The organism is Streptomyces sp. NPDC087440 (assembly GCF_044744005.1).
Lineage (GTDB): Bacteria > Actinomycetota > Actinomycetes > Streptomycetales > Streptomycetaceae > Streptomyces.
In genome coordinates, this window is the sequence record NZ_JBIUXN010000020.1 from 56,251 (window position 1) to 111,495 (window position 55,245).

The window sequence follows — 55,245 nt, forward strand, 5'->3', positions numbered from 1 at the left end:
ACTGATGGACCTCACGTACACGGCACAGGAGGAGGAGTTCCGGGCGGAGTTGAGGGGGTGGCTGAAGCGTGTCCTCCCGGGGCTGCCGCAGCGGCCCGACCCCCTCGACTGGCCGGGCAGACGTGCGTACGACACCACCTGGCAGCGGATGCTGTACGACGCCGGGTACGCCGACCTCCAGCGCGAGGCCACCCCCACCCAGCACCTGATCTTCCTGGAGGAGACCGAGCGCGCCGGGGCCCCCTACGTCGGCGCGAACTTCGTCGGGCTGCTGCACGCGGGCCCGACCATCGCGGCCGAGGGCACGGCGGAGCAGCGCGAGCGGTGGCTGCCGCCGATCCTGCGCGGCGACGAGGTCTGGTGCCAGGGCTTCAGCGAGCCCGACGCGGGCTCCGACCTGGCCTCGCTCCGTACGAAGGCGGTCCGCGACGGTGACCATTACGTGGTCACCGGGTCCAAGATCTGGACCTCGCACGCCGAGGTCGCCGACTGGTGCGAACTGCTCGTGCGCACCACCCCCGTCACACCCGACACCCCCAAGCACAAGGGCATCACCTGGCTCGGGATGCCGATGGACGCTCCGGGCATCACGGTCCGCCCGCTGCGCACGCTCGCCGGGTCGACCGAGTTCGCCGAGATGTTCCTCGACGAGGTGCGGGTCCCGGTCGCCCACCGGGTCGGCGCGGAGAACGACGGCTGGCGCGTCACCATGGTCACCCTCTCCTTCGAGCGCGGCACCGCCTTCGTCGGCGAGGTCGTCGCCTGCCGCCGTACGCTGGCCGCCGTCGCCCGCGCGGCGCAGGCCAACGGGACCTGGGACGACCCTGCCGTACGACGTCAACTCGGCCGCCTGAACGCCGAGTTCATGACCCTGTGGCGGCTCACCCAGTGGAACGTCAGCGAGGCCCAGCGCACCGGCGGCGTCCCCGGCGTCGGCGGCTCGGTCTTCAAGCTCCGCTACTCGCACGCCCGTCAGGAGCTGTACGACACGGCCGCCGACGTCCTGGGCCCTGACGCGTACGACGTCGGCCACGACTGGACGCTCGACCGCCTGTCCTCCCTCTCGTACACGATCGCCGCCGGCACCTCCCAGATCCAGCAGAACATCGTCGCCGAGCGCATCCTCGGCCTCCCGAAGGGCCGGTGAGCGCACCCCCGTGGACTTCCAACCGACCGCCGATCAGCGGGCGTTGCAGCAAGGTGTACGGGATCTCCTCGCCCGGCGTTTCGACCGCGAGGCCCTGCGCGCCGCCGTCGACGCGGGCGGCACGCTCGACCGCGGGCTCTGGCGGGCGCTCGGCGACGCGGGCTTCTTCGCCCTGCGCCTGCCCGAGGCGGAGGGTGGCGTCGGGCTCGGGCTGCCGGAGGCGGTGCTGCTCTTCGAGGAGGCGGGCCGGGCCCTGCTGCCCGGTCCGCTGGTGGACACGCACCTCGCGGCGGGGGTGGTGAAGGGGGCCGCGGACGGCGAGGTGGTGGTCACGGCCCCGTACGGCAGCCTGGTCGCGCACCTTGCCGACGCCGACGTCGTCCGGCACCCGCACGAGGGGGCTACCCCGATCCGCTCCGTCGACCCCCTGACCCCGCTGCACCGACTGCCCGGGCCCACCCCGCACCCGTACCCCCGCGAAGGCGTCCTGCTCACCGCCGCCGAACAGGTCGGCACCGCCGCCCGCACACTCGCACTGGCCGTCCAACACGCGTGCGAGCGCGTCCAGTTCGGGCAGCCGGTCGGCGGCTTCCAGGCGGTCAAGCACCTCTGCGCGCAGATGTTCGTGCGGGTCGAGACCGCTCGTACCGCCGTGTACGCGGCCGCCGTCACCGGGACGTCCGTGGAGTGCGCCGCCGCGAAACTCCTGGCCGACGAGGCGGCCGTACGCAACGCGCGGGACTGTCTCCAGGTCTGCGGCGGCATGGGCTTCGCCTGGGAGGCCGATGTGCACCTGCATCTGAAGCGGGCCTGGGTGCGGGCCGGGCGCGGGCCTTCGAAGGCGGAGACGGAAGAGGAACTGGCGGCCGCACTTCTGGGCGGCACGGTGTGAACGGCCGCTGCCAGAAGAGGTCATGAACGGGTCACCCTGTGTCGATATCGGGTTGTGTCCTTTGCAGGAGTCGTCACGGGCCGGAGTCGGGTCGTCGCTCGGGTACGCTCCGTCAGATGCGAGTGGTGGTGGAGCGCCAGATTCCCGGTGCGGCCTGTACGGCGGCCCCGGACCGGGCGACGCGCTTCGACGTAACCGCTTCTCGCGTCGGACGGAGGCGCCACAAGTGCTCACGTTCGACTCTCCGCAGCGTGCGTCGCACAGTATGCAGGATGCGTACTCCTTCGCGCTGGAATATGCCTGAAGCGCTTGTTGCGGTGACTGTACGTCAACCATGCTGTCCCACAAGGGAATCACGTTCCGTGACCCTGTGGAGACGCGAGGCGTTGTGTCCGCCGGTTCGGATGGTGTGAGCGGTGCAGGTGCTTCAGGTGCAGTTGGAGGTCGGGGCCGACCCCGCGGAGGTGGGGCGAGCCCGTAGGTGGGCGCGGTCCAGGCTCGTCGGGTGCGGGATAGAGGCGGACGAGCCGGTCGCGGAGACGCTGGTCCTGCTCATTTCGGAGCTGGTGACCAACGCGGTCGTGCACACGGGCTGTCCGGCCGTGCTGCGGATGCTGCTGCCGGGGATTCCCGGCGATCCGGGTGCGGGGACGGGTGCGGGCGCTGGTGCCGGTACGAACGGGGCGGCGGATTCCGGTTCCGTTTCCGGTCTGCTGGCGTCGGGCGGCACGGTACGGGTGGAGGTCGCGGACGCCAGCGCCTGCCCGCCCAAGCCCCGGCACGCGGAGGGCGACGACACGAACGGACGCGGTCTGGAGCTCGTCGACGGCCTCGCCGACCGGTGGGGCTGGCAGACGGAGGGTGCGGGCAAGCGGATCTGGTGCGAGGTGGACCGGCAGGTGCGCGCTCCCCAGGCGGCCTGTACGGACCGGGCGGAAGCGGCCGGGTGCGAGGGCCTCGCGGAGGCGCCGCGGGAGAAGCCGCGCGACACCGCCCGGGGCAAGCGCCGGGAGCCGGGGGCCGAGTCGCCGTTCGCGACGCCGTACGAGCCCCCCTTCGAGCCCTCGTTCAAGCCGTCGTGCGCCGTCACAAACCGAACATAACGAGCATTTCGCCGAGGTGCTGTTGACGCCTCCCGATGCCCTGATCACGCTTGAACGAGCGATTCGTGAGCGAGGGGACGTCGAGGCGGAGCACCGGCCTCCTCGACGAGTGCGGGTCGGAACGTGGCGGCGGCCGCCCCTGGTGGACGGCCGCCCTCCATCGCGTCGTGCCGTACGGGCGTGCGACGCGCCCCGCGGGTCCTAGAGGATCGCGACCGGCGCGACCGGTGTGCCCGTGCCGCCGACGAACGGCTCCGGCATCGCGGACAGCAGGAACGCGTACCGCTCCTCTTGTGCACAGGCTGTGGACAACTCTTCGAGATTCCAGTTCTGCCCCTGGAGCATCCCCATCTCGACCAGGTCGAGCGCGTGCACCGGCAGCCAGAGGTTCTCGATCTCCGGCGGGAAGATCTCGAAGGTGAGGGTGTCGTTGGCGACGGCGGCGACGTCCCGGGCGTGGAACCACGCGGGCGTACGGATCGAAAGACCGGGCGACGGATACCCGTACCCGTGCTTGTCGCCGCCCAGGTACACCTGGATCTGCCCGGTCCGTACGAGCACGATGTCGCCCGCCTGAACCTTGGTGCGGGCCAACTCCTCGGCGGCCTCCAGGTCTTCGGGTGTCACCGCGTGGTCCCCGGCGAGCCGTTCGACGCCCCGGGCGCGGGCCACGTCCAGCAGGACGCCGCGCGAGACGACGTGCCGGGCCGTGGCGATGCCGCTGAAGGCGGAACGGGCGTGCGGGGTGATGGTGTCGGCGGGGCGGCCGTTGTAGATCTTCCCCGAGTGCGAGACATGGGTGAGGGCGTCCCAGTGGGTGCCCGCCTGGAGGCCCATGGTCACGGCGTCGTCGCTGGTGGCGACCGTGCCGGGGCCGAACAGCTCCTGGTTGATCTGCACCATCGAGTGCAGCGGGTTGACCCGGCCCGGGATGACGCCGGTCTGCACGCCGTCCTGCTGGAGGGGCAGCGCGAGCGGGACGCGGCGGCCGGTGCGCACGGTCCGCGCCGCTTCCCGCACCACCTCGTCGGTGATCAGGTTGAGCGTGCCGATCTCGTCGTCGGCTCCCCAACGCCCCCAGTTGTTGACGCGCTTGGCGATGTCGTGGAACTCCGCGGGCAGTGACATGTCCGGGCCTCCTGGGTCTTGTGCCGGGGCGTCGTACGGGTTCTAAAATCTAACGGTCCGTCAGAAACATTGGGAAGGCGTGGTGATGGGGAACTTCTTGACCGGCAAGGTCATAGCGGTGACCGGAGCGGGGCGCGGGATCGGACGGGCGGTGGCGCTGGCGTGCGCGGCGGAAGGCGCGCGGGTCGTCGTCAACGACTACGGCGTCTCCATGGAGGGCGCCGAGCCGACCAGCGAGGTCGCGGCGGCGGTGGTCAAGGAGATCGAGGCGGCGGGCGGCGAGGCGGTCGCCGTCGCGGACGACATCTCCACCATGGCGGGCGGGCAGCGGGTGGTGGACACCGCCCTCACCCAGTACGGACGGATCGACGGCGTCGTCTGCGTCGCCGGAATCCTGCGCGAGCGGATGCTCTTCAACATGTCCGAGCAGGAGTGGGACCCGGTCGTCGCCACCCACCTGAAGGGCACCTTCACCCTCTTCCGGGCCGCCTCCGCGGTCATGCGCAAGCAGGGCTCGGGCACGCTCATCGGCTTCACCAGCGGCAACCACCAGGGCAGCGTCGCCCAGGCCAACTACAGCGCGGCCAAGGGCGGCATCATCTCGCTCGTCCGCAGCGCGGCACTGGGCCTGCACAAGTACGGGGTGACGGCGAACGCGGTCGCGCCCGTGGCCCGTACCCGCATGTCCGCGAACGTACCCATGGAACTGAAGGAGATCGGCGAGCCCGAGGACGTGGCGGCGCTGGTCGTCTACCTCCTGTCCGAGCGGGCCCGCGAGGAGGGCATCACCGGGCAGGTCTACACGATCGCCGGGCCCAAGATCGCGGTGTGGGCGCAGCCGCGTGAACTGCGCGCCGGATACGCCGAGTCGGGCTCCTGGACGCCCGAGTCGATCGCGGACTTCCTGCCCGGGACGGTGGGCACGGACCCGATGCCGATGCTCGCGCAGCTGGAGGCCATGCGCGAGGCGGCGGCTAAGCAGGAACGACCCAATGCGGCGCAGCGTGGAGGGGGAGACCGATGAGGGCGGTTGTCTTCGACGGCAAGCAGGTCGAGGTGGTCGACGACCTGGAGATACGGGACCCGGGTCCCGGTGAGGTGCTGGTGGGCATCCGGGCGGCGGGCCTGTGCCACAGCGACATCTCGGTGACCGACGGGACCATCCCGTTCCCGGTGCCGGTGGTGCTGGGCCATGAGGGCGCGGGAGTGGTGGAGGCGGTCGGCGCGGGCGTCACGCACGTGGCCCCCGGCGACCACGTTGCGCTCTCCACGCTCGCGGGCTGCGGGGCGTGCGCGGAGTGCGACCGGGGGCGGCCGACGATGTGCCGCAAGGCGATCGGGATGCCGGGACAGCCGTTCTCGCGCGGCGGGAACCCGCTGTACCAGTTCGCCTCCAACTCCGCCTTCTCCGAACGGACGTTGGTCAAGGCCGTCCAGGCGATCAAGATCCCGTCCGAGATCCCCTTCCCGTCCGCCGCCCTGATGGGCTGCGGCGTGGTGACGGGCGTGGGCGCGGTCCTCAACCGGGCACGGGTGGCGCTCGGCGACACGGTCGTGGTCATCGGCACCGGCGGCATCGGCCTGAACGTCATCCAGGGCGCGCGCATCGCGGGCGCCTCGCGCATCGTGGCGGTCGACACCAACCCGGCGAAGGAGGACTCGGCCCGGCTCTTCGGCGCGACGGAGTTCCTCACGTCGACGGACGGGGTGCGGGACGTCCTGCCGACGGGGGCGGACCACGTCTTCGAGTGCGTGGGCCGAACATCCCTCATACGTACGGCAATTGATCTCCTCGACCGGCACGGCCAGGCGATCCTGCTCGGCATGACCGCGCCGACCGACGAGGCGACCTTCCTGCCCGCCGCGATGTTCCTGGACAAGTCCATCCTGGGCTGCCGGTACGGGTCCTCGCGGCCGCAGCGCGACATCCCGCTGTACGCGGAGCTGTACCGGCAAGGGCGGTTGCTGCTGGACGAGTTGGTGACGGAGACCTACCCGGTGGAGGACTTCGCGAAGGCGGCGGCGGACGCCGAGCAGGGGAGGGTGGCGCGGGGGGTGCTGACGTTCTGAGGGGGCGGGCGTCGTGAGGGCTCGGGCGTTGTGGGCGATCGGGACGTGGCAGCGAAGAACGGGCCTCGGGAAAAGGGGTTGAGCGAGGGCGAGGAGGCGTGGATACGGTCCGGGCATGAGCTATCGCGCCCTGGCCACCCGCCCCCTCCTCACCCTCGCCGGCGTCACCGTCGCGGCCCGGCTGCCGGTGGCGATGGCTCCGCTCGCGGTGGTCCTGCTGCTGCGGGAGCGGCCCGGCGGTTACAGCATCGGGGCGACACTCGCCGCCGTGTACGTGGTCGGGGAGGTCGTCGGCGCCTCCCTCCTCGGCCCCCGGCTGAAGGCCGCAAGGGCCCGCCCCGCGCTCGCCGCGGGCCTGGCCGTCGGGGCGCTGGCCTTCGCGGGGCTCGGCCTGTGCGCGGGGGCGCACCCGATCGTGCTGGGGATACTGGCCGCGCTGGCCGGTGGGGCGCCGGGGGCGGTGCCGGGCGGGACCAGGGCGCTGCTGACCTCGATGGTGGAGGAGTCGGCGGTGGCGAAGGCGTTCAGCGCGGACGCGATCCTGTCGTACGGAATCTGGGCGGCCTCCCCGGCGATCGCGACCGGCCTGGCGCTGGGCCTGGACCCCGTCGTGCCCATGTACCTGGCCGCCGGTCTGATGGCGGCGGCGGGGGCGGGCCTGTGGGCGCTGCCCGCCGGCTGGCCCGCGGACGAGGGCGACCGGGGCGGGGTGTCGATGGCCCGCACCCTCGCGGCCGCCTGGCCGCTGTACGTCACCGGGGCGGCGGGCCTGTCCCTGCTCGCCCTGGCGGAACTGGTCCTTCCGGCGCTGCTGGAGGAGCGGGGCGTGGCGGTGGGCTGGGCCGGACCTCTGCTGGCCGCCTACTCGGTGGCGGCGGCGGTGGGAGCGTACGTCTACGGCCTGCGCACCTGGCCGGGGAACCCGTCCCGGCAGTCGCTGGTGCTGCTGGTGGGGGTGGCGCTGGTGGTGGCGGCGATCGCGCTGGTGCCGCAGATGCTGTGGATCGGGGTGGGGCTGGTGGTGGCGGGGGTGTTCCAGTCGGCCGTCCAGATCGCCCGCAGCCTGTCGCTGAAGGAGGCACTGCCGCGGAGTGCTTTCGCTGCCGGGTACTCACTGATGTACGCGTCGGTGGGCGCGGGGTACGCGGCGAGCGCGGTGCTGGCGGGGGTGGTGCAGAGCGTGGCGGCCCCGTCGACGGCGATTCTGTGGGGGGCGGGGCTGTGCGTGGGGTTGGTGGGGGTGGCGGCGGTGGGGGAGTCGCGGGGGGTTTAGTCGGGGCTCGGTGGGGGTTGCTGTTCCTGCCGGGGGCTCGGCGCCCCTTCAGGGGCGCGGGGAACTGCGCAAAACGCCAGCCACGACTCACCCGCACGGAACCGTGCAACAGCCCCGCGGGTTTAGGTGAAGGGGCGGGGCTGGGGCGAGCGCCGCAGGCAAGGGGGTGCCGGGCGCGGCACAAGGAGGGCCAAGGCCCGCCCCGGCAGCCCGGCGGTCCTGGCAACCCCGGCGGCCCGAGGGGGGCCCGGGGCCCGGCGGCCCGGGGCACGGGGGCCAGCCCCCGGGAGGTCAACCCACCCGCCCCGTACGGAACGTACGTCGATACACCGTCGGCGACACCCCCAGCGCCCCCTGCACATGCCCCCGCATCGACTGCGCCGTCCCGAACCCCGCCTCCCTCGCCACCCCCTCCATCGACAGATCACTCGACTCCAATAGATGCCGCGCCCGCTCCACCCGCTGCTGCGCCAGCCACTGCCCCGGGCTCACCCCCACCTCCTCCCGGAACCTCCGGGTGAAGGTCCGCACCGACATGGACTCCTGCTCGGCCATGTCCCGCAGCTGGATCGGCTCGTGCAGATGCCCCAGCGCCCAGGCCCGGGCCGCCGTGGTCGTCGCCAACTGCGGTTCCGGCACGGGCCGTCGGATGTACTGCGACTGCCCGCCGTCCCGGTGCGGCGGCACCACACTGCGCCGCGCCACGTCGTTGGCGACGGCCGCCCCGAAGTCCCGCCGCACCATGTGCACGCACAGGTCGATGCCCGCAGCCACCCCGGCGGACGTCAGCACGTCGCCGTCGTCGACGTACAGGACCTCCGGGTCGACCCGTACCGCAGGGAACAGCCGCTGGAAGTGCTCCGCCCAGTGCCAGTGCGTGGTCGCGGGCCGACCGTCGAGGAGACCGGCGGCGGCCAGAACGTACCCCCCGGTGCAGATCGACGCGAGCCGCGTCCCGGGCCGTACCTGCCGGAAGACCTCGGCGACCTCCTCGGGCAGCAGCCCCTCGCTGTAGAGGCGCGGGGGCTCGTACGCGGCCGGGACCAGCACCGTGTCCGCCTCCGCCAGCACTTCCGGCCCGTGTTCGACGTACAGCTGGAAGTCGGCCTGGGTGCGCAGCAGTTGACCGGGCCGCGTCCCGAAGGTCACGACCTCGTACAGCGGCGAACCGTCCGCGTCGTTCGCCCGCCCGAAGATCCGGTGCGGGATGCCCAGCTCGAAGGGGATGACCTCAGGGAGGGCGAGGACGGCGACGCGGTGAAGCCTGCGGGGGCGGGCGGCGGCGGGGTTGGCATCAGCTTGGGCACCGACATGGGCATCGACATCGGCATCGTCATCGAAGGGCATGGCCCGATCGTAGCGAATGCTGTCCCTCGGGCCACTCGATCGCCGAGGCCGCCTCCCGGAAGCTGTTCCCGTGACCCAGACGACACCCCCGGTACGGCCGTCCGAGCCGCTCCCCACCGCGCCCCTCCCCTCCCTTCCTCCCCACAAGACCCGTCGCCCGCGCATCCACCGCGCCTGGTTCGTCGCCGTGGTCGCCTTCGTGACGATCATCGGCGCGGCCGGTTTCGCCTCGCTCCCCGGTCTGCTCATCGAGCCGTTGAACAGCGAATTCGGCTGGTCGCGCGGCACGATCGGCTTCGCGGTCTCGGTCAATCTCGCGCTGTACGGGCTCACCGCGCCGTTCGCGGCCGCGCTGATGGACCGGTTCGGCATCCGGCGGGTGGTGGCCTGCGCCCTCACCGTCATAGCCGTCGGCGCGGCGCTCACCGTCACCATGACGGCGGCCTGGCAACTGGTCCTCTACTGGGGCGTGTTGGTGGGCCTGGGCAGCGGCTCGATGGCGCTGGCCTTCGCGGCGACCGTCACCAACCGGTGGTTCGTGGCCCGGCGCGGACTGGTCACCGGCATTTTGACCGCCGCCGGGGCCTCCGGGCAGCTCGTCTTCCTGCCGCTGCTGGCCTGGATGGTGGACACCTACGACTGGAAGCCCGCCTCGATCACCGTCGCGCTGGCGGCGCTGGTCGTGGTCCCGTTCGTCTGGCTGCTGCTGCGCGACCACCCGGCGGACGTGGGGCTCGCCCCGTACGGTGCGACGGAGTTCGTGCCGAAGCCCGCGCCGCAGCTCGGGGCCGCGCGCCGGGCGGTGAAGGTGCTGTTCTCGGCGGCCCGCACCGGCCCCTTCTGGCTGCTCGCCGGAACCTTCGCGATCTGCGGGGCGTCCACGAACGGCCTGGTCAAGACCCACTTCGTACCGGCGGCGCACGATCACCACATGCCGATTCCGATGGCTGCCGGGCTGCTCGCGGTGATCGGTGTCTTCGACGTGATCGGAACCATCGCCTCCGGCTGGTTCACCGACCGCTTCGAGGCCCGCCGCCTGCTCGCGATCTACTACGCGCTGCGGGGCGTCTCCCTCCTCTTCCTGCCCGTCCTCCTCGCCCCGTCCGTCCACCCGCCGATGGTGCTGTTCATCGTCTTCTACGGCCTGGACTGGGTGGCGACCGTGCCGCCGACGATCGCGCTGTGCCGCGAGTACTTCGGTGACGACAGCGCGATCGTCTTCGGCTGGGTGCTGGCATCGCACCAGGTGGGGGCGGCGCTGGTGGCGTTCCTCGGTGGGGTCGCGCGGGACGTGTTCGGGTCGTACGACGTGGTCTGGTACGCGTCGGGGGCGCTCTGCGCGATGGCCGCGCTGATGGCCCTCATCATCCGAAAGCGGCCGTCGGCGAAGCCCCAACTGGCAGGATAGACACCCTGACCAGGCCCCTGACCAGGGGAAAGTGGGGGGATGCATGACCGGGAACGGAAACGGAATACGTACGGCTCGACGCGTGGTGCTTGCGGCGGCGACCGCCGCGCTGTGCGCCACGGCGCTGACGTCCTGCGGTACGGAACGGGCCGGGGGTGTCGCGTCGGGGGAGGGCATCGTCTGCCCGGACGGCAGCACGCCGAACACGGCGACGACGGGGGGAGGCGGGGGCTCGGGCTCCGGCTCCGGCTCCGGCGAGGATCTGACGTCGGAGGACGTGGGCGGTACGGGGGAGGACCTGACGTCGGAGGATGTCGGCGGCACCGGGGAGGACCTCACTTCCGAGGACGTCGGCGGCGCGGGCGAGGATCTGACCTCCGAGGACGTCGGCGGTGCGGGTGAGGACCTGACGTCGGAGGACGTGGGTGGTGCCGGGGAGGACCTCACCTCCGAGGACATCGGGGGCGCGGGCGAGGATCTGACCTCCGAGGACGTCGGCGGTACGGGGGAAGACCTGACCTCCGACCCGGGCACGGGGGACGACGGCCTCCCGGAGGGCCCGAGCGAGTGCTGGGGCCCCGATGACGGGAAGGGCGACCCGTCGCAGGAGCCGAAGCGGGTCAACGGCGTCCCCACCGTCGGATCGCACCGCTGGTACGGCATGAAGACCGCGTTCACCGCGTACGTGAAGTCCACGCCGTCGAAGACGGACGACGCACTCGCCGAGCGGATGCGCATGGTCAAGATCCGCAAGCCGGAGCACAGCGACATCATGGAGGCCCGCATCGCCTCCCACTGCGGCCACCCGGAGGAGAACATCTGCGAGGCCCAGGCCAAGGCGTTCGGGGAGTGGCGTCGTCAGAAGTACGGAGACAAGGGCCACGTGGTCGTCTTCGGCGGAGCCAAGACGACGGTCGAGGCCACCTGGGGCCTCTAGCCGGACCCCGCCCACAGCTAGCCCCGGCCGGGGCCGGCCCAGGCCGCAGTCGGGCCCCCGGGCAGCTAGCCCCGCCCGCCGAACCCGCCGAACGCCCCCCGGTGGAAGAGCAGGGGCGCGCTCTCCGGGGCGTCCGGTGCGGCCGCGTCCAGGGCCTCGACGCGGCCGACCACGATCAGGTGGTCGCCCCCGGTGTGCACAGTCTGGATCGTGCAGTCGATCCAGGCCGGAACACCGGCCAGACGGGGCGAGCCGGTCACCGGCGCGGCGTCGTACGCCACGCCCGCGAACTTGTCCGTGCCGCTGCGGGCGAAGGCCATGCACAGCTCGCCCTGGTGCGCGCCCAGGACGTTGACGCAGAAGACCCCGGCGCGGGCGATGCGCGGCCAGGTCGTCGACGTACGGGCCACCATGAAGACGACCAGCGGCGGGTCGAGCGACAGCGACGCGAAGGACTGACAGGCGAACCCGGCGGGTGATCCGTCCTCGTCCGGTCCTACGGCGCCCACCGCTCCCGGTGCGGTGCTGCCCGGCGACACGCTGCCCGGTGAAGCGCTGCCCGGCGACACGCTGCCCGGTGACGTGACAACGGTGACGCCGCTCGCGAAGTTCCCCAGCACGCGCCGGAATTCGACCGGATCAAGCGGAAGCCTCTCGTCCGGGCGAACGGCCCGCAGGTCGGGGCGGGGCAGTGCCGGAACCGGCTGCGGCTCGGCGACCGTGGAGGCGCCGACGGACCTGAGGTATCGGACGGCGGTGGCCGCCATCCCTGCGTGTCCCATCACCCTCCCATTGAAGCTGACGGGTCGTCAGATAGGAAGACGTGCGGGCCCTCGGTACGGGCGCCGATGGCGCCCCGGTCACAGGCCCCGGTAGCGCGGGGTGCGGCGCTCGACGAAGCTGGCCACGCCCTCGTTGGCGTCGGCGGTGGTCATGTTGATCTCCTGGGCGGCGGCCTCGGCGGCGAGGGCGGTGGTGCGGTCGGAGTCGAGGGACGCGTTGACGAGCTGCTTGGTGAGCGCGAGGGCCCGGGTCGGACCTGCGGCCAGACGTTCGGCCCAGGTGCGGGCGGTCTTCTTCAGCTCGTCGGCCGGGACGACCCGGTTGACCAGGCCCAGGTGCTCGGCCTCCGCCGCCGGGAGCGCGTCGCCGAAGAACATCAGCTCCTTGGCGCGCTGGGGGCCGATCAGGCGGGGCAGCAGGTAGGCGCCGCCGCCGTCCGGGACGAGCCCGCGCCGTACGAACACCTCGATGAACTTGGCCCCTTCGGCCGCCACGACCAGGTCGCAGGCGAGCGCCAGGTGGGCCCCGATGCCGGCTGCGGTGCCGTTGACGGCGGCGATCACGGGTTTCTCGCAGTCGAGCACGGCTGTGATCAGTCGCTGCGCGCCGAGCCGGATCGTACGGGCGACGTCGCCCGGGACGCGGTCGTGCGCCGGGGCGGCCGGACCGCCGCTGCGCAGGTCCGCGCCCGCGCAGAAGCCCTTGCCGGTGGCCGTGATCACGACGGCGCGGACCTCGGGGTCGGCGGAGGCCTCGGCGAGCAGCGTGATGATGCGTTCCCGCTGGTCCCAGGTGACGGCGTTCATGGCGTCGGGGCGGTTGAGGGTGATCCAGGAGACCCCGTTGTCAGTGGCGTGGAGTATCAATGAATGCACGGACAGTGACGAGCTGTCCGGCGAGTCCGAGGAGGGGGAAGTCATGGGGGTACGGCTCCAGTTCGGGAGGCGGGGAGAGGGGTGGCGCGTGCGGCGGTGGGGAGAAGGGCGGCGGGTGCGGCGGGGAGCGCGGAGTCGGGTGAGGACCGTGATCCCCGAAGCATCAACGGCAGACGGCCAGCGCGTCCAGAGCCACGGCGCCCTGTCCGCGCGGCAGGACCATCAGCGGGTTGATGTCCAACTCGCTGAGTTCGTCGCCGAGTTCGAGGGCCATCCGCTGCACCCGCAGGATCACCTCGACGAGCGCGTCCACGTCTGCCGGGGGCGCCCCCCGGACCCCCTCCAGCAGGGCGTGCCCCCGGAGTTCGCCGAGCATCGCGCGCGCGTCCGGCTCCCCGAAGGGGGGTACGCGCACGGCGGCGTCCCCGAGGACTTCCACCAGTACACCGCCGAGCCCGACCGTGACCGTGGGCCCGAAGAGCGCGTCGCGGCCCGCGCCGACGACCATCTCCACGCCCCGCGCGACCATCTGGCAGACCAGGATGCCGTCCAGGGGAATGTCCTCGTACGCGGCGATGTCGGTCAGTTCCCGATAGGCGTCCCGGACCTGGCTGGCCGAGGTCAGCCCGACCTTCACCAGGCCGAGTTCGGTCTTGTGGGCGAGCTGCGGGCCGGAGGCCTTCATCACGACCGGGTAGCCGACCTGCGCCGCCGACCGCACGGCCGCCGCCGCACTGGTCACCAGCTGCTCGCGCGGTACGCGGATGCCGTACGCCCGCAGCAACTGCTTCGCCGCGTGCTCGCTGAGCTGCTGGCCCGGGCGCATCAGTGCCTGCGCCTTGCGGAACGAGGGGGACGGTGTGCGCGGCGCGTCGTCGAAGGGGGAGCGGTAGGAGGCCGTGAAGCGGTGGTGGTCGAGGTAGGCGCGGACGGCGGTGATGCAGTTGCCGAAGGTGCGGAAGGTGGCCAGCCGGGAGGAGCCGAGCAGCGTCTCGCGGTACGCGGCCTCGGTGCCGACGGGCGACCCCCACACCACGCAGATCAGCTTGTCCGTCGCCTCGGCGGCGTCCGCCAGGTCCTGGGCGAGTTTGTCGCTCATCGGCGGGAAGGGGCCGGTGATCGGGCAGATCAGCACCCCCACCGCCGGGTCGGCGAGGATCGCGTCGATGATCTTCCGGCCGCGCCAGTCGCCGACGGGGTGGCCCCCGTTGTCGACCGGATTGGCCACGTTCAGGTACTCCGGTATCCACTCGTGCAGCTCCGCCTGCTTGGCGGTGTCCAGGGTCGGCAGGTGCAGCCCCGCCGCCGTCGCCAGGTCCGCGAAGTGCGCGCCCGTGCCGCCCGAGATCGAATACACGACGACGCCGTCGGCCCGGGGTTTGCGGGCGCGGGCCAACAGGGCGGCGGTGTCCTGGAGTTCGTCGAGTCCGTCCACCCGGATCACGCCGAACTGCCGCATCGCGGCGTCCACGACGTCGTCGGCGCCGGTCAGCTTCCCGGTGTGGGAGGCGGCGGTACGAGCCCCGGTCTCGGTCCGCCCGACCTTGACGGCGACGACGGGCACGCCGTTGCGGGCGGCGCGGTCGGCGGCGAGGAGGAAGGAGCGGCCGTCCTTCAGCCCCTCGATGTAGGCGGCGATCGCGCCCACCTCGGGAAGCTGGGAGAAGTACGAGAGGAAGTCGGCGGTCTCCAGATCGGCCTCGTTGCCGGTGGGGGCCCAGTGCGAGAGCCGCACCCCGAGCTGCTGGAGGGAGAAGACGGGACGGCCTTGGTGGCCTGACTGGGTGATGAGGGCGATGGAGGGACCGTCCAGGTCGTCCCGGAACTCCTCGAAGGCGTTGAGGTTGGTGTTCGGGCCGAGGAGGCGCAGCCCGGAGTCGGTGGCGGCGACGGCGTCGGCCAGGCGTTCCTGGGCGGCGGCCCCGTCCTCACCGGTCTCCGCGAAACCGGAAGCGAAGGCGACGGCGAACTTCACCTTGGCGTCCGCCAGTTGATCGACCAACGGAAGGGGATCCTTCACGAGGAGCACAGCGAGATCGACCTGCTCCGGCAGCTCGGACACGGACGGCACGCAGGGCAGCCCGAAAACCGACTCCCGGCTTGGGTGCACGGGGTGCAGGCGGGCCCCCACGCGCTCGGCCCAGGCCAGGAGCTGGCGGGTGATCCCGGTGTTGGGCCGCCCCTCGGCGTCGGAGGCGCCGACGACGGCCACGGACTCGGGCCGGAAGAACCGGTCCAGGTCCGGGACCGGGGCGTACAGCGGGCGCCCGCTGACGTCCAGGTCGACGGTGGCCGCGGTGCCTGCTCCGGAGGCGGCGACGTCGGCGGCGACCGGGGCGCAGGCCCCCGGGGTCCTGGTCGCGGCGGCGGTCGTGCCGTGGACGGAGGCGGACCGGGCGTCGTCCCCGCAGGCGACGACGCGGGCGCGGAGGCCGGAGGTGAGGGTGCCGTGTGTTGATCCAAGCATCGCTGAGCCCGCTCCTGCTCGTTGTTCGGAGACCGGAATGGCAATTCACTGACGCTGTGTCAGATTACTGAATTGACGGTCCGTCAGGAACAGGGCGGGAGGGCCCGGTTCCGAGGCGGGTCCGGGAGGTCTGCCCGGCACGGGCGCTCGGGGCGGGCGCGCGCGACGGAACGCCCGCCCGTCGGCCCCGACGCGGGCCCGACCGGCGGGCGCTGTGAGCGCTGCGCTGCGCGCGACTCAGACGGCCGCCGGGAGCAGCCCGCGCAGCAGGGCGATCTGGCCGACGTGGGCGAAGGAGTCGGCGAGGAGCCCTTGCAGGCGCTCCTGGACGGTGTCGGTGTCGCGCAGGGTGGGGCTCGGGACGACCCGGCCCAGGTCGCTGTCGGGGGCGTCCGCGAAGTAGCGCTCGACGAGGCCGTGGACGGCGTCGTGATAGGCGAGCAGATCCTTGCTGCCCGGCGCGCGGAAGGCGGCCGCCTGGGCGCGGGAGTGCGTGAAGCCGGTGTCGGCGGGATCGGCGGGAAGGTGGAAGTGGTCCGCCCACCCGTCGGTCAGCCAGAGCTGCGGAACCTCGAGCAGCTCGGACAGATCCCGGTCCTGCCCCCGCGCGATGTGCCAGGCGAGCCAGCCGATGGAGTGGGTGCCGGGGGAGGGGACGTGGACGAGCCCGGCATCGTCGAGACCCTTGACGGCCTCGTTGAGCTCGGTCCGTAGGCGGCGGAAGAGGTTCAGGGACATGTCCTGCCACCCGGTTCCATCGGTCACTTGCGGCCCCTCTCACATGGACGGACAACACGTACGGACAACGCGTACGGACGACGCCGTGCGGAGATCATGCCCCACGGGATGCGCGAACGCACCGGTTACAACCAACCTGCTTTCCGCGCGACCTCGGCCGCAACGTCCCTGGCGGTCAGGGTCGTTGCGTCGACGGTGAAGTCGTCGACGGCGGCCCGGTCGAGGATCGCGGCCAGTTCGCCAGCCCGGGCAAGGTGCCAGTCCAGGGACGCGGGGTCGTCCGTGTGGCGGTGTGCGAGGCGGCGGTGGTTGACGGGCAGATCGACGCGCAGGCGGCACACCGTGAGGTCCACCCCGACCGCCTCGGCGTACCGTGTGCGGTCCTCCCGGCTCTCGGCGACGCCCGCGAGGATCAGCCGTTCCGCGCCGACGGCCAGGCAGTTCCCCGCGACACTGCGCAGATTGCGCGCGGTCAGGGCCGCGTTGAACCGGTCGTCCGGCGGTGCGGGCCACGACTGGCACAGCCGGTCGAGGTCGCGGACGGCGTGCGGCACGCCGGCGTCGGCGAGGAGGTCGCCCAGGTTCTCGGCGACGGTCGTCTTGCCGACGCCCACGGTGCCGTTGATCAGGAGGGCACCGGGCCGGTGACCTGCTGCGTTGGAGTCTTCGCGCAGATACGGACCCTACGGCCCGGGCCCGGCGTGCGCCGTCAGGGCCGGAAGGCGGCCGCGTGCTCTGCGGCCCAGTCGGCGAAAGAGCGGGGCGGGCGGCCCAGGACGTCCTGGACGGTGGTGGTCGTGCGGGCGACGGACTCCGGGACGGTGGCCCACATGCGCAGCATGAAGTCGATGCCCTCCTCGGGCCAGCCCTCCGCACGCCACTGGGCCCGTGCCTGTTCGTCGGTCAGTTCGGTGAAGCGGAGGTCCTGGCCGGTGGCGGCGGCGATGGCCGCGACCTTGTCGGCGGGGGTGAGGGCCTCCGGCCCGGTGACGACGAGCCGCTCCCCGGCGTGCCCGCCGCCGGTCAGGACGGCGGCGACGACCTCGGCGACATCGCGTTCGTCGGCGGAGGCGGTCCGGCGCGAGGCGTACGGTTCGCGGACCTCCGCCTCGGCGCGGATGACGTCCGCCCAGCCCCGGGTGTTGGACATGACGTCGATCGGCCAGACGAAGGTCCATTCCAGGGGGCTCGCCCGCACGGCCTTGCCCCAGGCTCCGTCACCGACCGCGAGGACCGTCAGCCGCCGCACGCCCGCCCCGGCGGCGAGGTCCAGGATCTCCGCCCCGGTGGAAAGGGGCGTGTGGTCGTGACCCGTGGCCCCGAGGAGGTGCAGGGCGGTGACGCCGTCCAGGGCGGTGGCCAGGGTGCCCGGCCGGGTGAGGTCGCCCGCCACCACTTCGACGCCGTCGGGGAGGCCGGTCGCGCGGGCCGGATCGCGCGTCAGCGCCCGTACCGTACGACCGTCCTGGTGCAGCCGCTCGACCACGAGCCGCCCGAGGTTCCCCGTCGCACCTGTCACCAGAATCGTCATGCCGCTCCTCGTCTCGCGCCGGCCGGGGCGGGCGATCGGCCCGCCGTACGACCAGAAGGCTAGACGGCAACTGGCCCGGTGCGTGGCCCGGTTGAGCACGCTCGCTACGCGTTGCGCACCGGCAGCTTCCACCACAGCAGCCACGCTCCGGTGCCCATGACGAGCGCCTGGACGAGCGAGGCCATGGTCCCGGCCGAGTATGTGGATCTGCCCAGCAGCCCCAGCGCGGTGAACAGCGCCAGGTCGAACGTCACCGCGCACCCCCAGACGAGGGCCGGGCCCAGTCGGGGCCTGGGGAAGGCGTTCAGCGCCGCGACGGCGATGACGAAGAGGAGGCCGATGGCGGTCACGCCCCGCATGTTCCACGGCAGCAGGAACGCGATGGCGCAGCTCAGCGCCAGGCACCCCAGGAACCGCAGCCACCTGGCCGGGCCCGGCCCCCTCCCCGGCCCCGCGGGCTCGGGCGGACCCGCCGGGACACCCGGGACGGGCCCCCGCCCCCGGGCCGCGCTCACGGTGGGCGCGTCGGGTCCGGCGGCCCCGGCCCGCGCCCGGCCCGCCCCGGGCGCCGGAGCGGCCCCCGGCGCTGGAGCCGCCGCCGGTGCCGGAGCCGCCCGCGGATCGACCTGCGTCGGGATGACGTGCGCCGCCCCACCGGCCGCCGCCTCCAGTCCCGCCCGCGCCCGCCTCGCGTCCGCACGCCGCCCCGGGTCCTTGGTCAGGAGCATGGCCAGTACGGGTTCCAGCGCGCCCGCCCGCTGCGGCGGCCTCGGCTGCTCGGTCGCCACGGCGATGCACAGTGCGGTGAAGGTGTCGGCGCTGAACGGGGGCTGCCCCTCGACGGCGCAGTACAGCGTCGCCCCCAGCGCCCACAGGTCGGTCGCGGCCTGCGGCGGCCTGCCGATCAACTGCTCCGGGGCCATGTACGCGGGCGTGCCGATGAGGGTGCCGGTGTGGGTGAGGGCGGTCGTCGCGTCGGCCATGTGCGCGATGCCGAAGTCGGTGAGGATGACCCGGTCGTCCATGAGGAGGACGTTGTCGGGCTTGAGGTCGCGGTGCACGATCCCGGCGGCGTGCGCGCGCTCCAGGGCCTTGAGCATCGCGAGCCCGATCTCGGCGACCCGCCGCACGGGCAGACCCCCGCTGCGGGCGACGGCCGCAGCGAGCGAGCGGCCCGTGACGTACTCCATGACGATGACCGGTGCCCCGGCGTGCTCGACGACGTCGTGGACGGTGATGATCCCGGGATGGTTGAGCCGGGCCGCGGCCCGGGCCTCGCGCATGACGCGCTGGAGGAGTACGTCGCGCTGCTCGGCGGTGATCCCCTGCGGCAGCAGCACTTCCTTGACGGCGACCTCCCGCCCGAGCGTCTCGTCCGTCCCGCGCCAGACCCGGCCCATCCCTCCTTGCCCGATGAGTTCCTGGAGCCGGTAACGCCCCCCGATCAGCACTTCGCCCACGTCGGTCACGGGGTACAGGGTAGGGGAGGGGGTGTGGGCCGGATTGCCGTATGCGTCAAGGATGTTGGGGCGAGGGGAGAGGTGTTCCCCGTCGTACGGCCGGTTCGGCGAGCAGGCTCTCGGTGGCGGCGGCCTGCGGGGGAGAGGGGATCGGCAGCCCCTCACCCTGTGGGGCGGGTGCCCGGGCGGTCCCTCGCGACCCTGCCGGTCAGGGCATGGAGCAGGCGGAGAGAGCCCGGGGCTCTCCGGGTCAGCTCGTGGGGCTGGAGAAGGTGCCTGCCTTGACGGTACGCAGAAGTCCGGCCAGGCCGGTGGGAGTCACGGTGGTGATGCGTGTGGGCTCGTCGCTCTCGCGGAGGTGGATGCGGCCGGCCAGGTCGAGGGCCAACTCGACGCATTCGCCCTGTCCGCTGCCGCCGCTGAAGCTGGACTTCTGCCAAGTGAGTTCGCTCATGGTTCCTCTCTACAGGGTGTACAGCAGGTGCTGGATCAGTGCCAGGGAGTCCCTGGTCCCGTACGACCATGTTCGCGACCTCACGTCCACCGGAGGGAGCGCCGCTTTGCTGAGTCGATCGAAGGACTCGCAGTACATGGCCAGGTGCTGCTGCTCCGAGAGAAACGGAGAGGAGACAGGATGCTCTACATACACGGTGTGCAGCGCAGGAACGGAGGCCTCATAGACCACGAAGGGCGTGCTGAAGGCGACCTCGTAGCTCTGCGCCTGGAACGGCAGCAGCTGCACGGTCACGTTCGGGGCTCGGGACACCTCCACCAGGTGTTCGATCTGGCCTCGCATGACGTCCCGGCTGAAGAACTGCATGCGCAGAGCCGCCTCGTGGATGACGGCGTGGTAGGCGAGAGACTCGTTGCGACGCAGTTCCTCTTGGCGACGCAGGCGGAAGGTGGCGAAGAGGTCCCTTTCGGCGGCGGTCGACATCGGGTTGACGCCCTCGAACGAGGCTCGCATGTACTCCTCGGTTTGCAGCAGGCCGGGGACGTGCAACCACTGGAAGTTCCTGTGCGCGACGGACGTTGCCTCGACCTCGGCAAGATCGAGTGCCGGGTCGGTCATCGTGGGGCGGAACTCGGTCCACCACCCCCGTCCGGTGGACTTTCCCATGGTGACGAGGGCGTCGACCAGGGGTTTGTCCTTGCAACCGTACGTATCGGCGAGTACGCGGAGCTTGGGTTCCGGGATGGCGGTCCGGCCCGTCTCGATGTGGCTCATGTGGGCAGCGCCCAACCCCGCCGTCCGGCCGGCTTCTGCCGCAGAGAAACCGGACTCCTCGCGGAGTCTGCGGAGTTCGAGTCCCAGGCGGCGCTGCCGCTGCGTTGGATGAGGTCGTAGTCCCACGTCACACACCTTCCCGGATCACGGGCAGTCTGCCCCCTCCTGTCGGGGCGGGGCCACTCGATAGAGGTAATTCCTCCGTACAGGTTGCAAGCACGAAACCGATGCTTCTACCGTCGAAGGACGGAAGTACCCCCGCCCCCAACGGAGTTGAGGGACGGACCTGGTCACCGTGAAGCGCCGGTGCGCGCCACCGCGTACCCGCATCCGCCGAGGAGGATCCATGCGGAACCGAAACCGACCCGCCCTCACCGCCGACGTGTCCCTCGTCTTCCCGCCCGACCCCGCCTGGGTCCGCACCGCCCGCGAGACGGTCAGGACGCTCGTCGACTCGGCCGGTCGCGGGGAGGAACTCACCGATGCCGCAGTCCTGTTGACCTCCGAGGTCGTCACCAACGCCATCGCCGCCTGCGCAGCGACCGGCACCACCGACCCCCTCACCCTCTCCGCCGGATGGACCGACCCTCTCAAGAGCCTCCGCGTCCTTGTCCACGACGAAGCCCCCGGCCGCCCCCTCTACACGGTCCCCGCCGACGACTCCGAGCACGGGCGCGGGCTCCAGCTCCTGTCGAGCGGGGCCGACGACTGGGGCGTCTGCACCCACGTGCCGGGGCGGGGCAAGTCGACCTGGTTCGAGCTCGGGCGGGGGTGGGGCGTGGGCACCGGGCGGTTCGAGCGCGGATACCGGTGGGAAGGGTGGCTGCCCTGAGGGGCTCCGGCGAGCAGGCTGGATTCCCCGAGGCCGAGGACCTCGCCCGGTACCGGGAGAAGTTCCGGTGCCGTCTGCCGGAGTCGCGGGACGCCCTGCGCGGGCCCACACAGAGCGTCGTGGAGCTGCCCCCGCACCTGGCCCGGGACCTGCTTCAGCAGCAGTGGCCGGTCCTGCGCACCCTGGTCGGCCGTACCGTACGCACGGCGCCGACCGGGCGGGGGCACGTCCGTGCCGACCTCGACGGCCCCGGCGTCACGAGGCGGGCCGACCCCGGACTCAGCGGCGCTTCGCCGGGCGGGAGAGGGTGCGGGCGATGCGGTCCGCGTCCCGGGACATTTCGCGGAACATGCCCGAGATGGGGTTCGTGAAGCCCGTGAAGTGGAGGCCGGGGGCCTGGGGGGAGGTGCGGGGGCCGTGGACGGTGGGGCGGCCCCGGGGGTCCAGGACGCCGAGGTGGCCGACCAGGGGTTCCAGGGAGCGGCGGTAGCCCGTGGCGGCGATGATCACGTCGGGGGCCAGGCGGGAGGAGTCCGCGAGGACCGCCTCGCCGGACTCCGTGGCGAAGGAGTCGAGGGCGGCGACCGGTTCGACCTTCCCGGCGCGGATCGCGGCGATCAACCCGACGTCCTGGACCGGGATCGCGCCCTGCTTGACGCGGGAGTACAGGCCGTGGGTGGGGCGGGGGAGGCCGTGCGGGGTGAGGTCGGGGACGGAGATGCGGCAGACGATGTCGCCCGCCCTGTCGACCAGCGGGACGGGCAGCCTGCGCACCAGGATGCCCGTGCGCTGGGCGGGCCAGCCCGCCGTGGAGCGGCGCAGGATGTACGGCGCCGTGCGCACGGCGAGACGGACGCGCGAGGCACCGCCCTCGGCCAGGTCGGCTGCGATCTCGGCGCCTGTGTTGCCGACGCCGACGACCAGGATGTCCTTGCCCTGGAAGGGAATTGGGTTGCGGTAGTCGGTGGCGTGGAGGAGCTGGCCCTGGTACGAGGCCGAGTGCGGCCACTCGGGGAGGTGCGGGGTGTGGTTGTAGCCGGTGGCGACGACGACCGCCGCACCGGTCAGCTCCCGGCCCCCGCTGGCGTGCAGCAGCCAGGCGGAGTCGTCGGAGGTGCGCTCGATGCGGGAGACCTCGACGCCGGTGACGATCTCCAACGCGTGGTGCTCGACGTACTTTTCGAGATACCGGACGACGTTGTCCCGCGACACCCAGCGGCCGAAGGAGCGGGGCATCTTCAGCCCCGGGAGGCCCGAGAGGGCCCGGGTGGTGTGCAGGTGGAGGCGGTCGTAGTGGGCCCGCCACGAGGCTCCGACCCGGTCGGACTTCTCCAGGACGACCGCCCGGACGCCCCGGGCGCGGAGGGCCGCCGCTGCCGCCAGACCGCCGGGGCCCGCCCCGATCACGTACACGGGACGGTCGTTGGTGGTGGCTATGCCGGGGGTGGGGGTGGTGTTGTCGGTGGGGGCCATGGGGCGTGAGCGTAACCGTGCGTGGCGCGGTGGTGGGTCTCGGTCAAGTGGGGGATCGGGTTGCGAATTGATCACGTGAGGGGGGTGTTTGGCGGGGCGGGGTGCGTTCGGCCTCTTGCGTACTGCGGCGGCGTCCGTTGAACTGACGTACCGTCAGAAATGCTTGTGAGGGAGGCCGTTCTGTGCAGACCGTCTGGCTCGGCGGCGCGGAGTGGCTGGCCGTCCTGCGGATCGGCCTCGGTCTGTGGTGGCTGGAGAGCTGGCGGCACAAGGACAAGAAGGGGTGGTTCGAGCGAGGGACCGGCATTGCTTGGGCCGCCGACGTCGCGGGCAAGCACAAGTGGCCCTTCGTCAAGCGCGGCTTCGAGAAGGTCGTCGTGCCCCGGCCGAAGGCGATGGCGTACGTCGTGGTGTATGCCGAACTCGCCCTGGGGGTGGGGCTGATCGTTGGGTTTCTGACCCCGGTCGCCCTGGTTGGCGGGCTGCTGCTCAATCTCCTGTACTTCGTACTGATGATTCATGACTGGGCCGAGCAGGGGCAGAACGCGATGATGGCGCTCATCTCGCTGGTCGCGCTCTTCGCCATGTCCTGGCAGGTCTGGTCCCTCGACCATGTGATCGGAATCTTTTGATGACTACGCATGCGCGTACCCCCGCTGACCCGGACATCGATGCCTTCACCCGTCCCTACTGGCAGGCCGCCGCCGAGGGGCGGCTGTTGCTGCGGCGGTGCGGTGCGTGCGGGCGCCCGCACCACTATCCGCGCGAGTTCTGCCCGTACTGCTGGAGCGGCGACGTCGCGTGGGAGCGGGCCAGTGGCCGCGCCACGCTGTACACGTGGTCGGTCGTGCATCGCAATGACCTTCCGCCGTTCGGTGAGCGCGTTCCGTACGTCGCTGCCGTCGTGGATCTTGCCGAAGGGCCTCGGATGATGACCGAGGTCGTGGACTGCGCGGAGTCCGACCTGCGGATCGGGGCCGAGCTGGAGGTCGCCTTCCGGGCGGGCGAGGGGTACGCGGTGCCGGTGTTCCGGCTCGTGGGGCGGGACGGGCCTGGGTAGGGGCGGATGCGCGTGGTTGTCGGGGTTCGCGTGCCCAGGAGTGCCGGATCACGTCCGTCTGCGAGGTTCGTGGCCTGTATCCGTGGCCTGTCACGGCCACAGCAGGTCGCGCACCCAGGTGTCGCCCTCGCGGCGGTAGCGCAGCCGTACGTGCTGGCGGCGGGCGTCGCCCTGGAAGAACTCGACCTCCCTCGGGACCAGGGAGTACAGCGTCCAGGTCGGGGCCGAGAGGGTCGGGTTGGCCTCGGCGCGGGCCCAGGAGGCCTCCGAGGCCGCCGCCAACTCTGCCTGTGAGGTGAGGATTTCGCTCATGCGGCCGGTGAGTGCTGCCGCCAGTGCGCCCGTCGAGCGGGCGTGCAGGTCGGCCGTGGCCGCTTCCGGGGTGCCGGAGAGGACCGAGCCCTCGATACGGACCTGGCGGGCCTGCGCGGGCCAGTAGAAGCCGAGTGCGGCGTCGGGGCGGGCGGCCAGCTCGCGGCCCTTGCGGCTCGTGCTGTGGGTGCCGAAGTGCCAGCCGTCCTCGTCCGCGTCGTGCAGGGTCAGGACCCGGGTGGAGGGGCGGCCGTCCGCGTCGGCGGTGGCCAGGGTCATCACGTGCGGTTCCGGCTGGCCGGCCTCCGCCGCTTCGCGGAGCCAGGTGCGGAAGAGGGGGAGGGGGGTGGTGGGGGTCGACTCCGGGTCGAGGGTGGGGAGGGGGATGCGGTCCCAGACGCGGAGGGAGTGGAGGAGGGTGCGGAAGTCGCGGTCGGGGGTGTCGTTGGTGGGCATGGGGTGATTGTGCGTGCGGCTGGGGCTCTGTGCGGGGTTTCTGTGCGGGGTGGTGGGTGGTTGCTGTTCACGCCGGGGGCGCTGCCCCCGGACCCCCGGTTTCGCCCCAGCCCCGCCCCTTCACCTAAACCCGCGGGGCAATTGTGGGGGTACGTGCGGGTGCGTTGTGGTTGCTCGCGCAGTTCCCCGCGCCCCTAACGGGGCACGGATAAGTCGCCCGGGACGGGTCGGGAGCGCCCGCGCGGCGGAGCCGCATGTCGGTACAGCCCCGCGCCCTGATGGGGCGCGCCCTGGCGGCGTCGGGATGTCTACCGTCCGAGCAGGACCGTTCCCGAGGAGCAGAACCAGCCGCCTGTTCCCGAGGCGATGGCTACCTCCGGCAGGCTTCCGTCCGTCCTGTGGACCTGGCCGTCTCCCGACTCTCCGCGTAGCTGTCGTACCGCCTCCACCAGCAGGAACAGGCCCCGCATCCCCGGGTGGCAGGCCGACAGGCCGCCGCCGTCCGTGTTCACCGGCAGCGCGCCGTCCCGCAGCAGGCGGCCCTTTTCGACGAACGCGCCGCCCTCCCCCTTCGCGCAGAAGCCCAGGTCTTCGAGCGTCACCAGCGTCATGTAGGTGAAGGCGTCGTAGATCTCGGCTATGTCGACGTCCGAGGGGGTCAATTCGGCTGCGGTGTAAGCCTGTTGGCCGCTGGCTGCCGCCGGGGACACCGTGAAGTCGTCCCACTCCGACATCGTGGTGTGGGAGACCGCGGTGCCCGTGCCCAGGATCCACACCGGGGGCTTCTTCATGTCCGGTACGAAGTCCTCCGCCACCAGCAGCACCGCGCAGCCCCCGTCGCTGCGCAGGCAGCAGTGCAGCTTGGTGAAGGGGTCGGCGATCATCGGGCCGGAGAGGACCTCGTCCACCGTGAGCGGGGTGCGGAACATCGCGTCCGGGTTGGTCGCCGCGTTCGCCCGCGCCTGCACCGCCACCTCGGCGAGCTGCTCCAGGGTCGTCCCGTACTCGTGCATGTGGCGCCGCGCGGCCATCGCGTACTTGGCCACCAGCGTGTGCCCGTACGGCACCTCGAACTGGAGCGGGCCGCGCGAGCCGAAGGAGAGGTTGGAGGTGCGGCGGCCCGCCTTGATGTCGGCGCGGGCGGTCGAGCCGTACACGAGGAGTACGGCATTGGCGTGACCTGCGGAAATGGCGTCGGCGGCGTGCGCGGCCATCACCTCCCAGGTGGCCCCGCCGACCGAGGTGGAGTCCACCCAGCGGGGGTGCAGGCCCAGGTATTCGGCGACCTCGATGGGGGCGAGCGTGCCGAGTCCGGCGGACGCGAAACCGTCGATCACCGAGCGGTCCAGGCCCGAGTCCGCGAGCGCCCGGCGGGCGGCCTGGGCGTGCAGCGCGTACGGGGTGGCGTCGTCCACCCGGCCGCAGTCGGCGAGCGCGACACCGGCGACGGCGACCTTGCGGGTCCCGGCCCGAGGGGTCTCCCCAAGGGTCTCCCGAGGGTTCTTTCGAGGTGTGGGCGTCATGGATCTGACGGTACATCAGATGTTCAAGTGTGCATGTGGTCATGGGGATTGGGGGTGGCGGTGCTCTGGGAATCCATGCGGCAGCGCTCTAGCATGACGCCCCGTCAGATTCAGGGGAGGAGCACACCGGATGGATGCCGCCTTCACCGCGGAGCAGGACGCGATCCGTCGTACGTTGAACGAACTGCTCATTGCGGGGGTCGCCGGGGAGCGCCGCCGGGAGCTCTGGCACCGGCTCGCCGAGGGGCTGGAGCGCGCGCCGCTCTCCCCGCCGCTGCTCGCGACCGCCGTACTCGCCGCGCCGCTGATCGCCGCCCTCGGCTCCGAGGAGCAGCGCGCCACCCTGCTGCCGGACATCGCCGCAGGTCGCAGCAGTGCCGCACTCGCCGTCTCCGGTGGTGCGCTGTCCGTCGCGCTCGGGCTGACCGGCGACAACACCGACGGCGGCTGGGCCGGAGGCGGACGTTCCGGCGGGGTGCAGGCCCGCCGGGGCGAGAAGGGGTGGGTGCTGTACGGGCAGGCCGAGCAGGTGCTCGACGGGCATGGCGCCGACCTGCTCCTCGTCGCCGCGCACACCGGCGGCTTCGCCCGGGGGCGGGTGCTGCTCTTTCTCGTACGGGCGAAGGACGCGGTCGGACTGGCCCGCGTACGGCAGGCGGCGGCGGAGGACGCACGCCCGCAGGCCACGCTGCAACTGCGTTACGTGGAAGGGGAGTTGCTGGGCAGCGGGGAGGGGGTGGCGGAGGCGCTCGGTGCGGTCGGGCGGGCCGTCGCCGCCGTGCTGGCGGTGGAGGCCGTCGGGGCCGCCGAGCGGCTCCTCGCGGGGGCTGCCGCCCGGGCCGGGGGGCGGGCCCGGCTCGCCGAGGTGTACGCGGCGGTGGAGGCGGCGCGCTCGGCCGCGTACCGCACCGTGTGGCACCCGGCGGACGTCGGCGGCGGTGCCCTCGCCCTCGCGCAGGGGCTGGAGGCGCTCCGTGCCGCCGCCGGCGAGGCCATGCGGGGCGGAGGGGGCGACGGCGTGCGGGAGGCGCAGGGCTGCTTCGCGCGGGTGGCGGGCGACGAGGTGCTGTTCGGGCCGGTCGAGCGGTTGCGGGCGTGGGCGGTGGAGGTGTCGGGGGTGTTCGGACGTACCGGAGGAGACGGTGTGACGGGGACGAAGGAGGCCGTGTGATGGCGGGGACCGGCAGGAGGAGGGGCGCAGGGGCAGGCACGCCGGTGGGGAGGAAAGTGGTCCAGAAGGTGTCCTCCACGCGGACCTTCGCGCGGATCGCCCCGCACGTCATCCCGGCCATGGACCGCGCCGTCCACCGGCTCAGCAAGGGCCGGGCGATGATGAGCACCCGCATGCTGCCGGGGGTGATCCTGCACGCGCGCGGCGCGAAGACCGGGCAGCCCCGGCGGACGCCGCTGGCCTGCATGCCGGAGCCGGAGAAGGGGACCTGGATCCTGATCGGGTCCAACTTCGGCCGTCCGGGGCACCCCGCCTGGACCGCCAACCTGCTGGCCCACCCGGAGGTCTCCGTCAACTGGGAGGGGCAGGACATCCCGGTGCGGGCGCGGCTGCTGAAGGGGGAGGAGCGGGCGGAGGCGTGGCGGGCGGTGCTGGGGTTCTGGCCGCCGTACGCCTCGTACCAGAAGAGGATCGAGAGGGAGATCCGGTTGTTCCGGATCGAGCGGCGCTGACCCGCCCATCCCGTGCGGAGGGCCCGGACGTGTCGAGGGCTCGGACGCGTCGAGGGCCCGGGTGCGTCGATGGCTCGGGTGCGTCGAGGGGGCGGATGTGCCGAGGGCCCGGATACGCCGATGGCGGACCACATGCGTGGTCCGCCATCGGGTGACAGGACTTGGTGGGGGTTCGTCCGGTACGGTTTCTGCTACTTGGCGGGCTTTTTGCCCGTGATGCCCAAGTGGACCAACTGCGCCAGGTTCGGGCGGAGTTCCGCCTGCTTGACGCCCCAGGTGGTGAAGCCCTTCTGGTGCGAGGCCACGGCCGCGAGCATCGCGACCAGCGAGCCCGCCATCGCCGCGGGCGACACGTCCTTGTCGACCTTGCCCTTCGCCTGGAGGTCCTTCACCGCGTCCGTCAGGGAGTTGGTGACGGAGTTCAGGATCTTCATGCGGATCTTGTAGAACCGCTTGTCGCCCTCCGCCGCGCCGAGGTCGACGACGCGCAGGATCGCGTCGTTCTTCCGCCAGAAGTCGAGGAATCCGTCCACGAGTTGTTCGGCGGTCTGCGCTCCGGCCTTGCCGACCCACGAGCGCCCGGCGACGAGGTCGGTCAACCCCGCGCCCTCCTTGGCCATTTCCTCCGCGATCTCGAGGACGGCGCCCTCGACGTCGGGGAAGTACTGGTAGAAGGTCGCGGGCGAAGTACCGGCCTTGCGGGCCACGTCGATGACCTTGACGTCCCGGTAGGGGGACGAGCTGAGCATTTCACTGAGGCAGTCGAGCAGCTTCTGCCGCGTCGCCTGACCGCGTCGACCGGCCACGCGGCCGTCGACGGTGCGTACTTGTCCTGTCATGCCGTCAGCTTACCGAGGGGTGATCGGAGCGCGATTCGGCGAGTGCAAATGGGTTTCCGGCCAGATTTGGTCGGAGTTGACGGGGCGGGAGGGGCGGCTGCGGTGCAGAGAGGGGACAGGGGCGGGGGGCGGCGGGCCCGGGGACTTCGAATGGCGGTATGCAGCAGGGCGTCCACAGGTGTCCCCCAATAGTGTTATCAACAGCCTGTGGACAACGTCGGTGGATATCTCCGAGCGGGGATTTCCCCAAGCGGGAAGGATCGGTCCATGACCGCATTCGCTGAAGGTGTGCCCTGCTGGATCGATGTGGCGCTGCCCGACGTCGAGGCGGGCAGGCGCTTCTACGGCGGCCTGTTCGGCTGGACCTTCGACGAGCCCGCCGACAAGGAGTACGGCTTCTACACGCAGGCGTACGTCGGCGAGGGCGAGGACCGGGCCAACGTCGCCGCGCTCGCCGCCAAGGCCGACGGCCGGATGCCCACCGCCTGGGGCGTCTACTTCGCCACCCCGGACACCGCCGCCCTGGTGGCCCGGGCCCGCGAGGCGGGCGGCCAGATCGTCATGGACACGATGCCCGTGGGTCCGTACGGCACGATGGCGCAGATCGCCGACCCTGGCGGCGCGGTCTTCGGCGTCTGGCAGGGCGGCAGCCACCCGGGCTTCGAGCGGACGGCGGTGCCCGGCGCCTTCTGCTGGACGGAGGCCTATGTGCGGGAGTCCGACCTGGAGCGGGTCGACGCCTTCTACGAGAAGGTCTTCGGCTTCGGCACCCGGGACCTGGCCGAGCTGACGGACGAGGCGTCCGGCGTCGCCTTCCGCACCTGGTCGCCCGCCGGGACCGAGCCCGGCGACGACACGGCGGTCGGCGGCCGGGCCGTCATCACCGACGCCCTCCCGGCCGAGATGCCCGCGCACTTCCTCAGCTACTTCATGGTCGAGGACTGCGACGAGGCCGCGGCGGCGGCGAAGCGGCTCGGTGGGCGGATCAGCCAGCCCCCGTTCGACATTCCGTACGGCCGGATGGCGATTCTGGTCGACAATCAGGGGGCGGTGTTCGCGGTGCTGGCCGAGCCGAAGAAGTAGCCGCGGCCCGTCTGCCGGGGCCGCCCCGGCCGTCGGCCCCGGCCTCCCGGGCCGCAAAGTGGTCCCGCCCCTTCCACTTGCGACCGGAATCTCCACCAAACGTGTACGGAATGGGGGGAAACATTCCATTCCGGCCCCGGGTTAGCCACTGCGGCCTTCGGCAGGAAGAATGCCCCCGGGGCTGTGTTTCGCGGCCTGGTACGGGGAGGTGGCAGGCAAGTGGAGCAGCTGACGCAGCACGATCCGCGGCGGATCGGCCCGTTCGAGGTCCTCGGACGGCTCGGGGCCGGAGGGATGGGGCTCGTCTATCTGGCGCGTTCCGCGTCGGGTCGCCGGGTGGCGATCAAGACCGTACGGACGGAACTCGCCGAGGACCAGCTGTTCCGGGTCCGCTTCACCCGCGAGGTCGAGGCGGCGCGCGCCGTCTCCGGCTTCTACACGGCGGCCGTGGTCGACGCCGACCCGAGGGCGGCCGTGCCCTGGCTGGCGACGGCGTACGTGCCCGCGCCCTCGCTCGAAGAAATAGTGAACGAGTGCGGGCCCATGCCCGCGAACGCGGTGCGCTGGCTGGCCGCAGGCATCGCCGAGGCCCTCCAGTCCATCCACGGGGCGGGCCTGGTCCACCGCGACCTCAAGCCCTCCAACGTCCTGGTCGTCGAGGACGGGCCGCGCGTCATCGACTTCGGCATCGCGTCCGGCGTCTCCAACACCCGCCTGACCATGACCAACGTCGCGGTCGGCACCCCCGCGTACATGTCGCCCGAGCAGGCCCGCGACTCCCGCAGCGTCACCGGCGCGAGCGACATCTTCTCGCTCGGCTCCACCCTCGTCTTCGCCGCGACCGGGCACGCCCCCTTCCACGGGGCCAACCCCGTCGAGACCGTCTTCATGCTGCTGCGCGAAGGCCCCGACCTGGAAGGACTCCCGGACGAGCTGCGTCCGCTGATCGAGTCCTGCATGGGGATGGAGGCCGCCATGCGGCCCAGCCCCGCCGACCTCCAGGCCCAGCTCGCCCCGCACCTCTTCTCCTCCGGCGGCGACGACTCCGGCACCGCGTCCGCGTGGCTGCCCGGGCGGGCCACCGCGATGATCGAGCAGCGCCGGGGCGGCGGCCGGGTCACCCCCACCGCACCGGTCGCCCCGCCCCGCGATCCCTCCCCGCCGCCGCGTCCGCCGGGCCCGCCGCCGTTCCCGCCGCACCAGCGCGACCGGTATCTCGACCCGCGCACCGGTCAGGCCGCACCCCCGCCGGCGTACACGGACGGGCCGATCCGGCTCGCCGGGGCGAAGGTGCCGATCGGGCCAGGACCCCGGGTGGCCGACGGGCACGGGGCGGCGGCCGTCGTGGCCGAGGCCGCCACCGGCTGGGTGCGCGCGCCCGGCGGGGCTGCCATGAACGGGGCGCCCCTCGCGCCCGCCGCCGTACCCCCGCAGCCGCCCGAGGGGCCCGCGCCCGGCGGGTGGCGGCCGTGGCGCTTTCGGATGTCGAACGACGTGTGGGGGACGCCGGCCGTCGCGGGCGACCTGGTCTACGTCACCTCCTTCGAGGTCCACGCACTGGACGTGGCCTCCGGCCGCCGCCAGTTCAAGACGCGGGATGTCGCCTGGGCGATGGCGGTCTCCGGCGGCCGCATCCACGCCTCCGACGGACCCACGCTGTACGCGCTCGACGCGACGGACGGGGCGGAGCGCTGGCGGCTCCAGACCGACGCCTGGGTGTACTCGCTGAAGGCCGCGCGCGGCACCGTCGTCACCGGCACCCGGGGCGGCGGCGTCCAGGCCTGGGAGGCCTCCAGCGGCCAGAAGCTGTGGGAGGTCACCGGCGCCCAGACCGACTTCGAGACCCCCGAGGCGGGCCCCGACCTGCACGGCGACACCGTGTACGTCTGGCAGGACGCCCGCCTGCGCGCCCTCGACTCCCGTTCCGGCATGGAGCGTTGGTCGTACCCGATCGGCGACGCGGCGTCCTGCGGGAACGTGCCGGTGCGCGTGACGTCGGCCGAGGACGGTTATGCGTACGTCTCCGCAGGGACCCGTGTGCTGGCCGTCGACCAGGACTCCGGGCACGTGCGCTGGCACTTCGAGGCACCGGCGGTCTTCCTCTCGCCGCCCGCCTTCGCGCCGGGCCCGGCGGTCACCGGCGGCGGGATCTACCTCGCCGACTACCTCGGCACGGTGTACGCGCTGGACGCCTCCACCGGCAAGGACCGCTGGCGCATCGCGACCGAGTCCCGGCAGTCCACGGAACCGGTACTGGTGGCCTCCGGGCACGTGCACGTGGGCAGCGGCAGCGCGCTCTACACGCTGGACGCGGTCACGGGCACGCCCAAGTGGCGCTTCGCGGCGGGCGGCGAACTGGTGGGGGCGCCCGTGGTGGCCGACGGCCGGGTCCACTTCGGTTCCGCCGACCACTGCCTGTACACCGTGGACGCGGTGGGCGGCCAGCTCCGCTGGAAGCTCAAGACGGGCGGCGAGATCACCGGCTCCCCGGTCGCGGAGGCCGGAATCGTCTACGCGTGCAGCAAGGACCGGTGCGTGTACGCGCTGGACGCGGTGAAGGGGACGGCGACGGGGCGCGGGCGCTGAGCCTGCGGGGCTTCGGGTGCGGGCCGGTGGTGGGTTGCTGTCACTACCGGGGCTACGCCCCGGACCCCTGCCCGGGCTCCGCCCGCGCGTCCTCAATCGCCGGACGGGCTGATGTGTGCCGCCCGTCCATCGTCGGCACCTGGCCCGTCGCCTCCGGGGCGTACGTTGCCCCCTCGTCCGGCACAGGCGCAGCCGCAGGTGCCACGTCCCGACGGCCCCGGCGCGTCCGCCGGCCCCGGCGGCCGTTCATGATCGCCGCCGCGAGCAGCATCAGTACGCCGCCTCCCGCCGCGCTCGCCACCCCCATGCCCAGCCCCGACCCGTCCGCATTGACCGCGATGCCGCCCCCCGCCTGACCCTGCCGCACCATCCACAGCACCGTGAACCCGAGCGTGACCAGCCCCGCGAGCGCGACGAGCAGCCGGGAGCGGAGGAACACCGCGATCAGCACCACCAGCGCCGCGAAAACGAACGGCAGCAGCAGGGAACCGGCCAGCTCCGCCTTGACGTCTGTGATCCCGTCGAAGAGATCTTCGATGCGGTAGTCACGACCGCGCCGACCGTCGTTCCAGGCCCGGAAAGGGCTCCACACGGCGGCCGTCGCACCGGCGAGGGCGAGTACCGCACCGAGGGTGTTTCTGACCATCTCGGGCTCCTCGTGTCGAGGTTTTGCGAGGGTCTGCGGAGCTTTGACGCTACGCCCGAGGTTCCTGGACCGCCATGTGACAGGCGCTGCTAGGGTGTCATGCACTCGTCCTTACGGGTTCTTTACTTCGCGGCGGCTCCTGCCAGATCCGCCCGGGCAGCAATGCCCTTCTTCGTCCCATCTCGCTTCACATCAACGGGGGTTGGAAGCATGAAGCTCCGCCATGTCCGCGCAGTGGCCGTTTTCGGCATCGCCGTCGTCGCGCTCACCGGAGCCCGCGGCTCGCACGGCGGGAGCTGCGGCGGCGGCTCCAGCAGCCACGGCTCGTCCAGCAGCTCCAGCAGCGGGGGCAGCGACTCCAGCTCCAGCTCTTCCACCGGCGGCTACGACTCCAGCAGCTCCAGCTCGTCCTCCAGCGGCGGCTTCAGCTCCTCCACCACCGGCGGCTCGGACAGCACGTCCTCCTCCAGCTCCAGCAGCTCGAGCGGTTCCGTCTCCGGCGTGAGCGGCGGCGGCAGCAACGCGGCCAACCGCGACCTGACCATCACGGACTGCAAGTACGACCCGTCGCGCGGCATGCTCGCCACCATCACCGCCAGGAACAGCAGCTCGTCGAGCACCTACAACTACAGCTTCACGGTGAGCTTCACGAACAACGGCTCCACCGTCGGCTCCCGCTCCACCAGCATCTCCGCCGTCGCCCCGGGCCAGTCCCGCTCCGTCGACGTCTCCACGGTCTACGTGAAGCGCTCGACCGAGACCCTCTCGGGCCGCTGCGAGGTCAAGTACGCGAGCCGCACCAGCTCCTGAGCCGCATCCATGCCGAAGGGCCCTGCCGTGTGTACGGCAGGGCCCTTCGGCGTGCGGAGGGGTTCGTACGTCGTTCAGCCGGCCAGGTTCGCCGCCCGGATCAGGGCGAGCAGGTCCTCCTCCGGGATGCCCACCTTGCGGGCCTCCTCGACCAGTTCGCCGATCCGCTCCAGGACGCGGGCCCGCCCCGGTGACACCGGGTTGTCGACGACCACCGCGCCGCGTCCCCGCCGCAGCTCGATCAGGCCCTCCTCGCGCAGCCGCTGGTAACCGCGCAGCACCGTATGGACGTTGATGCCGAGCGAGCCGGCCAGTACGCGGGCGGCGGGCAGCCGTTCGCCGGGTTCCACCGTGCCGTCGGCGATGGCGGCGCGCACCGACGACGCGATCTGGTCGCCGAGCGGCACGGTGGACGCGGCGTCCAGTTTGAACAGCATGGTCAGCGGCCCTCTCGGTCTGCTCGGTCCTCCGTGCCCGCCCGCCGGTCGAGCAGGGTGGCGAGCAGCGCGGCACCGGTGGCCGCGTCGTCCACGGTGACCACGAACTCCCGGCCGCTCTTGCGCCGTACGACCAGGGCGTCGCCGGATCGGGTGACGAGGCCGGTGCGGTGCGCCCGCACCCGGTAGCCCCAGCCACCGAAGTCGGCGGTCGGGCTGATCCTACGGCTGGACGCCTCCGTGATGCCGCTCAGCGGTATGCGTATCGCGGGCCAGGGCAGCAGCGCCGGGGCGACGGTCAGCCCCCGGCGGTCCACCGTGACGTACGACGAGGACAGCAGCAGTGCGGCCAGCCCGAGCAGGCACAGCGGTGCGAAGACCGTCCAGCCCGCCGCCAGCCCGGCCACCGTGCCGCCCGCCAGCGTGAGGCATCCGGCCAGCAGCATCGTCCACGGGGCCAGCCCGCGCGCCCAGCTCGCCACCTCGCCCGAGGCCAGGTTGATCCGGTCCGTGGTGCCGCCCTGCGGGGTGCGGGGGCCGGGTCCCGGCGGCAGCCGGCCCACGATGACGCGGGCCAGCAGTGATCCCAGGAGCGCCGCCGCCGACGCCGCGCCGAGCGCGACGGCGAACTGCCAGGCGGGGAAGCGGGCCAGGGAGCCGTCTCCCGTGTCGGCGTTGGCGTGGAGCACGGCGGACAGGACGTACCCCAGGAAGGCGGCCGTGCCCCAGCCGCACGCGAGCATCGCCCACGTGCCGAGTGGGCCGGTGGGTGCGGCCCTGCCCGCGCCGCACCAGGTCCAGACCGTACCGAGCAGGAGCAGTACGCCGGCACCGACGAACAGGACGGTGTCGCGCCCGACGAAGCCGTTCGGGGTGCCCGAGCCGTCGTAGTGGGTGGCCACCCGGGCGGGCAGGGCGTCGTGGCGGAGGACGTAGGTCGTGAGGTAGGCGATCAGGGCCAGGGCGAAGGGGGCGAGGGTGAGCGCCGTGAGGCGCAGTCGGGCCGGACTCATGCGGATGCTGGTGCGCAGTGCCATGGTGAACCTCCAGTTGTTCGCATATTACTAGAACAACTGGAGGTGGGGGAAGAGTTGTTCGCCTTCGGTGCGAACAACTCTCTTACGGGTGACCCGTCGTGGGCCTTCCGTGGGCCTTCTCTGGGCCTCCCGTGGGCTTCCCACGGTCCCCTCAGCGAATCCGGAAGTCCGTACCCCGCTTCCCGAACAGCTCCGCCTGCCGGTCCGGCGGCAGATTCCCCAGCGCGATCAGGTGCGGGGCCTGTGCGTACGCCTGGGCGCGGGCCGCCTCCCTGGTCGCCCAGACCGCGCGGACCGTCCCCTGCACGGCCTCCGTCGGATGCCCGGCGATCACTTCCGCCGACCGCAGCGCCGCCGCCAACTCCTCGCCGTCCGGCGTCAGTTCGGAGACCAGGCCCACTTCGTACGCCCGGCGTGCCGACATCCGCTCGGCCGTCCCGAGCAACGCCATGCGGGCCACCTCGCCGTACGGCATCCGCTGGGCGAGCAGGGCCGTCTCGTACGCGCTGACCATGCCGTACGTCGTGTGCGGGTCGAAGAAGGTCGCGTTCTCGCCCGCCACCACGAACTCCGCCTCGCCCAGCAGGTAGAACGCCCCGCCGCAGGCCATCCCGCGCACCGCCGCGACCACCGGCTTCCAGAGGTCGTTGGCCTTCGGGCCGACGGTGAGGAGCGGGTCGTCGATCGCGTACGGGGAGGGCGGCTGGGGGACGTCCACCGTGCGATCGATGCCGGTGCAGAAGGCCTTCGGGCCCGCGCCGGTCAGGACGATCGCCCGTACGGTGTCGTCGAAGCGGAACTCCCGCCAGATGGCCGTGAGTTGGGCGGCGGTGGGGAGGTCGATGGCGTTCAGCTTCGCCTCGCGGTCGAGGGTGACGACGGCGACCCCGGTGTCCTTGTCGCGGTCCACCCGTACCGTCGGCGTCGGCGGCGTCACGGCCGCTCCAGCAGCCAGCGCGGGACCGTCGTGCCGTCCGGCAGCGTCCCGAAGGCCACCCGCACCCGGGCCCCGATGCGCAGCCGCGCCGGGTCGACGGAGTCGAGCGCCGCGTCGGGGGAGGCGACGACGTTGCCGACGAGACGGATGCGGGGGGCGTCCGCCAGCTCCACGATCACCGCGTTGTACGGGGCCTGCGCCGCGTAGGCGGGGAGCAGGGGCGGGTGCGGGACGACGTACGACCAGATCGTGCCGCGGCCGCTCATCAGGCGCCACTCGGAGTCGAAGGAGTGGCAGTGCGGGCAGCACGGGCGGGGCGGGAAACGGAGTTCGCCGCAGGCGGCGCAGGCCTGGACGCGGAGTTCGCCGCGGGCGGCGTACTCCCAGAAGGGGGCGCCGTCGGGGTCGACGACGGGGGAGAGGAGGTCGTTCGCGGTGTCGGTCATGGGGTGCTCAACTCCTCAGCAGCAGTGCGGACGTCGGGACGCCCTCGCCCGCCGTGACCAGGCAGGTGGAGGCGTTCGGGACCTGGGCGGTGGAGGTGCCGCGGAGCTGCTTCACGCCCTCGTTGATGAGGTTGAAGCCGTGGACGTACGCCTCGCTCAGGCCGCCGCCCCCCGTGTTGATGGGCAGGCGGCCGCCGCTCTCCAGGGCGCCGCCCTCGGTGAAGGCGGCCCCCTCGCCGCGCCCGCAGAAGCCGTAGCCCTCCAGGGAGAGCGGGATGAGGGGGGTGAAGGCGTCGTAGATCTGCGCGACGTCCACGTCCTGCGGGCCGAAGTCGGCCTGTTTCCACAGGTGTCGGGCGGCGGTCCAGGCGGGTCCTGTCAGCGGGTCGTCGTTCCAGTAGTTGACCATGCCGTGGTGCTGGGCGGGCAGGCCCTGGGCGGCGGAGTGGACGTACACGGGCGTGCGGCGGCAGTCGCGGGCGCGCTCGGCGGAGACGATCACGCAGGCCAACGCCCCGTCCGTCTCCAGGCAGTTGTCGAAGAGGCAGAGGGGTTCGCTGATCCAGCGGGCGTTCATGTACATGTCCCGGGTGAGGGGGCGCTCGTACATCATCGCGGCGGGGTTCTGGTTCGCCCGGTTGCGGCAGGCGAGGGCGACGTTGAAGAGGTGGTCGCGGGTCGCGCCGTACTCGTGCAGATAGCGGCGGGCCAGCATGCCGATCTCGTCGGCGGGCCGCAGCAGGCCGAAGGGGCGGGTCCACTGGGCGGGGGTGGGGAGTTGGACGGTGGTGTTCTTCCAGGGGCGCGGTCCGCTGCCCCGCTTGCGGGACCGCCAGGCAACCCCGACGCTCGCCTGCCCGGTCGCGATCGCGGACGCGAGATGGGCGACGGTCGCGCACGAACCGCCGCCCCCGAAGCCCACTTTGGAGAAGAAGGTGAGGTCCCCGGTGCCGACCGCCTTCGCGACCTCGACCTCGTCGGTCTCCTCCATCGTGTACGAGGCGAAGCCGTCGACCTCGGAGGGGTCGATGCCCGCGTCGTCGAGCGCGGCCAGGATGGCGCGGCACGCCAACTCCTTCTCGCTCTGCGGGAGTTGCTTGGCGAACTCGGTCTGCCCGATGCCGACTATCGCCGTCGCGTCCTTGAGTCCCGGCATGCTCCACAGCCTCTCCGCGCTCGTCCTGACAGCTGACCTCTTGCTGCTGACTGACTGCTGACAGCGCGTCAGGCTACAGCTAATCTGACGGATAGTCAGCTAGTGGTGTGGGAGGGCTTGCGATGCAGTTCGACGCACAGGACGACGTGATCGACACCACGGGGAGCACCCCGTGGGCCACCGTTCCCGAGCTCGTCCGGTACGCCGCCGAGCGGTACGGCGCGCGGGAGGCCGTCGTCGAGGGCCGCACCCGTGTCTCGTACGCCGAACTGGGCGAGCGCGTCGAACGCGCGGCGGCCGCCTGTCTCGCCCGGGGCGTGCGGCGCGGGGACCGGGTGGCGGTCTGGGCCCCGAACACCCTCGACTGGATCGTCTCCGCCCTCGGGGCGGTCACGGCGGGTGCGGTCCTGGTCCCCCTCAACACCCGCTTCAAGGGCGCGGAGGCCGCCTACGTCCTCGCCCGGTCCCGTACGAAACTCCTCTTCGTCACGGGCACCTTCCTCGGCACCTCGTACGTCGCCTCACTGCGCCGTGCCGCCTCGGAAGGCTCCGGTACCGGTCCCCTCCCCGGCCTCCCGCACCTCACCGACGTGGTCGTCCTCGCCGACGACGCCGCCCCCTCCACCTTCCTGACCTGGAAGGACTTCCTCGCGGGCGGCGAGTCGGTGAGCGGTGCGGCGGTCCGGGCACGCGCCGCGGCGATCCCGGGCTCCGACCCCTCCGACATCATCTACACCTCCGGCACCACGGGCCGCCCCAAGGGCGCGGTCATCACCCACGCCCAGACCCTGCGCGCCTACGACATCTGGACCGACCTGGCGGGCCTGCGCGAGGGCGACCGCTACCTGATCGTCAACCCCTTCTTCCACACCTTCGGCTACAAGGCGGGCATCATCGCCTGCCTCACCCGGGGCGCGACGATGGTCCCGCAGCCCGTCTTCAACGTGGACACCGTCCTGGCCAACATCGCCGCCGAACGCATCTCGGTCCTCCCCGGCCCCCCGACCCTCCACCAGTCCCTCCTGGACCACCCGGCCCGCGCCTCCCACGACCTGACCGCCCTGCGCCTGGTCGTCACGGGAGCCGCGGTCGTCCCCCTCCAGCTCGTCGAACGCCTCCGCTCCGAGCTGCACATCGCGACCGTCCTCACCGCGTACGGCCTCTCCGAGGCCTCCGGATTCGTGACGATGTGCCGCCGCGGGGACGCCCCCTCGACCATCGCCACCACCTCCGGGCGGGCGATCCCGGGCACGGAGGTACGGGTCGACGCCGCCCCCGGCGAGCCGGGCGAGGTGCTGGTCAGGGGCTTCAACGTGATGAGCGGCTACTTCGAGGACCCGTCGGCGACGCAGGCGGCGGTCACGCCCGACGGCTGGCTCCGCACGGGGGACGTCGGCGTCCTGGACCCGGCCGGGAACCTCCGGATCACCGACCGGATCAAGGACATGTTCATCGTCGGCGGCTTCAACGCGTACCCCGCCGAGATCGAACAGCTCCTGGGCCTGCACCCCTCCATCGCCGACGTCGCCGTCATCGGCATCCCGGACCCCCGCCTGGGCGAGGTCGGCAAGGCCTACGTGGTCCGCCGCCCGCACACCTCGCTCACCTCGGACGACGTGATCGCCTGGGCCCGCCGCGAGATGGCCAACTACAAGGTCCCGAGGGCGGTCGAATTCCTGCCGGAGCTGCCGAGGAACGCGAGCGGGAAGGTGGTGAAGGGGGAGCTGCGGGGGCGGGCGGGGCGCTGAGCCGGGCCGCTGAGCCGGAGCGCTGCGCCGGGCCGCTGACCCGGGTCGCGGGCCCTCAGCCCTCCGCCAGGGCCCTCCGTGCCTCCCCCTGCACCGCCCCGATCTCCTCCATCGCCGTGCGCCACTCCGGGGAGCCCGGGGCCGCCGTGCGGGCCGTGTACTCGGCCGTGCGCAGGCGGTCGGCCGTGGCCGGTGTGCGGGCTATTTCCATCGCCACCGACCAGCTCTCCAGGAACGCCGTGAGCGGGGCCAGCCGGCCCGTGCGCGCGGCCAGGGAGAGGGCCTCCTCCATCTGCCGCTCCATCTCCGGAAGCTGCGCGGGCGCCAGCCGGGCCACCGCCGCGCGCAGGGCGGCCGTGGTGCGGTCCGGGCGGGGCAGCAGGGGTTCCGTGCGGTCCGTGCGGGACGAAGGGTTGCGCTGGGCGGTCATTCCGGTCCTTCCGAGGCGGTCTCGTACGGGAGGAGGGCGGAACGGGGGCGCGGGTTGCCTCCGGCCCCGTACCCATCTGACCTGCGGATACGAGGTACGGGACAACCCGGCCCGGAAAGCGTGCGGCCGCGGCGGCTCCCCCTCCGCGCCGCCGCGGCCGATCCCCCGTGCGAGAAGGTCCTAGTTGGCCGGTTCCGACGAGGCGTGGGCGTCGTTCGGGGTGGCGGGGCCGCCCGAGGCATGGGCGTCCTTCGGCTTCACGGGCCCGCCGGACGCGTGTGCGTCCTGCGTGGTGACGGGCTCGCTGGAGGCGTGGGCGTCGTTCGGCTTGGTGGTGTTCTCGTCGGCCATGAAGAGTCAGCTCCCTGAATGAGACGGGCGGGCGGAGTGGTGCGGCCCGCCCGGCGGTTCCCCCGTTGGATCGCCGGGCGGGATGTGCGTCGCCGCACCGCAGAAGCGGTACGGCCGGGCATCGACCCGCCTGCCCCCCGACGCGACGGATCGATGGGTAGGAGAGTGCCGTGCGGCGATAAACGAACGATGAACGCCCCGCCCCGGCCCGGACGCACGTGTCAGCCGACGGGCACCCGGCGCAGCAGTCCCCGCACCTCGGAGGCCTCCGGGGAGCCGAGCCTCTCGTACGTCGCCAGGGCCTCCTTCCAGCACGCCTCGGCCCGCCCGGCCTGGCTCAGCAGCGACAGGCACCGGCCGAGGACCGTGAGCACGTTCGCCCGCCGCCAGTCCCCGCCGATCCCGTGCAGCACCGACAGCGCCTGCTCGGCCAGTGCGGCACCCTGCGCCGGCGCACCGTCCGCCAGCCGGGCCTCTGCCAGCCGGAAGAGGGTCATGCCCTGCCAGAACTGCTGCCTGCTCTCGGTGAACGTGTCGAGCGCCTCCGTCAGTACGGCCTCCGCCGCGCCCAGCTGCCCCGCGCCGGTCAGGGCCAGCCCCAACGCGTACTTCCCGTTGGCCAGCCGCAGCGCCAGCCCGGTCCCGTCCTTCTCGTAGATGCGGATGCCCTGCCGGGCCAGTTCGACGGCCTCGGCCGTGCGGCCGGTCGCCAGGTGCACCCGGGAGAGGTTGCACAGCGCCGCCGCCTCGCCGGGCTTGTTGCCGTCCGCCCGGAACGCGGTCAGGGCCTGGGTCAGGTGCGCCTCGGCGTCCTGGTGCCGGTTCTCGTACAGGGCGATGATGCCCCGCTGGTTCGGGGCCTGCCCCGAGGAGACGGGGTCGCCGGACGCGAGGCCGAGCTCCAGGGCGCGCCGCGCCTCGGCCTCGGCCTCCGCGAACTGGCCGGAGAGGCTGTGGACATGGGTGAGCATCGTGCGTGCCCGGCCCTCGGCCCGGGCGTCACCGGCCTGCCGGGCGGCTTCGCTCACCTCGGTCGCGGCCTGGGTGAACTGGAGCGAGTTCGCCCCGGTCTCGCCCAGGTCGACGGCCGCCATGAGCAGGTCGGCGGAGCGGCGCAGCATGCCGGAACCGGCCGACTGCCCGGCACAGGCGAGCAGTCCGCCGGCCTCGGTGAACAGCCAGTCCAGGGCCGCTTCCCGGGTGCGGAAGCCCAGTCCGGGCCGCGCGGTGGCGGCGAAGTGGTCGAGCACGCGCTCCCCGGGCCGCTCCAGCGCATACACCCCCGCCGCCGTCGCCAGATAGAAGTCCAGCAGCCGCGACAGCGCCGCCTCCCGCTCCGCCGGCGGCTGCTCGTCCCGCTCCGCGCACGCACGCGCGTAGAGCCGTACGAGGTCGTGGAAGCGGTAGCGGCCCGGCGACGCCGACTCCAGCAGCGAGGTGTCGACCAGCGCCTCCAGCAGGTCCTCCGCGTCGTACGGCGGAAGGTCGAGCACGGCAGCCGCCGCGGCCAGCGAGATGTCCGGGCCGTCCGCCAGGCCGAGCAGGCGGAAGGCACGCGCCTGGGCGGGCTCCAGCTGCCCGTAGCCCAGCTCGAAGGTGGCCTTCACCGCCAGGTCGCCCGCCTGCAACTCGTCCAGCCTGCGCCGCTCGTCCGCCAGCTTCGCGGCCAGGACCGAGACCGTCCAGGTGCGGCGCGCGGCCAGGCGGGCGGCGGCGATCCGGATCGCGAGGGGCAGGAAGCCGCACGCCCCGACCACGTCGAGCGCCGCCTCGCGCTCGGCCGCCACCCGCTCCGCGCCCACGATCCTGGTGAAGAGCTGGAGCGCCTCCTCGGGCGACATGACGTCCAGGTCCACCAGGTGCGCGCCCGCGAGGTCGACCATGCGGGTGCGGGCGGTGATCAGCGCCGCACACCCCGGCGTCCCCGGCAGCAGCGGCCTGACCTGCGAGGCGTCCCGCGCGTTGTCCAGCAGGACGAGGACCCGGCGGCCGTCGAGAGTCGAGCGGTACAGCGCCGCCCGCTCGTCGAGCGAGTCGGGGATCGCCGTGTCCGCCGTGCCGAGCGCCCGCAGGAACGCGCCCAGCACCGTCTCCGGCTCGGCGGGCCGCGACCCGGCGCCCTGGAGGTCGACGTACAGCTGCCCGTCCGGGAAGTGCGGCCGCGCGGCGTGCGCCACGTGCACGGCGAGGGTGGTCTTGCCGACGCCGCCGATCCCGGCCAGCGCCGAGACCGCCATCACGCTGGTCTCGGCCAGCGCCAGCTGCTCACCGAGTTCGCGTACGAAGGAGGCGCGCCCGGTGAAGTCCGGCACGGTCGCCGGGAGTTGGGCGGGACGCACCGGGGCGGGCGCGGTCGCCGCCGGGGCCTCCACGGGGCGGGCCAGTTCCTCGTCGGCGGCGAGGATGCGCTGCTGGAGGCGGGAGAGTTCGGGGCGCGGGTCGACCCCGAGTTCGTCGGCGAGCAGGCGGCGCGTGTCGGCGTACACGGCGAGCGCCTCCGCCTGCCGCCCGCACCGGTACAGCGCCAGCATGAGCAGCTCGCGCAGCCGCTCCCGCAGCGGGTGCGCGGCCGTCAGCGCGGTCAGCTCCGACACCGCCTCCGCGTGGCAGCCGACCTCCAGGTCCAGGTCGAGCCGGGTCTCGGTGAGCTGGAGCCGCCACTCGTCGAGGCGGGCGCGCTGCGACTCGGCGTACGGTCCCGGCACGGAGGCCAGCGCCTCGCCGTCCCACAGCCCCAGCGCCTCGCCCAGCTTCTCGCGCGCCGCACAACGGTCGCCCTTGGTGCGGAACTTCTCCGCCTCGGCCGCCAACTCCTGCGCCACCGCAAGGTCCAGGGCCCCGGGCGCGGGCCGGATCGCGTACCCGCCGGCCACGCTGACCAGCACGTCCGCCCCGAGTGCCTTGCGCAGGCGGGAGGCGTACGTCCGGATCGCGGCCAGCGCCTGGGAGGGCGGCTCCTCGCCCCACACACCGTCGATGAGCTCGGCGGCGGTCGCGGTACGGCCCTCGCGCAGCAGGAGCAGGGCGAGCAGGGCGCGCTGCTGCGGCGAACCGGCGGGCACGGGCTCGCCGCCGCGCCAGGCGCGGACCGGTCCCAGGATGCTGAAGCGCAGGTCAGCAGGGGTGGCGTCGTCGCTCGGTACGTCGCGGCCGCCCGGTATGCCGTCCATCGCACTCCCCCTGCTGTTACTTCCCGTAGCGCCCTTGTTGCGGCTCTTGTTGACAGGGCCAGTTTGCCTTGTCCATGCCGAACACGTCAGCAGCCGAACCTCAGAGGAACCTCAAGAATGCGGGCGGACACTGCGTGCTCCTTGGTGTGCGGTCGTGTGCGCACGGATACCTGACGGATCGTCAGATCGGCGGTACCGTGGCGCTGGTTGAAGCCCGGTGCGGTGACGAACAGGGAGACGTACGACATGGACGGAACACCTGGAACCTCTGGAATACCCGGAACTTCCGGAATACCTGGAACTTCCGGAGCGGACAGCACCTTCCCGAAGATCATCTCGGTGGACGACCACACCGTGGAGCCCCCCGGCGTCTGGCAGGACCGCCTCCCTGCCAAGTACCGCGACATCGGCCCGCGCATCGTGCGCGCCCCCCTGAAGGAAATGACCTTCCTGGGCGGCAAGTTCGCCCCGGTCATGGGGGAGAAGGGCGACGACGGGCCGATCGGCGACTGGTGGATCTACGAGGACCTGCACCGCCCGCTCACCCGGCTGGACACGTCCGTCGGCTACGACCGGGACGAGATCAAGCTTGAGGTCATCACGTACGAGCAGATGCGTCCGGGCTCCTTCTCCGTCCCCGATCGCCTCGCCGACATGGACGTCAACCACGTCCAGTCCGCCCTGTGCTTCCCGACCTTCCCGCGCTTCTGCGGCCAGACCTTCACCGAGGCCTCCGACCGCGAACTGGGCCTGCTGGGCGTGCGGGCGTACAACGACTGGATGGTGGAGGAGTGGTGCGGCCCCGAGGCCCACGGCCGCCTCATCCCCCTCACCCTCGTCCCGCTCTGGGACGCGGAGCTGGCCGCCGCCGAGGTCCGCCGCAACGCGGCGCGGGGCGTCCGCGCGGTCGCCTTCTCCGAGATCCCGCCGCACCTGGGCCTCCCCTCCATCCACACGGACGACTGGGACCCCTTCCTCGCGGCCTGCGACGAGACCGGAACGGTCGTCGCCATGCACATCGGCTCGTCCTCGAAGATGCCCTCGACGTCCGCCGACGCCCCGCCCGCCGTCGGCTCCACCATCACCTTCGCCAACTGCTGCTTCTCGATGGTGGACTGGCTGATGAGCGGCAAGTTCGAACGCTTCCCGAACCTCCGGATCATGTACGCGGAGGGCCAGATCGGCTGGATCCCGTACATCCTGGAACGCGCGGACGTGGTCTGGGAGGAGAACCGCGGCTGGGGCGGCGTCGCCGACAAGGTCCACCGCCCGCCGTCCGAACTCTTCACCGAGCACGTCTACGGCTGCTTCTTCGACGACGCGTTCGGGCTGAAGAACCTGGATGCGATAGGCGTCGGCAACGTCCTCTACGAGACGGACTACCCCCACTCGGACTCCACCTGGCCGAAGTCGCGCGAGGTCGGCGAATCGCAGATGGGCCACCTGGCCCCGGACGTGGTGGACCGCATCGTCCGCGGCAACGCCATCGACCTCCTCGGCCTGACCCCGGACGGCCTCTGGCCGGGCAAGTAGGCGCCACGGGGGCGTACATCCCGGCCTCCCTCACCGGCGCCCCCCGGCCCACCCCTGGTGCGCCGCCCCGCTCCCTTGGGCGACGGTGCCGCCCCAAGGGGGCGGAACGGGCGGGCAAGGGGGCGGCCACCCGACACCGGCCCCGCCCGGTTCCGCCCCGAGCCCGCACCTGGGCGTACAGGACGCCCCCGCCCGCACGGACCCCTCCGGCCGGCCCGGCAGGAAGCAGGTCTCGCCGCAGTCCCGCAGGTCACAGGGGGATCAACACCCTGACGCAAGGAAGAGGGACTCCCTCTCGCGACCAGCAACTAAAATCTATCTCGGCGAGGGTAGACATTCGCTTGCGTCGTGGCTATGGTTTCTCTCGTAGCCGAGATCAAGACAGGCCCGGCAGGGACGAACTGGCGGGCAGCAGTACCGCAGTACGCAGGACGGTGCGGTGGTGGAGTACCGAAGCCAAGGAATGTGCAGTACGGCGACGGGACTGGCGACCGGACCGGGTGGCCCGCAGTGATCAGGGGCCGCCAACAGCAGTACGAGCAGTACAAGCAGTACCGGAAGTGAGCAGTACCCCGCAGTTCATGCAGTGGCAGTACCGGAAGTTGTTTCCCAGAGGGAGAACGGAGGAGCCAGACGCCATCAGGATCGCCCGGGCGAAAGAGTGAAGGCCCGGGTACCGCAGGACATCGCGATAGTGAGGTGGTCTCCGGTCAAGCAACCGCGATCCCCGCAGTCCCGACGCACGACAGGTCGGGTGTGCGGAAACAGAAGGTCGGCGCAGCATCAAGGCCGACAGATGGTGTAGCAAGTTCCTTCGGGGCCCTGGTGCCGTTCGGCGCCAGGGCCCCTCCACGCGTTCCGCGGAGAGGCACACATGACGACAAAGAGGTGCAAATGACAGTAGACGACTCGCTCGGCCGTCTCGACGACGATGATTACCCCGCCTACACCATGGGCCGGGCCGCCGCGCTCCTGGGGACCACGCAAGGGTTCCTCCGCGCCATCGGCGAAGCCCGTCTGATCACCCCGCTCCGCTCCGAGGGCGGCCACCGCCGCTACTCCCGCTACCAGTTGCGCATCGCCGCACGCGCGCGGGAACTCGTCGACCAGGGCACCCCCATCGAAGCCGCCTGCCGCATCATCATTCTTGAGGACCAGCTCGAAGAGGCCCAGCGGCTCAACGCCGAGTACCGGCGTGCCGCGGAGGCGGAGAAGCCGCCATCGGCTGTCTGAGCCATGCGTGCGGTGCGACGGGGCGGTGCGGAGGTTTTCCGCACCGCCCCGCCGGGTCTTCCTGCTCCTCGCGTGCATCAATTCCTGCCGCCGTGAAGTGAAATTGTCTTCAGTCCAGAGGGTGTTGGCCCCGTGCTACTGTCCGCGTGGGGCGTCGATACGTGATCAGGCATCCGTTCATTACGGGTTCGGCGTACTGCCCAAAAGGAGACCTGAAATGGCGACCGGCACGGTGAAGTGGTTCAACGCGGCCAGGGGTTTCGGTTTCATCGAGCAGGACGGGGACGGCGTGGACGTGTTCGCCCACTTCGCGAACATCGCAGGTGAGGACCCCCAGCCGCTGGCCGAGGGGCAGAAGGTCACCTTCGACCTCGTCCCGAGCGAAAGAGGCCCGATGGCAGAGGGCATCACTTCTCTCTGACCTCGCTGCACGCATTCCCGTCTTCATTTCCCGAGCGCACGGGAAATGAAGACGGCAATTCCCGCCGCGCCCTGCCGAATGCGTGCCAGATGGAAATGCGGATGCGTGGGAGTTCCCTCCTTCACCCGCCGCCTTCATACCGTCCCGGGCGCCAGCCGTCTTCGCCGGGACCGCCGGAAGGTGTGACCGGGGTCACGGGAACCTGGAGGGCGGGGGCGGACAAGGAGAGGTGTGAAGCCGACTTCTGTGCATGCCCGCATCCGGGCGGGCGATCCCGAGGTGTTCCGGGAGCTCTTCCGTGAGCACTCCGCGCTGGTGTACCGGCACGCCGTCCGGTACGGCGGTGACTGGGCCGTGGCCCAGGACGTCGTGTCGTTGACCTTCCTGGAGGCCTGGCGGCTGCGCGAGAAGGTGCGGGACGAGGGGGAGAGCGTACGGGTGTGGCTGATGGGCATCGCGACGAACGTGCTCCGCAACACGAACCGGGCGGCCCGGCGGCATCGGGCCGCCATGGGACGCGTTCCGGCGGTCGAGGCCGTGCCGGACTTCGCCGACGAGGTGGTCGGGCAGATGGCCGATGCCGAGCAAGTGGCCGCCGCGCAGCGAGGGTTGGCGCGATTGCGGCGCAGTGAGCGGGAGGTGTTCACGCTGTGCGTGTGGGCCGGGCTCGGGTACGCGGAGGCCGCCGAGGCGCTCGGTGCGCCGGTCGGGACCGTGCGGTCCCGGCTGTCGCGGGCGCGGGTGCGGCTGCGGAAGCTGGCTGCCGAAGAGCTCGTGGCACTGCGGGCGGAACCCGCCGCGCGGCGCGGACAAGTACCGGGTGGCCGCATCGGTGCGGCCCGGTCGACCGAAGGGCGGAACCGATGAGGCTCAACCCGTGGGCGCGTCACCGCGCATCCCGTGAGGAGGCCGACCTCGCGGAGCTGGGGCGGCTGCTTCCGGCGCCGGGGGAGCCGGTTCTGCCGGACGACTGTCAACTCCGGTTGGAGGGACGGTTGATGAGTCAGATCCAGAGTGAGGTCCAAGGCGAGGTCCCCGCGGCCCGGTCGCGTCGCAGGTCCCGGTACTTCGTCGTACCGGCCGTGCTGTTGGCTCTGGGAGGCGGGGCGGTCGGCGCACACCGGTTGCTCACGGACCGGCCCGCGACGGACAACGGGGAGATCCAGTGCTTCCCCACGGCGTCACTGCGGGGACCGAGCGCATGGACGGATTCCCTGCCGGAAGGCGAGGACTGGTACCCGATGGGTCCTCGGGTCACTGCCCGGATCGCCCTGAACACCTGTGCACGCCTGTGGGAGGCGGATCTGATGAGCCCCGAGGAGGGCGATGCGACCAAGGGGCGGAAGCAGCCCATCATCATCCCGACCGCCACCCCCGGCCGAGGCAAGTCCCCGGCGCTCGCCGCATGCGTCCTCGGCGACGGTCAGGCCGCCGTCTTCCCCGGGGACGACCGCACCACCTGCCAGAACCTGGGGCTGGCCCGCCTGGCGGACCGGGAGTAGCGCGGCTCGGGCTCAGTGCTCCGGCGGGTCGAAGGTCTGCACCGAAGTGCGGAAGGGGGTGCCCCGGCCGTCCCACGGGGACACGGGGGACACCGGGGTGAGGAGCACGAGGAAGTCCGGCAGGGTACGGCTGCCCGGTTCCGCCTCCCAGTCGATCAGGTGCACGGTGACCGTGTGGCGGCCGGGAGAGAGGGGGATCGCGTAGCCGTCCGAGCCGACTGTCTCGATGCCGCCGAGGTGGGCTCCGCCGGGGGAGACGAAGAGATACGGGTCGGAGGTCACCAGTGTGTGAGCGGCCTCCCGGGCGGTCGGGCGGGCCGGGGCCGCGGTGGTGCCGACGCGCACCGCGACCTCGAAGGTCCCGTCGCCCCCGACATTCAGCGGGACGAACGCTCCCGCCTCGATATGGCGGGCGATGTCCTCGTCCTCCAGGAGTTCGTTCTCCCAGGTGTCGTGGTCGACCACGGCGGTGAAGTGCTCGGGGTCCCAGAGCGCGAGCATGCCCGCGTCCGTGGTCGCCGTAGTGCGGGGGCGGGGTGTGGGTGTGGCCGTGGGCTGGGTGTCGCGCATGCCCGCATTGTCCCCCGTGAGCCTCTGGCCAGGGCGTCAGCCCGTGGTCGGGATGCGGGCGTGGGTGACGGCGGCGGAGGCGGTGTACTCCGTTTCGCCGGCGGTGATGCGGTGTGTCAGGTCGGTGACCGTGCGGTCGAAGTGGTCCGGGCGGACGCCCGCCTCCCGGGCCGCTTCGGCCATGTTCCGGGCGGCGGCCACCACCAGGTCGAGGGACTGGGCGTAGACGGGCGGGGCCGAGGAGTCGATGTCGGCGGCCATGACCGGCAGCATGCCGATCATGCTGCGCAGCCACGCCGTCAGGTGTTCGGTGAAGGCGGTGGCCGTCGTCTCCTTGTGGGAGGTGGCCACGGCCACCGCGTGGAAGAACCCGGCGAACATCATGTCCATCGCGCTGAGGAGCGCGAGGTCGTAGAGGGAGGCGAGCGACACGTCCGTGCCCAGGTGGTGCGGGGTGCCGAGCACCGCGAGGGTGGTGCGGTGCTGGTCGAAGGGGTCCTCGGCGCCGCTGTAGAGAAGGAAGGCCTCCGGCGTCGCGATCTGGTGGGGGACGGCCATGATGCCGCCGTCGAGGTACGTCGCGCCCAGGGCCTGCGCCCAGGCTTCCGTCCCGCGGGCCTGGGCGGGGGAGCCGTTGGTGAGGCTGACGAGGGTACGGCCGTGGAGGGCGCCGGCGGCGGGGGCCAGGAGGGTGCGCTGGGTGTCGTAGTCCAGGACGCAGGAGATCGTGAGGGGGCTCGATTCGATCGCATCGCGGACGGACGTGGCGAGGGTCGCGCCCCGTGCGACCAGCGGGTCCGCCTTGGCGGGGGTGCGGTTCCAGACCGTGACCCGGTGGCCCGCCGTGAGGAGCGCGTCGGCGAGGGCGTAGCCCATCAGGCCGAGGCCCAGGACCGTCACGGCGGGGGCGGGTGTGGTGGGTGCGGGCATGGCGGAGCTCCCTTGCGGAGGGGGTGGAGTGGGCCCGAGCGGGCTGACTCCAGCTTCGGGGCGTGTGCCGCCGCGCTCAAGTACGTACTAAAAGGTGGGTGGTCGGTGCACCCGGGGGAACCTGCGCGCCACGGGTGGCGGAACGGCTTCGTCCGGGTACACGACGGGAGACGCCCGACGGGCGGAGCGACGAGGAGGCCACATGAGTGACGGGACAGTCGTGCTGCTGGTCCTGGCGGGGCTCGCGGTCGTGGCGATGGTCGTGGTCGCCGTGATCCTGCTGGTCAAGATGGTGAAGGCGCGGAAGCTGCTGAACGAGGCGGGGATTCCGGTCGAGAACAAGTTCCTGTTCTGGGGGGCCGTGGTCTACCTGGTCAGCCCGGTGGACCTGTTGCCCGACCCCGTACTGCTCGACGACATCGGGATCATGCTGATCGCGCTCCGGTCGCTGTACGCCGCCGCGGAGAAGGCCGGGGTGGGTCGCGGGCGGCGGGAGCCGGTGACGATCGAGCGGGCGGACTGGTCCGCCAAGTAGCCCCGTCCGCCCAGGAGCAGCCCGGTCCGCCCAGTGACCCGGGCCAGTGAGAGCGGGCGGTGTCCCACCCCTTGTCTGACGGCGTGTCAGCTATGACGATGGGGCGGTCGTCGTGCGTATGACGACCCGTCAGATCTTGGGGGTCTGCTCATGGTCCGGGTCCTGCCCGAGGGGCGGCTGGCGTACGGGATGCAGTTGCCCGTCCAGTCGCAGAGCGTGATCTATGCGGAAGGGTGGGAGGCGGAGGCCGGGCCCGAAGCGCTGGTCGAGGTGGCGCGGGCCGCCGACCGGGGCGGGTTCGCCTACATCGCGGTCTGCGACCACGTCGCCATTCCCCGGCGGCTGGCCGATGCGATGAGTACGGTCTGGTACGACCCGGTGGCCACCCTCTCCTATCTGGCCGCCGCCACCGAGCGCGTCCAGCTGCTGAGCCATGTGGCGGTCGTCGGGCTGCGGCATCCCCTGGCCGCCGCCAAGCAGTACGCCACGCTGGACCACCTCAGCGGGGGGCGGCTGGTGCTCGGGGTCGGGGCCGGGCACGTGGAGGAGGAATTCGCCGCGCTCGGCGCCGACTTCGCGGGGCGGGGGGCGGTGCTGGACGAGTCGATCGACGCGTTGCGGGCGGCGCTGGGGCCGGAGGAGTTCCCGGAGTTCGCGGGCGAGCGGTACGCCTTCAGCGGGCTCGGGCAGCGGCCGCGCCCGGCGCGGGAACGGGTGCCGGTGTGGGTGGGCGGGTCCTCGCCCGCCGCCGTACGCAGGGCTGCCGTACGGGGTGACGGGTGGCTGCCGCAGGGCGACCCGCGCGACAGACTCCCGTACCAGATAGAGAAGTTGCGGCGGCTGCGGGCCGAGGCGGGGATCGCGGAACCGATCGAGATTGGGGCCATTGCCGAGCCGCTGTACGTCGGCGAGCCCGCCTGGACGGTCGGCCGGCGCACCCTGACCGGCAAGCCGGACGCCCTGGCCGAGTCGCTGCGGGCGTACCGCGCGATGGGCGTGGACCAGATCCAGGTGCGCTTCCGCAGCCGGGGCGTGGCCGAACTCACGGACCAGATGGCGGCGTTCGCCGCGGAAGTGGCCCCGCTGCTCCCGTAGCGCGGGCCGCTCACCGATGAGCCGAAGGAGTGTGCGGGACATGGGCAAGCTGGACGGACGGGTCGTCGTCGTGACGGGTGCGGCGCGCGGGCAGGGCGAGCAGGGGGCCCGGCTCTTCGCGGCGGAGGGCGCGAAGGTGGTGATCGGAGACGTACTGGACGACCAAGGAGCAGCCCTCGCCAAGGAGTTGGGGGAGGACGTGGCGCTCTACATCCACCTCGACGTGAGCCGCGAGGAGGACTGGACGGCGGCCGTCACGGCCGCCAAGGAGGCCTTCGGGAAGATCGACGGGCTGGTCAACAACGCGGGCATCCTGCGCTTCAACGAACTGGTCGACACCCCGCTGGCGGAGTTCCAGCAGATCATCCAGGTCAATCAGGTCGGGGCGTTCCTCGGGATACGCACCGTCGCGCCCGAGATCGAGGCGGCGGGCGGCGGGACCATCGTCAACACCGCCTCGTACACGGCGATGACGGGGATGGCGTACGTCGGGGCCTACGCCGCAACCAAGCACGCGATCCTCGGACTGACCCGGGTGGCGGCGATGGAGCTGGCGGCGAAGGGGATCCGGGTGAACGCGGTGTGCCCGGGGGCGGTGGACACGGCGATGACCAACCCGGCGTCGCTGGACCCGGACGCGGACCCGGAGGCGTCGGCGGCGGGGGTGGCGGAGCTGTACAGGAAGCTGGTGCCGCTCGGGCGGATCGGACGGCCCGAGGAGGTGGCGTCGCTCGCCCTCTTCCTGACCTCCGAGGACTCCTCGTACATCACCGGCCAGCCGTTCGTGGTGGACGGGGGATGGCTGGCCGGGGTCTCCGTCCTCTGACGAGTGACGGGCTATCTGATGGGTCGTCAGTATTGACGGTCCCGTGGTGCGGTGGAACAGTCGGTCGCGTAGGAAACTGACGGAGCGTCAGAAAACATCAAGGACGGTGAACTTCAGTGGAGTTCGGTCTCTTCGTGCAGGGTTACGTGCCTGCCGCGCGTGCCAAGGTCGACCCCGAGGCGGAGCACAAGGCTCTGATCGAGGAGACCGAGTACGTCATCCAGGCGGACAAGTCGGGCTTCAAGTACGCGTGGGCGAGCGAGCACCACTTCCTGGAGGAGTACTCGCACCTGTCGGCGAACGACGTGTTCCTGGGCTACCTGGCGCACGCCACGGAGCGCATTCACCTCGGCTCGGGCATCTTCAACCCGCTCGCACCGGTGAACCACCCGGTGAAGGTGGCGGAGAAGGTCGCCATGCTGGACCACCTGAGCGGCGGGCGCTTCGAGTTCGGGTCGGGTCGGGGGGCCGGGTCGCACGAGATCCTGGGCTTCATGCCGGGGATCACGGACATGAACCACACCAAGGAGATCTGGGAGGAGACGATCTCCGAGTTCCCCAAGATGTGGCTCCAGGACGAGTACGAGGGCTTCCAGGGCAAGCACTGGTCGCTGCCGCCGAGGAAGGTCCTGCCGAAGCCGTACGGGAAGGCGCACCCGGCGATGTGGTACGCGGCGGGGTCCCCGTCGTCGTACGCGATGGCGGGGAAGAAGGGGCTGGGGGTGCTCGGCTTCAGCGTCCAGAAGGTCTCGGACATGGAGTGGGTCGTCGAGTCGTACAAGACGGCGGTGAAGGACGCGGAGCCGGTGGGGGCGTTCGTCAACGACAACGTGATGGTGACGTCCACCGCCATTTGTGCGGAGACGCACGAGAAGGCGGTGCAGGTGGCGGTGAACGGCGGGCTGAACTACCTGCAGTCGCTGCTGTTCCGGTACCACGACACGTTCCCCCGGCCGGAGGGGGTTCCGGAGTGGCCGGAGCTGCTGCCGGAGTACAGCGAGGAGATCATCGAGCTGCTCATCGCAGAGGAGCTGATGATCTGCGGGGACCCGGACGAGGTGCTGAAGCAGTGCCGGAGGTGGGAGCAGGCGGGGGCGGACCAGTTGTCGTTCGGGCTGCCGATCGGGGTGTCGTCGGAGGACACGATGAACACGATTCGGTTGATCGGGGAGCATGTGATTCCGAAGATCGATGCGGATCCCGTACATCGGACCTCGCGGATGCGGCAGGGGTAGGTTGCACGGTTCTGTGCGGGTGGGTGGGTGGCTGGTCGCGCAGTTCCCCGCGCCCCTGAATGCCTGCCCTTCGGGCGGCATATCAGGGGTGCGCCAGCAGCCCAGGAGCGTCGGCACCTCATGCACCAACGACTCCGCCCGCGCCAGGCACATCAGCCCGTCGAGGGGGTACCCCCTGTTCGAGCGAAGCCGAGAACTTGGGGGAGTTTGAGGACGCGCGGCGCAGCCGTGCAGGGGGCAAGGGGCGTAGCCCCGGTAGTGAGCGCAACCCACCCCCCCACAGCCTCGCGAGTTTAGGTGAAGGGGCGGGGCTGGGGCGGGCGCCGCAGGCAACCCCGGTGCCGGGTGCGGCACAGCAGAGCCCTCACCGCAGCCACCCCGGCCCCGCGCGGCCCGTCCCCACCCGGCCTGCGGCCAAGCGAGGCCCCCACCCAAGCCCGGCCCCCCGGCCCCGCCCCATCCCGGCCCCCGGCCCCGCCCCATCCCGGCCCCCGGCCCCGCCCCACCCCGGCCCCCGGCCCGTCCCCGCCCCCGGCCAGTCCCCGCCCCCCCCCACCCGGCGGGCCCCACGGGGGGAACCCCCGAGAGGACGACGAAGACCCCCGAAAGGACCCTCATGCTCGACCACCTCATCCGCAACGCCACCCTCGTCGACGGCACCGGCTCCCCCTCCCGCCCCGCCGACCTCGGCATCCGCGACGGCCGCATCGCAGCAATCGCCGAACCGGGCACGATCCGCGAGGAGTCCCGCACCGAGGAGGACGCCACCGGCCTCGTCCTCGCCCCCGGCTTCGTCGACCCCCACACCCACTACGACGCCCAGCTCTTCTGGGACCCCTACGCCACCCCCTCCCTCAACCACGGCGTCACCACCGTCGCGGGCGGCAACTGCGGCTTCACCCTCGCCCCCCTGCACCCCGACCGCCCCGAGGACGCCGACTACACCCGCCGCATGATGTCCAAGGTCGAGGGCATGGCCCTGGCCGCGCTCGAAGAGGGTGTCGACTGGTCCTGGTCGTCCTTCGCCGAATACCTGGACGCCCTCGAAGGCCGCATCGCCGTCAACGCGGGCTTCATGGTGGGCCATTGCGCACTGCGCCGCTACGTCATGGGCCCCGACGCGGTCACCGACCGCCAGCCCACCAAACAGGAACTCACCGAGATCGTCCGCCTCCTGCACGACGCCATGGACGCCGGAGCCTGGGGCTTCTCCACCACCCAGTCCTCCACCCACTCCGACGGCGACGGCAAGCCCGTCGCCTCCCGGCACGCCCGCCCCGCCGAACTCCTCGCCCTCAGCCAGGCGGTCGGCGAACACGAGGGCACCCAGATAGAGGCGATCGTCGCGGGCTGCCTCGACCAGTTCGACGACGACGAGATCGACCTCTTCGTGGAGATGAGCGCCACCGCCGGACGCCCCCTGAACTGGAACGTCCTCACCATCGACGCCGCCGTCCCCGAACGCGTCCCCCGCCAGCTGGTCCCCAGCGAACGCGCCCGCAAGGCCGGCGGCCGGATCATCGCCCTGACGATGCCGATCCTCACCCCCATGAACATGTCCCTCGGTACCTTCTGCGCCCTCAACCTCATCCCCGGCTGGGGCGAGATCCTCGCCCTCCCCGTCCCCGAACGCATCACCACACTCCGCGACCCGGACACCCGCACCGAAATGCTCCGCCGCGCGAACTCCAAGGAAGCCGGAGTCTTCCGCCGCCTCGCCGACTTCGGCCGCTACGTCATCGGCGACACCTACAGCACGGAGAACGAGAACCTCAGCGGCCGCGTCGTCAACGACATCGCCGCCGAGCGCGGCCAGGACCCCTTCGCCTGCCTCGTCGAGATCTGCGCCAACGACGATCTGCGTACGGTCCTGTGGCCCATGCCCCCGGACAACGACCCCGCGTCCTGGGCCCTGCGCCGCGAGACGTGGACCCACGAGGACGTCATGCTGGGCGGCTCCGAC

General features: G+C 72.1%; 54 protein-coding genes and 1 pseudogene (2 of these 55 cut by a window edge). 28 read left to right on the forward strand and 27 right to left on the reverse strand.

Annotated features, from left to right (window positions below; translation table 11 throughout):
• From ACIO3O_RS31865 to ACIO3O_RS31880, 4 genes and pseudogenes are all read left to right on the forward strand, one after another.
• Positions 1-2: pseudogene (locus tag ACIO3O_RS31865) on the forward strand (hypothetical protein) (its annotated part extends 226 nt beyond the left edge of the window); the annotation flags it as partial.
• Between the two features lie 2 nt (positions 3-4).
• Complete coding sequence (locus tag ACIO3O_RS31870) at positions 5-1,147, forward strand: acyl-CoA dehydrogenase family protein (RefSeq protein WP_401751933.1); 1,143 nt, start codon at positions 5-7, stop codon at positions 1,145-1,147.
• A gap of 10 nt (positions 1,148-1,157) precedes the next feature.
• Entirely contained in the window at positions 1,158-2,039 is an 882-nt protein-coding gene (locus tag ACIO3O_RS31875) for an acyl-CoA dehydrogenase family protein (RefSeq protein ID WP_401751935.1), read from the forward strand.
• Positions 2,040-2,455: 416 nt separating this feature from the next.
• Complete coding sequence (locus tag ACIO3O_RS31880) at positions 2,456-3,142, forward strand: ATP-binding protein (RefSeq protein ID WP_401751937.1); 687 nt, start codon at positions 2,456-2,458, stop codon at positions 3,140-3,142.
• 201 nt (positions 3,143-3,343) lie between these two features.
• Here ACIO3O_RS31880 and ACIO3O_RS31885 read toward each other — a convergent pair whose 3' ends face one another.
• On the reverse strand, positions 3,344-4,270 hold the full coding sequence (locus ACIO3O_RS31885; protein WP_401751939.1) for a cyclase family protein: 927 nt from the start codon (positions 4,268-4,270) through the stop codon (positions 3,344-3,346).
• 85 nt (positions 4,271-4,355) lie between these two features.
• Here ACIO3O_RS31885 and ACIO3O_RS31890 point away from each other — a divergent pair, with 85 nt between their 5' ends.
• The 3 genes from ACIO3O_RS31890 to ACIO3O_RS31900 all read left to right on the forward strand — a co-directional run bounded on the left by ACIO3O_RS31890 (position 4,356) and on the right by ACIO3O_RS31900 (position 7,613).
• Positions 4,356-5,294 (forward strand): SDR family oxidoreductase, encoded by a 939-nt coding sequence (locus tag ACIO3O_RS31890; protein ID WP_401751941.1) that lies wholly within the window; start codon positions 4,356-4,358, stop codon positions 5,292-5,294.
• On the forward strand, positions 5,291-6,340 hold the full coding sequence (locus tag ACIO3O_RS31895) for a Zn-dependent alcohol dehydrogenase (RefSeq protein WP_401751943.1): 1,050 nt from the start codon (positions 5,291-5,293) through the stop codon (positions 6,338-6,340). Before ACIO3O_RS31890 ends, ACIO3O_RS31895 begins: the two co-directional genes overlap by 4 nt.
• Before the next feature lie 115 nt (positions 6,341-6,455).
• Positions 6,456-7,613: an MFS transporter gene (locus tag ACIO3O_RS31900; protein WP_401751945.1), complete on the forward strand. Its 1,158-nt coding sequence runs from the start codon at positions 6,456-6,458 to the stop codon at positions 7,611-7,613.
• Positions 7,614-7,904: 291 nt separating this feature from the next.
• Here the strand turns inward: ACIO3O_RS31900 and ACIO3O_RS31905 are convergent, their stop codons facing one another.
• The gene (locus ACIO3O_RS31905; RefSeq protein ID WP_401751947.1) at positions 7,905-8,960 is read right to left on the reverse strand and encodes a GlxA family transcriptional regulator; all 1,056 of its coding nucleotides are present in this window, start codon (positions 8,958-8,960) and stop codon (positions 7,905-7,907) included.
• A 70-nt stretch (positions 8,961-9,030) separates the two neighbouring features.
• Here ACIO3O_RS31905 and ACIO3O_RS31910 point away from each other — a divergent pair, with 70 nt between their 5' ends.
• Both ACIO3O_RS31910 and ACIO3O_RS31915 read left to right on the forward strand, forming a co-directional pair.
• A complete protein-coding gene (locus tag ACIO3O_RS31910) occupies positions 9,031-10,368 on the forward strand; it encodes an MFS transporter (protein WP_401751949.1) in 1,338 nt (445 codons plus the stop codon).
• Between the two features lie 43 nt (positions 10,369-10,411).
• Positions 10,412-11,305, forward strand: a complete 894-nt coding sequence (locus tag ACIO3O_RS31915) for a hypothetical protein (RefSeq protein WP_401751951.1) — start codon at positions 10,412-10,414, stop codon at positions 11,303-11,305.
• Positions 11,306-11,370: 65 nt separating this feature from the next.
• Here ACIO3O_RS31915 and ACIO3O_RS31920 read toward each other — a convergent pair whose 3' ends face one another.
• From ACIO3O_RS31920 to ACIO3O_RS31960, 9 genes are all read right to left on the reverse strand, one after another.
• Positions 11,371-12,087, reverse strand: a complete 717-nt coding sequence (locus ACIO3O_RS31920) for a flavin reductase family protein (protein ID WP_401752108.1) — start codon at positions 12,085-12,087, stop codon at positions 11,371-11,373.
• Positions 12,088-12,165: 78 nt separating this feature from the next.
• Complete coding sequence (locus tag ACIO3O_RS31925; RefSeq protein WP_401751953.1) at positions 12,166-13,008, reverse strand: enoyl-CoA hydratase/isomerase family protein; 843 nt, start codon at positions 13,006-13,008, stop codon at positions 12,166-12,168.
• Positions 13,009-13,126: 118 nt separating this feature from the next.
• Positions 13,127-15,430 (reverse strand): acetate--CoA ligase family protein, encoded by a 2,304-nt coding sequence (locus ACIO3O_RS31930; RefSeq protein ID WP_401751955.1) that lies wholly within the window; start codon positions 15,428-15,430, stop codon positions 13,127-13,129.
• Between the two features lie 237 nt (positions 15,431-15,667).
• Positions 15,668-16,195: a DinB family protein gene (locus tag ACIO3O_RS31935; protein WP_401751957.1), complete on the reverse strand. Its 528-nt coding sequence runs from the start codon at positions 16,193-16,195 to the stop codon at positions 15,668-15,670.
• A gap of 98 nt (positions 16,196-16,293) precedes the next feature.
• Positions 16,294-16,842 (reverse strand): AAA family ATPase, encoded by a 549-nt coding sequence (locus ACIO3O_RS31940; protein ID WP_401752109.1) that lies wholly within the window; start codon positions 16,840-16,842, stop codon positions 16,294-16,296.
• Between the two features lie 35 nt (positions 16,843-16,877).
• Positions 16,878-17,699 (reverse strand): NAD(P)H-binding protein, encoded by an 822-nt coding sequence (locus tag ACIO3O_RS31945; protein ID WP_401751959.1) that lies wholly within the window; start codon positions 17,697-17,699, stop codon positions 16,878-16,880.
• A 104-nt stretch (positions 17,700-17,803) separates the two neighbouring features.
• A complete protein-coding gene (locus tag ACIO3O_RS31950) occupies positions 17,804-19,168 on the reverse strand; it encodes a serine/threonine-protein kinase (RefSeq protein WP_401751960.1) in 1,365 nt (454 codons plus the stop codon).
• Positions 19,169-19,409: 241 nt separating this feature from the next.
• Entirely contained in the window at positions 19,410-19,613 is a 204-nt protein-coding gene (locus ACIO3O_RS31955; protein WP_401751962.1) for a DUF397 domain-containing protein, read from the reverse strand.
• Between the two features lie 9 nt (positions 19,614-19,622).
• Positions 19,623-20,522, reverse strand: a complete 900-nt coding sequence (locus ACIO3O_RS31960) for a DUF5753 domain-containing protein (protein ID WP_401751963.1) — start codon at positions 20,520-20,522, stop codon at positions 19,623-19,625.
• A gap of 211 nt (positions 20,523-20,733) precedes the next feature.
• Between ACIO3O_RS31960 and ACIO3O_RS31965 the strand changes: the two genes are divergently transcribed.
• A complete protein-coding gene (locus tag ACIO3O_RS31965; protein ID WP_401751965.1) occupies positions 20,734-21,219 on the forward strand; it encodes an ATP-binding protein in 486 nt (161 codons plus the stop codon).
• 279 nt (positions 21,220-21,498) lie between these two features.
• On the opposite strand, the gene ACIO3O_RS31970 is transcribed toward ACIO3O_RS31965, so the two are convergent.
• The gene (locus tag ACIO3O_RS31970) at positions 21,499-22,692 is read right to left on the reverse strand and encodes a flavin-containing monooxygenase (protein ID WP_401751967.1); all 1,194 of its coding nucleotides are present in this window, start codon (positions 22,690-22,692) and stop codon (positions 21,499-21,501) included.
• A gap of 182 nt (positions 22,693-22,874) precedes the next feature.
• Between ACIO3O_RS31970 and ACIO3O_RS31975 the strand changes: the two genes are divergently transcribed.
• On the forward strand, positions 22,875-23,324 hold the full coding sequence (locus ACIO3O_RS31975; protein WP_401751969.1) for a DoxX family membrane protein: 450 nt from the start codon (positions 22,875-22,877) through the stop codon (positions 23,322-23,324).
• Positions 23,324-23,752 (forward strand): Zn-ribbon domain-containing OB-fold protein, encoded by a 429-nt coding sequence (locus ACIO3O_RS31980; protein WP_401751970.1) that lies wholly within the window; start codon positions 23,324-23,326, stop codon positions 23,750-23,752. Before ACIO3O_RS31975 ends, ACIO3O_RS31980 begins: the two co-directional genes overlap by 1 nt.
• Positions 23,753-23,842: 90 nt before the next feature.
• Here ACIO3O_RS31980 and ACIO3O_RS31985 read toward each other — a convergent pair whose 3' ends face one another.
• Together ACIO3O_RS31985 and ACIO3O_RS31990 are read right to left on the reverse strand one after the other, a co-directional pair.
• Complete coding sequence (locus ACIO3O_RS31985; protein ID WP_401751972.1) at positions 23,843-24,520, reverse strand: pyridoxal 5'-phosphate synthase; 678 nt, start codon at positions 24,518-24,520, stop codon at positions 23,843-23,845.
• A gap of 308 nt (positions 24,521-24,828) precedes the next feature.
• Complete coding sequence (locus tag ACIO3O_RS31990; protein ID WP_401751974.1) at positions 24,829-26,043, reverse strand: thiolase C-terminal domain-containing protein; 1,215 nt, start codon at positions 26,041-26,043, stop codon at positions 24,829-24,831.
• Positions 26,044-26,173: 130 nt separating this feature from the next.
• Between ACIO3O_RS31990 and ACIO3O_RS31995 the strand changes: the two genes are divergently transcribed.
• Positions 26,174-27,214, forward strand: coding sequence for an acyl-CoA dehydrogenase (locus tag ACIO3O_RS31995; RefSeq protein ID WP_401751976.1), 1,041 nt, complete (start codon positions 26,174-26,176; stop codon positions 27,212-27,214).
• On the forward strand, positions 27,214-27,726 hold the full coding sequence (locus tag ACIO3O_RS32000) for a nitroreductase family deazaflavin-dependent oxidoreductase (protein WP_401751977.1): 513 nt from the start codon (positions 27,214-27,216) through the stop codon (positions 27,724-27,726). Before ACIO3O_RS31995 ends, ACIO3O_RS32000 begins: the two co-directional genes overlap by 1 nt.
• Before the next feature lie 191 nt (positions 27,727-27,917).
• On the opposite strand, the gene ACIO3O_RS32005 is transcribed toward ACIO3O_RS32000, so the two are convergent.
• On the reverse strand, positions 27,918-28,565 hold the full coding sequence (locus ACIO3O_RS32005) for a TetR family transcriptional regulator (protein ID WP_401751979.1): 648 nt from the start codon (positions 28,563-28,565) through the stop codon (positions 27,918-27,920).
• Positions 28,566-28,832: 267 nt separating this feature from the next.
• Here ACIO3O_RS32005 and ACIO3O_RS32010 point away from each other — a divergent pair, with 267 nt between their 5' ends.
• Complete coding sequence (locus tag ACIO3O_RS32010; protein ID WP_401751981.1) at positions 28,833-29,648, forward strand: VOC family protein; 816 nt, start codon at positions 28,833-28,835, stop codon at positions 29,646-29,648.
• A 219-nt stretch (positions 29,649-29,867) separates the two neighbouring features.
• Positions 29,868-32,234, forward strand: coding sequence for a serine/threonine-protein kinase (locus tag ACIO3O_RS32015; protein ID WP_401751982.1), 2,367 nt, complete (start codon positions 29,868-29,870; stop codon positions 32,232-32,234).
• Positions 32,235-32,286: 52 nt separating this feature from the next.
• Here ACIO3O_RS32015 and ACIO3O_RS32020 read toward each other — a convergent pair whose 3' ends face one another.
• Positions 32,287-32,880, reverse strand: a complete 594-nt coding sequence (locus tag ACIO3O_RS32020) for a hypothetical protein (RefSeq protein WP_401751984.1) — start codon at positions 32,878-32,880, stop codon at positions 32,287-32,289.
• Positions 32,881-33,090: 210 nt separating this feature from the next.
• Here ACIO3O_RS32020 and ACIO3O_RS32025 point away from each other — a divergent pair, with 210 nt between their 5' ends.
• Positions 33,091-33,690, forward strand: coding sequence for a hypothetical protein (locus tag ACIO3O_RS32025; RefSeq protein ID WP_401751985.1), 600 nt, complete (start codon positions 33,091-33,093; stop codon positions 33,688-33,690).
• 74 nt (positions 33,691-33,764) lie between these two features.
• Here ACIO3O_RS32025 and ACIO3O_RS32030 read toward each other — a convergent pair whose 3' ends face one another.
• The 5 genes from ACIO3O_RS32030 to ACIO3O_RS32050 all read right to left on the reverse strand — a co-directional run bounded on the left by ACIO3O_RS32030 (position 33,765) and on the right by ACIO3O_RS32050 (position 37,703).
• Positions 33,765-34,127 (reverse strand): GntR family transcriptional regulator, encoded by a 363-nt coding sequence (locus ACIO3O_RS32030; RefSeq protein ID WP_401751987.1) that lies wholly within the window; start codon positions 34,125-34,127, stop codon positions 33,765-33,767.
• A gap of 2 nt (positions 34,128-34,129) precedes the next feature.
• Positions 34,130-35,164: a DUF1648 domain-containing protein gene (locus ACIO3O_RS32035; RefSeq protein WP_401751989.1), complete on the reverse strand. Its 1,035-nt coding sequence runs from the start codon at positions 35,162-35,164 to the stop codon at positions 34,130-34,132.
• A gap of 151 nt (positions 35,165-35,315) precedes the next feature.
• Positions 35,316-36,101 (reverse strand): enoyl-CoA hydratase/isomerase family protein, encoded by a 786-nt coding sequence (locus tag ACIO3O_RS32040; protein WP_401751991.1) that lies wholly within the window; start codon positions 36,099-36,101, stop codon positions 35,316-35,318.
• Entirely contained in the window at positions 36,098-36,547 is a 450-nt protein-coding gene (locus tag ACIO3O_RS32045) for a Zn-ribbon domain-containing OB-fold protein (protein WP_401751993.1), read from the reverse strand. Before ACIO3O_RS32045 ends, ACIO3O_RS32040 begins: the two co-directional genes overlap by 4 nt.
• A 7-nt stretch (positions 36,548-36,554) precedes the next feature.
• Positions 36,555-37,703, reverse strand: coding sequence for a lipid-transfer protein (locus ACIO3O_RS32050; protein ID WP_401751995.1), 1,149 nt, complete (start codon positions 37,701-37,703; stop codon positions 36,555-36,557).
• Positions 37,704-37,825: 122 nt separating this feature from the next.
• Here ACIO3O_RS32050 and ACIO3O_RS32055 point away from each other — a divergent pair, with 122 nt between their 5' ends.
• Positions 37,826-39,451, forward strand: a complete 1,626-nt coding sequence (locus tag ACIO3O_RS32055; RefSeq protein WP_401751997.1) for a FadD3 family acyl-CoA ligase — start codon at positions 37,826-37,828, stop codon at positions 39,449-39,451.
• Between the two features lie 55 nt (positions 39,452-39,506).
• On the opposite strand, the gene ACIO3O_RS32060 is transcribed toward ACIO3O_RS32055, so the two are convergent.
• The 4 genes from ACIO3O_RS32060 to ACIO3O_RS32075 all read right to left on the reverse strand — a co-directional run bounded on the left by ACIO3O_RS32060 (position 39,507) and on the right by ACIO3O_RS32075 (position 43,650).
• The gene (locus ACIO3O_RS32060) at positions 39,507-39,881 is read right to left on the reverse strand and encodes a DUF6247 family protein (protein WP_401751999.1); all 375 of its coding nucleotides are present in this window, start codon (positions 39,879-39,881) and stop codon (positions 39,507-39,509) included.
• Positions 39,882-40,061: 180 nt separating this feature from the next.
• Positions 40,062-40,232, reverse strand: coding sequence for a hypothetical protein (locus ACIO3O_RS32065; RefSeq protein WP_401752001.1), 171 nt, complete (start codon positions 40,230-40,232; stop codon positions 40,062-40,064).
• 221 nt (positions 40,233-40,453) lie between these two features.
• Positions 40,454-43,402: a BTAD domain-containing putative transcriptional regulator gene (locus tag ACIO3O_RS32070; RefSeq protein WP_401752002.1), complete on the reverse strand. Its 2,949-nt coding sequence runs from the start codon at positions 43,400-43,402 to the stop codon at positions 40,454-40,456.
• Between the two features lie 86 nt (positions 43,403-43,488).
• Positions 43,489-43,650, reverse strand: coding sequence for a hypothetical protein (locus ACIO3O_RS32075; protein ID WP_401752004.1), 162 nt, complete (start codon positions 43,648-43,650; stop codon positions 43,489-43,491).
• Between the two features lie 91 nt (positions 43,651-43,741).
• Between ACIO3O_RS32075 and ACIO3O_RS32080 the strand changes: the two genes are divergently transcribed.
• The 5 genes from ACIO3O_RS32080 (at position 43,742) to ACIO3O_RS32100 (ending at position 48,091) form a co-directional block, all read left to right on the forward strand.
• Entirely contained in the window at positions 43,742-44,935 is a 1,194-nt protein-coding gene (locus ACIO3O_RS32080) for an amidohydrolase family protein (protein ID WP_401752006.1), read from the forward strand.
• An 894-nt stretch (positions 44,936-45,829) separates the two neighbouring features.
• Complete coding sequence (locus ACIO3O_RS32085) at positions 45,830-46,168, forward strand: MerR family transcriptional regulator (RefSeq protein ID WP_401752008.1); 339 nt, start codon at positions 45,830-45,832, stop codon at positions 46,166-46,168.
• 217 nt (positions 46,169-46,385) lie between these two features.
• Positions 46,386-46,589, forward strand: coding sequence for a cold-shock protein (locus tag ACIO3O_RS32090; RefSeq protein ID WP_401752010.1), 204 nt, complete (start codon positions 46,386-46,388; stop codon positions 46,587-46,589).
• 231 nt (positions 46,590-46,820) lie between these two features.
• The gene (locus tag ACIO3O_RS32095) at positions 46,821-47,456 is read left to right on the forward strand and encodes an RNA polymerase sigma factor (RefSeq protein ID WP_401752012.1); all 636 of its coding nucleotides are present in this window, start codon (positions 46,821-46,823) and stop codon (positions 47,454-47,456) included.
• 131 nt (positions 47,457-47,587) lie between these two features.
• Positions 47,588-48,091 (forward strand): hypothetical protein, encoded by a 504-nt coding sequence (locus ACIO3O_RS32100; protein ID WP_401752014.1) that lies wholly within the window; start codon positions 47,588-47,590, stop codon positions 48,089-48,091.
• Positions 48,092-48,103: 12 nt separating this feature from the next.
• Here ACIO3O_RS32100 and ACIO3O_RS32105 read toward each other — a convergent pair whose 3' ends face one another.
• Both ACIO3O_RS32105 and ACIO3O_RS32110 read right to left on the reverse strand, forming a co-directional pair.
• Positions 48,104-48,661, reverse strand: coding sequence for a hypothetical protein (locus tag ACIO3O_RS32105; protein WP_401752016.1), 558 nt, complete (start codon positions 48,659-48,661; stop codon positions 48,104-48,106).
• Between the two features lie 36 nt (positions 48,662-48,697).
• Entirely contained in the window at positions 48,698-49,591 is an 894-nt protein-coding gene (locus tag ACIO3O_RS32110; protein WP_401752018.1) for an NAD(P)-dependent oxidoreductase, read from the reverse strand.
• 202 nt (positions 49,592-49,793) lie between these two features.
• Here ACIO3O_RS32110 and ACIO3O_RS32115 point away from each other — a divergent pair, with 202 nt between their 5' ends.
• From ACIO3O_RS32115 to ACIO3O_RS32135, 5 genes are all read left to right on the forward strand, one after another.
• Positions 49,794-50,126, forward strand: coding sequence for a YkvA family protein (locus ACIO3O_RS32115; protein WP_401752020.1), 333 nt, complete (start codon positions 49,794-49,796; stop codon positions 50,124-50,126).
• A gap of 150 nt (positions 50,127-50,276) precedes the next feature.
• Positions 50,277-51,221, forward strand: coding sequence for a TIGR03619 family F420-dependent LLM class oxidoreductase (locus ACIO3O_RS32120; protein ID WP_401752021.1), 945 nt, complete (start codon positions 50,277-50,279; stop codon positions 51,219-51,221).
• A 40-nt stretch (positions 51,222-51,261) separates the two neighbouring features.
• Positions 51,262-52,047: an SDR family NAD(P)-dependent oxidoreductase gene (locus ACIO3O_RS32125; protein WP_401752023.1), complete on the forward strand. Its 786-nt coding sequence runs from the start codon at positions 51,262-51,264 to the stop codon at positions 52,045-52,047.
• Between the two features lie 116 nt (positions 52,048-52,163).
• Positions 52,164-53,282 (forward strand): LLM class flavin-dependent oxidoreductase, encoded by a 1,119-nt coding sequence (locus ACIO3O_RS32130; RefSeq protein ID WP_401752025.1) that lies wholly within the window; start codon positions 52,164-52,166, stop codon positions 53,280-53,282.
• Between the two features lie 616 nt (positions 53,283-53,898).
• Positions 53,899-55,245 carry the 5' portion of an amidohydrolase family protein gene (locus ACIO3O_RS32135; RefSeq protein ID WP_401752027.1) on the forward strand. 396 nt of this gene lie beyond the right edge of the window, so the window shows 1,347 of its 1,743 coding nt (coding positions 1-1,347); it begins with the start codon at positions 53,899-53,901; the stop codon falls past the right edge of the window.

Bases quoted from the DNA above. Each gene is read 5' to 3' on its own strand.
- ACIO3O_RS31995 (WP_401751976.1), top strand. From the start codon at position 26,174: ATGGATGCCGCCTTCACCGCGGAGCAGGACGCGATCCGTCGTACGTTG.
- ACIO3O_RS32085 (WP_401752008.1), top strand. From the start codon at position 45,830: ATGACAGTAGACGACTCGCTCGGCCGTCTCGACGACGATGATTACCCC.
- ACIO3O_RS32005 (WP_401751979.1), bottom strand. From the start codon at position 28,565: ATGACAGGACAAGTACGCACCGTCGACGGCCGCGTGGCCGGTCGACGC.
- ACIO3O_RS32100 (WP_401752014.1), top strand. From the start codon at position 47,588: ATGAGTCAGATCCAGAGTGAGGTCCAAGGCGAGGTCCCCGCGGCCCGG.
- ACIO3O_RS32110 (WP_401752018.1), bottom strand. From the start codon at position 49,591: ATGCCCGCACCCACCACACCCGCCCCCGCCGTGACGGTCCTGGGCCTC.
- ACIO3O_RS31955 (WP_401751962.1), bottom strand. From the start codon at position 19,613: ATGAGCGAACTCACTTGGCAGAAGTCCAGCTTCAGCGGCGGCAGCGGA.
- ACIO3O_RS31930 (WP_401751955.1), bottom strand. From the start codon at position 15,430: ATGCTTGGATCAACACACGGCACCCTCACCTCCGGCCTCCGCGCCCGC.
- ACIO3O_RS31970 (WP_401751967.1), bottom strand. From the start codon at position 22,692: ATGGCCCCCACCGACAACACCACCCCCACCCCCGGCATAGCCACCACC.
- ACIO3O_RS32050 (WP_401751995.1), bottom strand. From the start codon at position 37,703: ATGCCGGGACTCAAGGACGCGACGGCGATAGTCGGCATCGGGCAGACC.
- ACIO3O_RS31915 (WP_401751951.1), top strand. From the start codon at position 10,412: ATGACCGGGAACGGAAACGGAATACGTACGGCTCGACGCGTGGTGCTT.
- ACIO3O_RS31925 (WP_401751953.1), bottom strand. From the start codon at position 13,008: ATGACTTCCCCCTCCTCGGACTCGCCGGACAGCTCGTCACTGTCCGTG.
- ACIO3O_RS32115 (WP_401752020.1), top strand. From the start codon at position 49,794: ATGAGTGACGGGACAGTCGTGCTGCTGGTCCTGGCGGGGCTCGCGGTC.
- ACIO3O_RS32020 (WP_401751984.1), bottom strand. From the start codon at position 32,880: ATGGTCAGAAACACCCTCGGTGCGGTACTCGCCCTCGCCGGTGCGACG.
- ACIO3O_RS32030 (WP_401751987.1), bottom strand. From the start codon at position 34,127: ATGCTGTTCAAACTGGACGCCGCGTCCACCGTGCCGCTCGGCGACCAG.
- ACIO3O_RS32000 (WP_401751977.1), top strand. From the start codon at position 27,214: ATGGCGGGGACCGGCAGGAGGAGGGGCGCAGGGGCAGGCACGCCGGTG.
- ACIO3O_RS32075 (WP_401752004.1), bottom strand. From the start codon at position 43,650: ATGTCGTACGTCTCCCTGTTCGTCACCGCACCGGGCTTCAACCAGCGC.
- ACIO3O_RS32055 (WP_401751997.1), top strand. From the start codon at position 37,826: ATGCAGTTCGACGCACAGGACGACGTGATCGACACCACGGGGAGCACC.
- ACIO3O_RS31985 (WP_401751972.1), bottom strand. From the start codon at position 24,520: ATGCCCACCAACGACACCCCCGACCGCGACTTCCGCACCCTCCTCCAC.
- ACIO3O_RS31885 (WP_401751939.1), bottom strand. From the start codon at position 4,270: ATGTCACTGCCCGCGGAGTTCCACGACATCGCCAAGCGCGTCAACAAC.
- ACIO3O_RS32105 (WP_401752016.1), bottom strand. From the start codon at position 48,661: ATGCGCGACACCCAGCCCACGGCCACACCCACACCCCGCCCCCGCACT.
- ACIO3O_RS31920 (WP_401752108.1), bottom strand. From the start codon at position 12,087: ATGGGACACGCAGGGATGGCGGCCACCGCCGTCCGATACCTCAGGTCC.
- ACIO3O_RS32125 (WP_401752023.1), top strand. From the start codon at position 51,262: ATGGGCAAGCTGGACGGACGGGTCGTCGTCGTGACGGGTGCGGCGCGC.
- ACIO3O_RS32070 (WP_401752002.1), bottom strand. From the start codon at position 43,402: ATGGACGGCATACCGGGCGGCCGCGACGTACCGAGCGACGACGCCACC.
- ACIO3O_RS31945 (WP_401751959.1), bottom strand. From the start codon at position 17,699: ATGACGATTCTGGTGACAGGTGCGACGGGGAACCTCGGGCGGCTCGTG.
- ACIO3O_RS31905 (WP_401751947.1), bottom strand. From the start codon at position 8,960: ATGCCCTTCGATGACGATGCCGATGTCGATGCCCATGTCGGTGCCCAA.
- ACIO3O_RS32035 (WP_401751989.1), bottom strand. From the start codon at position 35,164: ATGGCACTGCGCACCAGCATCCGCATGAGTCCGGCCCGACTGCGCCTC.
- ACIO3O_RS31990 (WP_401751974.1), bottom strand. From the start codon at position 26,043: ATGACGCCCACACCTCGAAAGAACCCTCGGGAGACCCTTGGGGAGACC.
- ACIO3O_RS31870 (WP_401751933.1), top strand. From the start codon at position 5: ATGGACCTCACGTACACGGCACAGGAGGAGGAGTTCCGGGCGGAGTTG.
- ACIO3O_RS31900 (WP_401751945.1), top strand. From the start codon at position 6,456: ATGAGCTATCGCGCCCTGGCCACCCGCCCCCTCCTCACCCTCGCCGGC.
- ACIO3O_RS31980 (WP_401751970.1), top strand. From the start codon at position 23,324: ATGACTACGCATGCGCGTACCCCCGCTGACCCGGACATCGATGCCTTC.
- ACIO3O_RS31965 (WP_401751965.1), top strand. From the start codon at position 20,734: ATGCGGAACCGAAACCGACCCGCCCTCACCGCCGACGTGTCCCTCGTC.
- ACIO3O_RS32060 (WP_401751999.1), bottom strand. From the start codon at position 39,881: ATGACCGCCCAGCGCAACCCTTCGTCCCGCACGGACCGCACGGAACCC.
- ACIO3O_RS32090 (WP_401752010.1), top strand. From the start codon at position 46,386: ATGGCGACCGGCACGGTGAAGTGGTTCAACGCGGCCAGGGGTTTCGGT.
- ACIO3O_RS31895 (WP_401751943.1), top strand. From the start codon at position 5,291: ATGAGGGCGGTTGTCTTCGACGGCAAGCAGGTCGAGGTGGTCGACGAC.
- ACIO3O_RS32010 (WP_401751981.1), top strand. From the start codon at position 28,833: ATGACCGCATTCGCTGAAGGTGTGCCCTGCTGGATCGATGTGGCGCTG.
- ACIO3O_RS31890 (WP_401751941.1), top strand. From the start codon at position 4,356: ATGGGGAACTTCTTGACCGGCAAGGTCATAGCGGTGACCGGAGCGGGG.
- ACIO3O_RS32045 (WP_401751993.1), bottom strand. From the start codon at position 36,547: ATGACCGACACCGCGAACGACCTCCTCTCCCCCGTCGTCGACCCCGAC.
- ACIO3O_RS32120 (WP_401752021.1), top strand. From the start codon at position 50,277: ATGGTCCGGGTCCTGCCCGAGGGGCGGCTGGCGTACGGGATGCAGTTG.
- ACIO3O_RS32065 (WP_401752001.1), bottom strand. From the start codon at position 40,232: ATGGCCGACGAGAACACCACCAAGCCGAACGACGCCCACGCCTCCAGC.
- ACIO3O_RS32025 (WP_401751985.1), top strand. From the start codon at position 33,091: ATGAAGCTCCGCCATGTCCGCGCAGTGGCCGTTTTCGGCATCGCCGTC.